The sequence below is a fragment of the Dorea sp. genome, assembly GCF_977044405.1.
Genome location: NZ_CDRRQK010000001.1, coordinates 114,748 through 172,418, shown reverse-complemented (window position 1 = coordinate 172,418; position 57,671 = coordinate 114,748). Strand labels below are relative to the sequence as shown.

The window sequence follows — 57,671 nt, the reverse complement described above, 5'->3', positions numbered from 1 at the left end:
ATTTATCGGAGAGGCCGCAGCGTGTGTGATCGCTTCTGTGATCACGATCGTAGCAATCCAGATCGTTGGATTCGACGATCCGGCAGGAGAATCAGGAGAAACAGAAGCTGCAGAGATAGACACAGAGTCAGCTTCTGATGACAGTCAGGAGACTGCAGCAGTAGAAGCAAAAGAGATTGAAAGCCCGCTGACAGGAACTATTATTCCATTAAGCGAAGTACACGATGAAGTATTTGCAAGTGAGATGATGGGAAAAGGATGTGCCATCATTCCGGAAGAAGGAAAGGTATATGCACCATTTGACGGCAAGGTAGTAGGACTTTTAGACAGCCATCATGCAGTCGGAATGGAGAGCACAGACGGTGTGGAAGTCCTGATCCATGTAGGTATGGATACCGTAAAACTGAACGGAAGATGCTTTACCATCCATGTTGAAGAAGGCGAACAGGTGAAAAAAGGACAGCTTCTTTTAGAGTTCGATATTCCGGGAATCAAAGAAGCCGGATATGAAGTGACAACACCGGTTATTATCACGAACAGTGATGAATTTCATGATGTGCAGATGAAGGCTGAGGGACAGGTAACTGCAGGAACCCAGATTCTTGAACTGAGTTAATGCATCCATCAGAATGAAACGTATGAAACATATAAATAGATAGAAAAAGAATGCGGGAATCTTCTGGCAAGGTTTCCGCATGAAGTGCAGGAGGAAAATTATGTCATTACCAGATACATTTTTATGGGGCGGCGCAGTGGCTGCCAACCAGTTAGAAGGCGGATGGAACGAAGGGGGCAAAGGTCCAAGTGTCATCGATGTCATGACTGGCGGAAGCGCAACAAAGATGCGTGAGATCACAGACGGAGTCGTAGAAGGAAAATATTATCCGAACCATGAGGCGGTTGATTTCTACCACGAATACAAAGGGGATATTGCCCTGATGGCAGAGATGGGATTCAAGTGTTTCAGAACAAGTATCGCATGGACACGTATTTTCCCAAATGGTGACGAGACAGAACCAAATGAAGAAGGCTTAAAGTTCTATGATGATATGTTTGATGAATTATTAAAATATGGCATCGAGCCGGTAATCACGTTAAGTCATTTCGAGATGCCGTATCACCTGGCGAAGGAATACGGCGGATGGATCAACCGTAAGGTGATAGACTTCTTTGTGCGTTATGCAGTAACCGTTATGGAACGCTATAAAGATAAGGTAAAATACTGGATGACATTTAACGAAATCAACAACCAGAGCAATACATCGGCAGACATCTTTGGATGGACAGATTCGGGAGTGAGATTCTCAGAATATGATAATAAGAAGAAAGCCATGTACCAGGTAGCGCATCATGAGCTGGTAGCAAGTGCGATCGTTGTAAAGAAGGGACATGAGATTAATCCGGACTTCCAGATCGGCTGTATGTGTTCATTCGTACCATTCTATCCGTATTCATGCAATCCGGATGACGTTATGATCGCGACAGAGTGTATGCACGAGAGATATTATTTCTCAGATGTGCATATCCGCGGACATTATTCAGCATTTGCGAAAAAGGAATGGGAAAGAGAAGGCACAAAGCCTGTGATGGAGCCGGGAGATGAAGAAATCCTTGCAGAAGGAAAATGTGACTACCTCGGATTCAGCTATTATATGACTAATGCAGTAAAAGCAGATGTTCAGAAAGATACATCAGAATCTATGGATGGAAGTTCGCCAAATTCGATCGCCAATCCATATGTCAAGGCCAGCGACTGGGGATGGCAGATTGATCCGGTAGGACTGCGCTATGCACTGGTTACATTATATGAGCGCTATGAAGTACCATTATTTATAGTAGAAAATGGTTTCGGAGCCATCGATATCCTGAAAGAAGATCATACCTGTGATGATGATTACAGAATTGCATATCTGAAGGAACATATCTCAGAGATGAAGAAGGCAGTAGAAATCGATGGAGTAGATCTGATGGGATATACTCCGTGGGGATGCATCGACCTGGTATCCTTTACAACAGGAGAACTTAAGAAACGTTATGGATTCATCTATGTAGATAAGAATGACGATGGAACCGGAAGTGGAAAGAGATATAAGAAGAAATCATTTGGCTGGTATCAGAACGTGATCCGGACCAATGGTGAAGAGTTATAAAGGAATATTATAAAGAAATGAGAGAGCGGTTTTTTGCGTGAAAGCGGGAAGCCGTTCTTTTTTTGGTATTGTCATGTGTCCGGAAGGAGCTGTCAGTTGCCAGAGTATCTGTAAGGAACTGGCGGCTTCTTCTGATGTCAAAGTATGAAAAAGATGTTTTGAGTCGTATTTTGTGGGTGATTTTAGCCATACAAGTTTGAAAATTAAAACAATACAAGTGCAAAACTAATAAAAGTTGTATTGTCTGAATGCGAAAATAGAATCGGAAAAGCAAAAAATGCACAAAAAAATGAATTTTGAACAAATTAGAGAAGCTTTAAAATGGCAAAATGCATAAAATGTCGAAAAAATACTAAAAAACAGCGTGCGAAATGCTACGTGACAATACAACTTTGTTGAAAAACTTTGTTGTATTTTATTGCTAACTGAATGCGGAAAAGTATATAATTAGCTCAACAAATAAAGAGAAGCGGAGGAAAAAAATATGAAAAGAGTTCTCAAAAAAGTAACAGCAGCTCTCCTGGCAGCAACAATGGTTGTTGGACTTGCTGCATGTGGAAGTGGAAGCGGAAGCTCAAGCAAGAGCGACAGTGGAAACAAATCCGGAAAAGTAAAAATTGGTGTTTCAATCTGGTCTTCAACAGACGTACTTGGATCACAGTGTAAGAAGATGCTGGATGCAGCAGCTAAGGCACTGGATGTAGATATCCAGTATGTTGACCAGGGACATGTATCTGAGAAGGTTACAGCATCTGTTGAGCAGTTAGCTGCAGCAGGATGCCAGGGAATCATCATCTGTAACTCATCAGACACAGAGATGACATCAGCAATCAAGACATGTAACGACAACAAAGTATATCTTGCACAGTTCTTCCGTGTAATCAGCAAAGAGAACAGCGCAGATATCTACAAAGCAGCAAAAGATTCTGAGTACTACATCGGAGCAGTTCACGAAGACGAACCTGCAAACGGTGAAGAACTTGTACAGATCCTTCTTGACAAAGGTGACCGTAACATTGGTCTGATCGGTTGGGAGCAGGGAGATGCTACCTGGCTTGGAAGATGGGAAGGATACAAAGCAGGCGTTAAAAAATGGAACAAAGAACATCCAGATGACAAAGCAACACTTTCTGAGCCACAGTACGCTGGAACAACTTCAGAAGGTGGATCAAAAGCCGCTGAAGCTTTAATGGCAGCAGATCCTAACCTTGATGCATTAATCCCAGCTGGTGGTGGTGGAGATCCACTTCAGGGAGCAATCGCAGCAGTTGAACGTGCAGGTAAGACACAGGATATCGATATCGTATCTACAGACTTCCTTCCAGACCTTGGAGAAAGACTTGAGAACGGATCAATGGCTGGTGAATCCGGCGGACACTTCTGTGACCCACTTATCGCATTCATGATGGTTTACAATGCAGTTGAAGGCAACTACAAAGACTTCGGCGGAAAATTCGAAGATGTTCCATTCCCATATCTGTATGTATCATCTCCAGAAGACTACGCTTCATATGAGAAATACTTTGTAGATCAGCTTCCATACACTAATGATGAATTAGTTGAAATGTCAAAAGAAAGCCTGAAAGATCTGAAAGCAACAGCCGCAAGCGTATCTATCGAAGATGCAGCAAGCCGTGCTGGTAACTAAGACGGACACACAGAACACGAAATAAGTTTGAAGCGGTGACGTCGCGAGAAGTCGATGTCACCGTTTCCTTTTAAGAATGATAATTAAGAAGAGGTAGATAATATGGGCACTACTAAAAAAATCTCAGGAAAGACAATGGGATATGTGATCCTGGTTGGTCTGATCATTGTTTCCTGGGCCATCTTTAAAATCTTGTCACCACATAACTTCGGCTCATTTTCCAATATGCTCAATTACTTTCAGGCCAGTCTGATCGCCACAGTAGGTGCGGTTGGTTTCTATTTCGTAATGGTAATGGGAATGTTCGATTTCTCAATTGGTGCAAACATCATGCTTTCCGCAATCGTTGGTTGCGTAATGGCTACAAAATTTAACTTAGGATATTTTGGACTGATCGTCGGGGGTATCCTCACAGGAACCATCGTTGGTTTATTAAACGGAATCTTTTATGTAAAATTAAGAATTCCATCTATGATCGTAACAACAGGTCTGGCACTCATCTATGAGTCCATCGCAAACTATATCGCAGGTGGTGTGGAGCAGACACTTCCATCTGGTTTAAGAGCATTCGGACGTATGCCATGGGATATCATCCTTGCATTGGTTGCATGCGTTGTTGCTTACATATTCTTGAACTACACTAAAATCGGAACTTATACTTATGCAATTGGTAGTGACGAGTTTGTTGCTAAGAACATGGGTATTAATGTTAATAAATACAAGGTACTTGCATTCATCTTAAGTGGTGCGTTCCTTGGAGTAATGGCAATTTTGACAATCAGTTATGGTTCTTCAATGGTAGCGGTTACCGGTATGGCATCAATGAGCCGAAACTTCGTACCGACTATGGGATGTTTCTTCGGTCTGGCATTTAAGAAATATGGTATGCCGCTGCAGGCTATTATCATCGGTGAATTCGTAATCAATATTATTTTCTTCGGTTTCATCGCACTTGGTGCTCCTACAGCGATCCAGGACGTTATTACAGGATTTGCACTGCTGATTATCGTTACTCTGACAACAAAAGTTACAAAGGGCGAGATTGTCAAGTAATAGAAGGAGGAAGACAGCAATGAGTGAAGTGAGATTACAGGTAAAACATGTTTCTAAGAACTTCGGTATCACGAAGGCGTTAAAGGACGTGTCATTTAATATCAATAAAGGTGAGGTTCACGCATTGATCGGTGAAAATGGATCCGGTAAATCAACACTGACCAATATGTTGACAGGAATCTATACACTGGAAAGTGGACAGTTTATCCTGGATGGAAAAGAAGTTCATCCAAAGAACCAGGTAGAAGCTAATGAAGAGGGAATTTCCATCATCGTTCAGGAGTTAGGAACTCTGTCAGGACTGACTGTAGCAGAGAATATCTTCCTTGGTCACGAAGATCAGTTCGTACATATGGGAATTAAAAATACTGCAGCAATGAACAAAAAAGCAAATGAGCTTTTAAAATCTTATGGATTCGACAAGATCAAAGCAGCTGATATGATCGATGATTATAACTTCGAAGACCGTAAACTGGTTGAGATCGTAAAAGCGACATATTTCAATCCTAAGATCGTCGTTGTCGATGAGACAACAACAGCTCTTTCGCAGGAAGGACGTGAAGAGCTGTACAAACAGATGAACCGTGTACGTGATAATGGAAATACAGTTATCTTTATTTCCCATGACCTTCCGGAGATTCTTGATAAATCAGATACAATCACAATTCTTCGTGATGGTGTATACATTGACACAGTCAAGAGTGCAGATGTCAACGAAGATGATCTGAAAAAACTGATGGTCGGACGTGAAGTAACAGGTGATTACTACCGTTCAGATTATGGCGAGAAAGTATCAGATGAAGTTGTATTATCAGTGAAAAATGTGACAGTTCCGGGACTTATTGAGAATGTAAGCTTCGATTTACACAAAGGAGAAATCCTTGGATTTGGTGGTCTGTCAGAATCTGGTATGCATGAAATCGGTAAAGCAATCTTCGGAGCATCTTATGACAGAGAAGGAGAGGTTGTTCTTGCAGACGGAACCAAGATCAATGATATCCCGACAGCGATCAAGCACAGTATTGCTTATACTTCAAAAGACCGTGATAATGAATCGGTTGTATTGAACCAGAGCATTGGTGATAATATTTGTCTCCCGTCACTGGATGAGCTTTCTAACAAAGCACATTTATTAAGTGATAAGAAACGTAGAGAATTTGCTGATAAATATGCAAAACAGATGTCTGTAAAGATGAACGATGTAAACCAGTTCGTATCCAACCTGTCAGGTGGTAACAAACAGAAGGTTGTTCTGGCAAGATGGATCGGAAAAGATTCTGATATCGTTGTTCTGGACAGCCCGACACGTGGTATCGACATTAAGGTTAAACAGGACATTTATCAGTTGATGAATCAGATGAGAAAGAATGGTAAATCCATCATCATGATTTCAGAAGAGCTGATGGAGCTGATCGGTATGAGTGACCGTATCATAATCATGAAAGATGGAAAAATCAGTGGTGAACTGGAACGTAATCAGAACCTTGACGAAAACGGTCTGATTTCGATGATGGTATAAGGAGGCAACTATGGGAAGTCAAGTAAGTGCAAAAACAAACGATAAGGAGCAACAGCTGAAAAAAGCGTCTAAGATGGCGATGATCCGTGCGCTCCTGCCAATCGTAGGATTGGTTGTTATTTTCCTGCTGTTCAATGTACTGACAGATTTTCGTATGATGGGAAATATGTCATTGGTACTTTCGCAGGTATATGTTACAATGATTGCAGCTATGGGCGTTTTCTTCATTATGACAATGGGCGGCCTGGACTTTTCTCAGGGATCTATCCTTGGAATTGCCTCAATCGTTGTATGTATTCTTTCTAAATATGGAATTGCAGTAGCAATTCTTGGTGGTATCGTAGCCGGAGCTGCTATCGGAGCGATCAACGGATACTTCTATGTATACCGTAAGATCAAATCATTCATTGTAACGATTTGTACCATGTTCTTATTCCGTGGATTTATCAAATATATGACAACGAATGCTCCAGTATCTGGTTCTGCTACACTGATCAATTATGACAGTACAGGATTAAAGGTAGCGTTAACAGCAATTATCCTGGTAATCGGATTTATCGCATTCCGTTATACAAAGTTCGGAACATATCTGAAAGCAATCGGAGCCGGTGAAAAAGCAGCGATGTTCTCAGGAATCCGTACAGACAGAATGAAATTCCTTATGTACCTGCTTGCCGGTGCATTGACAGGATTTGCAGCATTTATCAACGTTATCAAAGTCGGATCTGTTACTTCTTCAGGTGGTAACCAGTTAGAGACACAGATCCTGATCGCACTGGTATTAGGTGGTATGCCGATTTCCGGTGGTTCTAAAGTAAGATTTGAAAATATTATCGTAGGATCTTTACTTTACATCGTACTGAACAGTGGACTTACAATGATGGGATTCTCTACACAGATGATGCAGCTGATTCAGGGTGTTGTATTCCTGATCTTCGTAGCTGTATTCGCTGACCGTGAATCACTTCAGGTTATCAAATAATCATACAGAACGAATTATCAGCGGACAAAAGCAAAAATCCAGGCTTTTGTCCGCATTTTCTTTTTAGAAAAATCTCAGAAAAAATGAAGTGAAGGCCATGAAAGACAGACTGTGTGAACCGTCGACGCACTCTGGAAAGACAGCCAGAGGATGGTATCCGCAGGATAATGATTTTATGGGATGAATATTGGAGAGAATATGAAGCAGACAAATCAGGAAGGACTAAAATATCAGAAATTATACAACTGGGCACATACACTGATCACCAGTGGTGTAATCAAAAATATGGATAAATTTCCATCAGAGACGAGTCTTCAGAAGATGTTCGGCTATTCAAGGCAGACGGTTCGTACAGCGCTTCAGCATCTGGAGGATGAAGGTCTGATCATGCGTGTAAGAGGTAGTGGCACTTATGTATCGTATGAAAGCAGTGAACTGGATGGAAACAGACCACAGGTAGGCCTGTTGCTGAGCTATTATTCGGACTACCTGTTCCCAACCGTATATGATGGAATCGAATCGGCGTTAAAAGAAAAAGGATACAGGATAGAGGTAGCGGTAACAAAAAACCGTCTGAATGAAGAAGCACTTTATCTGGAAGGACTGTTAAAAGCTGATGTATCGGGTCTGATCATTGAAGGATCACGTTCGGCATTTCCAAATCCGAATATCCGTCTGTATGAAGAGATTAAGAAGCGGAACATACCGACGATCTTCATTCACAATCATTATGAAAATATGCCATTTGCAAGTGTGGAGATGGCCGATGCAAGCTCCGCATATGAGCTTACAAAGATCCTGATCGAACAGGGGCACCGTAAGATCGGCGGAATCTTAAAATATGATGACATGCAGGGAATAGAGCGCTACAAAGGCTTTATCCGGTGCCTGTCAGACTATGGTATCTCATATGATGATGACTGGATCCGCTGGTATTCGACAAAAGAGATGGAGACAAAATTCAGTAAAAAAGGGCTCCTTAATATCTACCGGCGTACCAAAGACTGTACAGCAATGATCATCTATAACGATGAGATTGCACGAATCTATGTGGAATTCTTAGAAGAGCGGGGAATCCATATTCCGGAGGATATGTCGATCGTGTCTTTTGATGATGCAGAATTACAGTCTAATTCAAGCGTACAGCTTTTATCAGCGATTCATCCAAAGGAAAAGCTCGGCCGTATTGCAGGACATCATCTGATGCGTATGATGGAAGATAAGGACTGGCAGACGAAGAATTATTCATATCGTTTCCCGGTGAAGTTAAATGATGGGAATTCGGTGAAAAAATTGTAAAATAGTCTTACCGGGTTGACAAGTCATAAAAAAAATGGTATCGTCTAAATATAGTATGTTACTTGTTAGCGAACGATAAACGAGGCATTAACTATGTATAAATTAGAAGTATTTATGCAGGGTTAGTGTCTCTTTCTTTATCTATAATAAAAAATAATTAAAAAGCCTACACTATGCATAGATACCCGTACAAAGAAAAGGAGAAAAACTATGAAAGACAAAATCTTTGGCGTATTGCAAAGAGTAGGACGAAGCTTTATGCTTCCAATCGCAATCCTTCCGGTAGCAGGATTGCTCCTTGGCCTTGGTAGTTCATTCACCAATGCCACAACGATCGCAACTTATGGGTTGCAGGGAATCCTAGGAGAAGGAACAATTCTTCATTCACTGCTGATTATCATGAACAAAGTCGGAAGTGCAATATTCGATAACCTGCCACTGATATTTGCAGTTGGTGTAGCCATCGGTATGGCTAAGAAGGAAAAAGAAGTTGCAGCGTTATCTGCACTGATCGCGTACTTTGTTATGCATATTTCCATTAATGGTATGCTGGAAATCAGCGGTAAGATTATGGAAGACGGAAGCATTTCCAAAGATGTACTCGAAGGAACAATTGCTTCTGTATGTGGTATCAATACACTGCAGATGGGTGTATTCGGAGGTATCATTGTAGGTCTTGGTGTTGCGGCACTTCATAACCGCTTTCATAAGATCGTACTGCCAAATGCGTTATCATTCTTTGGTGGTTCAAGATTCGTGCCGATTATTTCGACGATTACTTATATGTTCGTAGGAATTGCCATGTACTTTGTATGGCCAATCGTGCAGAACGGAATTTATGCACTGGGTGGCCTGGTAACAGGAACTGGTTACTTTGGAACTTTGATCTTTGGTATCGTAAAGCGTGCGCTGATCCCATTTGGACTGCATCATGTATTTTACCTTCCGTTCTGGCAGACAGCCGTTGGTGGAACAATGGAAGTTGGTGGAAAGCTGATCCAGGGCGGACAGAACATTTTCTTTGCACAGCTTGCTGATTCTGCTAATGTTACACACTTTAGTGCGGATGCAACCAGATATTTCTCTGGAGAATTCATTTTCATGATCTTCGGACTTCCAGGGGCAGCACTTGCAATGTACCGTACAGCAAAACCGGAAAAGAAAAAAGCTGCCGGCGGACTTCTTCTGTCTGCGGCACTGACATGTATGTTAACAGGTATTACAGAGCCTCTGGAGTTCTCATTCCTGTTCGTGGCACCGGTTCTTTTTGCGGTACAGGTAGTACTGGCAGGTAGTGCATATATGATCGCGCATATACTGAATATTGCAGTAGGACTGACATTCTCAGGAGGATTTCTGGATCTTCTGTTGTTCGGTATCCTTCAGGGAAATGCAAAGACAAGCTGGATCAGAATTATTCCGGTTGGTATCATTTATTTCTTCCTGTATTATTTTATCTTCTCATTCCTGATCAAAAAGTTAGATCTTAAGACACCGGGACGTGAAGATGATGATGAAGAGACAAAGCTTTATACAAAAGCTGATGTAAATGCCAAAAAAGCAGGAAATGCCGAAGCAGGAGCGGCATCAGGATCTGAAGACTCTCTGAGTGCGGAGATTACAAGAGGACTTGGCGGAGCTGCCAACATTGAAGATGTGGATTGTTGTGCGACAAGACTTCGTTGTACCGTAACTAATCCGGATCTCGTTAATGACGGAATCTTAAAGGCGACAGGTGCATCTGGTGTGGTTCACCGTGGACAGGGCGTACAGGTCATTTACGGGCCTAGTGTAACGGTTGTTAAGGCTAACCTGGAAGATTATCTGGAACATGCCCCAAAAGAGCTGTATGAGCCACAGAAAGACGCAGAAAGTACTAGTCAGAATGCATCGGAAGATGATAGAATAGAGAACAAGACAGAAGAGAAGAAAGTCGTAGATACAATTGTGATCTCAAGCCCGATCACAGGTCTTGCAGCAGACCTTTCTACTACACCGGATGAAGCATTTGCGGGACGTATGATGGGAGACGGAGCTGTTGTAACACCGGAGGATACGATCGTAAGAGCACCGGAAGATGGCGAGGTATGTTTCGTATTTGATACAAAGCATGCAATCGGCTTCATGACAGAATCCGGAGTAAGCCTGTTGATCCACGTAGGTATTGATACAGTGAAACTGGACGGAAAAGGATTTGAGTGTTTTGTTGAGAATGGCCAGACTGTGAAGAAAGGTGATCCAATGCTCAAATTAGATCTGGATTACCTGAAAGCAAACGCACCATCCGTAGCTTCACCGGTTCTTTGCACAGAGCTGGAAGATAATCAGAAGATCCGTCTTCTGAAAGATGGTGAGATCAAAGCCGGAGAAGAACTTTTCGCAATTGATGTCTACGAAGCATAAGATGTCATATCAGGCGAAATGCATTTGAAAAATCGATAACGGGAGAGCTGTCTGTCAGGGCAGCTTTTTCGCTATATGATATGATAGAAGTGCAGGAATGCAGTGGATGGCAGTGGACATAGAAGTACAGGAAAGCAGCTGCATGGAACAGGAACTGATATACAGCTTAAGCTGAGGAATACTTTGTAAGATACAATGTAAAGAAATATGAATAATTGTGAGTGGGGATATAGAGCATGTACAGAATAGAAAAAGTTTTAAATCATAATACTGTGATAGCCCTGCATCAGGACAGCCATAAAGAGGTTCTGATCATGGGGAAGGGAGTCGGATTCGGCAGAAAAGTTGCTGAAAGAATAGAAGTAAGACCAGAAGACCGTTTATATTCTCTCCAAAAATATAAAGAACGCGGCGGGGCGAAGGAAATTGTAAAGTCCATAGCGCCGGAATTTCTGGAAGTAACGAATGCTGTCCTTGATGAAGCAGAAAAGATATTCGGCAAGATTGACCGGATGGTATTATTCCCACTTGCAGATCATATTGCATTTGCAGTAAAACGGATTCAGAATCATGAGCAGATCAGTAATCCGCTGACGGAAGATATCCGTGTGTTATTTCATATGGAATTTAAAGCAGCTGAAAGTATCCGGCCGCTTTTGAAAAAACAATTTAGCATAGAAATCGAGGATGATGAGATCGGTTATGTTGCGCTTCACATCCATTCGGCTATAGAAGACGAGAAGGTATCCCAGGCTATGCAGATGGCAAGATCTGTAAGAGAATGCATCAGTATGGTAGAAGAAGCCATAGGAAAGCCAATAGATATAGCATCGCTGTCATATAACCGTCTGATGAATCATATCCGGTATATGGTGGCAAGAGCCTTAAGCGGGGAAAAACTGAAAGTCAATATGAATGATTATATGGAGGTGAAATTCCCGGAGGCGTTCCAGATGGCACAGGCTGTGTGCGACCAGGTTGGAAAAAGTCTGGGAGTGAAGCTTGAAGAAGTTGAGACCGGATACCTTGCCATGCACATTGAAAGAGTTGCCAATGATGAATTGGAGATAGAAGAATAATGTCTCTGAATAACCAGGGATTCATGGGGCAGAAGTAAAGAAAACGGTGCTTTGAAAGACTGGAAAAGATGTATGGAAAAAGCGCGAAAAAAAGTTTTTTAAAAAAATTAAAAAAATTTCAAAAAAACCCTTGCAAAAGGTATTGTGTTGTGATAATATAAATCTCGGTCACGCAAGAGAAATAAAAAACACAAAACAGTGACTGAGAAATGGCTCCATGGTCAAGCGGTTAAGACATCGCCCTTTCACGGCGGTAACACGGGTTCGATTCCCGTTGGAGTCACTACCCAAGAAATTGGGAAATGCCGATGTGGCTCAATTGGCAGAGCAGCTGATTTGTAATCAGCAGGTTATCGGTTCGAGTCCGATCATCGGCTTAGTCCTTACGGGACTTAAAGATTTTGGACCTTTAGCTCAGTTGGTTAGAGCAATCGGCTCATAACCGATCGGTCCTGGGTTCGAGTCCCCGAAGGTCCATTATATGGCCCAGTGGCTCAGTTGGTTAGAGCGCCGCCCTGTCACGGCGGAGGTCGAGAGTTCGAGTCTCTTCTGGGTCGCTTGCTTATCACAAAAGTGAGTAAGCGATAAAAATTAAATATGGGATCATAGCTCAGCTGGGAGAGCATCTGCCTTACAAGCAGAGGGTCATAGGTTCGAGCCCTATTGGTCCCATTTTGCGACGAGAGATCGTTGCAAATTTCAAATGGTTCAGTCGCAAAATGTGACACGCGCTCCGCGCGATGCACACAGCTCTAACGAGCTGGCGCAGAAGCTAGAATGCCGCAGTGGCGGAACTGGCAGACGCACAGGACTTAAAATCCTGCGGGACTAACCTCCCGTACCGGTTCGATTCCGGTCTGCGGCATTAGGTTGAGGTGCTTCAAACCCTTATCATTAAAGGGTTTGAGGCACTTTTTGTTTTGCATAAAAAGTTGTACAAAGTTGTACAGGCAGTATTTACAGGGTTTAGGCCAGTATTCGGGCCATTTCTGTTGAGTCTCGTTCGGTAGTACGTTGTCCGATGTAGTGTTGGGTCATCGCAAGATTTGAATGTCCCAACAGTGGCTGGATGTCAATTGCTTTTACGCCGGCATCAAAAAGCATCGAGGCGTTGGTAAAGCGGATTTTGTGGCTGGAGAGATATGTAATTCCCAGTTCACCGCAATATTTCCTTAAACGCCGGTTAAACGTATCTGTAGTAAGCGGCCGTCCCTCGTGCATGAATACAAGCTTTCCATTTGGATTAAGCTCTTTCATTTTTCTCAGAATAGCAAGACCTGCTTCAGGAAGTTCTTCGGTACGTATACTGTAAAAAGGATTGCCTTTGGGATCCTTTAAGATACGATGAGGATGACTGAAAGTCATATCCTCTTGTAATGTACGTTCTTCTACCAATTGCTGCTTGATTGTGATAATATTTTCGTTCTCTGTATCCCAAGATAATCCTTTGATTTCTCCGACTCGAAAAATTCCATAAAATGCGAACTGAATTGCAAGTGTGTAGGCATCTTGCTCTAAAGTCTTTAGATAAGACAGTAGCATAGCACGTTCTTCTACTGTGTAAGCTTTTTTCGAAGCATTTGGCAATTTGAACTTTAATGTGTTGCAAGGAAGATCGGTAATAGGACTAAATGTAATAATTTCATTTAGCACAGCATGACGAAAGATGCCATTTAGTACAGACTTACGGTTGTTAAAGTCCTTTCTGGTAATCTTTCCGTTTCCGGTCCAAATTTGGAATAATTTCATTACATGTACTGGTTTGATCTCTGCAATTTGCATTCTTGCTAATTCGGTATCTGCAATGAATCGGTTCCAAATTCCGATGTCTTCTTCAATCGTTTTCTGAGATACGATCTGAGTTTCTGCACGATGCTGCACCCACTGCTTGTAGATATCTTCTAATGTGTTATTGAAGTAGTAATCATAGAGTTTCTGCACCAGCTCTTTTTCTGATGGTGCAATAAATTGCGGATTATAAGATTTATATCGTCCGTCTTTGCAAGCATAGAATTCTTTGCGTTTTTTGTCTTTGAAATAAATTTCACTGACTAGTTTTTTCTTTTTTGCGTATGTCATGTCTGCGTATTGCGACATCTCTGCTGTGTTTAATGTAGCACTTTCGATTAATGATTGCAAGGCGAGGATAGTGTTGTACAAATTCTGTTGTTCTGCCGTTAGTTCTGGGTTTTTGAATTTGTTTTGCACTCTCTAAAAAATTAAACTCCTTTCAAGTATAGTTTCCCACTCATATATAGTATGTCAGAAAGGCGAACGAGGTTTGATATATGATTATTGGGAAATGCACATTACGATAATGGAAAAGAAGCAGTTATTGAATGCAGTACGAAAAAATATGAGGAAAAAGAAGAGATTGAAAATTTTGTCCAGAAACAGGAGCAGTAGAAAGAATCTGACACTACTATAAAAGAGGAGATGATAATAGTGCGAAAGAGATAGAATTTGTAAAATGCAAAAGTTGCAAAACGTTTCTGACATACTACTATATGTAAAAGTGTTTTAAAAAGAGTTACCAAAAGAGAAAAATGATTACCCCTTAGAACTTAATATTGACATCCGGTGTTGCGAGCCACATTCCGGCATTGATTACCGCGGGAAAAATCGCACTAATATCCTAGTTTGATGGAGCACACAAATTCAGGGGACCCTCCTGCTAGGTAATGCTGACGGTGAACGCAACCGTTCTGTGACGAGCAGATAAATTGCCAGGCCTGGAATAGACATGAGGGTATTTTACCCTGGGTGAAGGAAGACCAGCTGTAAACAAAATGGAAAGCTGATTACGAGGGCATGTAGAGTGAAGGAAGGTTACTGTGTGGACCTCCGTATTTTCCTTACTGTTGAACCCCTATTAGCTGTATACAAGATAACTATGTTTTTTTGTATGCAGTTAGTAGGCGTTCCCTAGCTGGCCGAACGCCTTGGCTAAAGCGGAAGGACGCTGGAACGCTTTAGGCTGTGAGCCCATCTAAGGGATGCGGTTCTACAGAACGGCGATTCGGACAGCGGACGCAGCCGGGAACTTACGGAGAAGGCCACTACTTCCGTGGCCAACCCGTTACGGGTAACGAAAACTTATAGGTATATAGAAAGAAAAGAAAAAGAAAAGAAAGAAATAAGATATAGAAATACCTCTTATCTTCCCTTTAGATACAGAGGGATACACAAGGGAATACAGAGGATAGACATAAAGAAAATAGAGAATGAAATTAAGAGAAGATGATATATTCCAAATTGTTGTACTGTTGGAGTAGTAGTATTCATTTGACTATAGTAGTGAAAATGGAGGTAATAATATAATTGAGATTGAAAGTGCCGATAAAGTGCCGATAAAATGCCGATAAATAATTTGTCTGAACAGTAAAGAGATACAATTCAATTTACGAAAAAAAGAGGGAGTGAGTATATCACGACAGGAGAAAGAATTGTTGGGGGAAAACCAATAATGTATAATTTATATAGAGCGAAGAGAAAAGTAGTGTTTACAAGCAGGAGTGAAGATAAATGAAAGATACGTTCACTCCTGCTTATATAATTTTCTGTATAATAGCGTTGGAAAATTCATAATAGTGACAGAGAATAGTCATTATATTGGATTTGGCTAGTCAAAATAATAAAAGATATTTACAATAATATTGGAGTTTGTTAGTTAAAATAATAAAAAAATTACGCTATTATAGTGTTAAGCGGTATGAAGAACAGAACTTATACGGAAATAGAAAAATCAGGGGTTTTTTGGAAAGTGCGGGGTGTTTTGAAAAGCCTTGCTTTCTTGGAATAGTTTCTTATTTGGGAATGAAAAAGGTAGAAAAAAGATAAAAAAAGATATAAAAAAGAGCCGAAAACCCCATTGAGCCTATATTGAACTTATAATGAACCCTCGGGAACATACAATTTAGTCTCAAATCGTTCAAAATGAAAAATAATGGTATAATGTTCATTGTATGAAGAAATGTCGCCTGATATGCGACTTTGATGGAGGAGAAAACGGTTATTCTTGTATTAAACAAGAAGTTAGTGGTTAGGAGGATGACGTTATGAGGGAAAAGGAATATAGCGGACCAGGAGTATTCGAATCAATCAACCATTATGATGATTAAAAAATGTAAAAGGTGGTACAGATATGACAGATCAGAAGCTGATTGATGAAGTAGGGAAATACATAGACAAATATTATGAACCGATAAAAGATGACATCAAAATGGATAAAGAAATGCTGTCCATTTTTGATGAAATTACCAGGCTTCGCAAGAAGAGAGCAGAAGAAAAAGCTTTGCAGGAACAGCAAATTCAAGAAAGCAGCCAGATAGAAGAATCAGAACCTGAAGAATTTGACGTATCAACCATGCAGAAGACAAAAATACAGAAAGGTATGTCTTCTACGCTGTCTGTAAATAGAAAAATTGACAATCTCATGGATCAGCTGGAAGAAACTTTTTCACAGAGATTGCTCCGCATGATTGATGAACGTGGTATGACAGATTCAGAAGCATATACAAAGGCATATGTGGATCGTAGGCATTTTTCTAAAATCAGAAAAGATGTCAATTATGTTCCGAACAAGAAAACTGTACTGGCTTTTACAATAGCTTTGGAATTGTCACTGGATGAAGCGAAAGATTTACTGGCAAGTGCTGGATTTGCACTATCCAGAAGCTCAAAAACAGACATTATTGTGGCATATTTCCTGCAAAACAAGATATATGATATGTTTGAAATCAATGATGTGCTGGATGCTTACGGACAACCTGTATTTTAATGAAAGAGAATTGAAAATGAGTAAAAAGAAAAAAGGACGATTGTATAGTGGCGGAAAAAGTATTCTGCATGTGAAAAATAGTAGTGGAGGGTTCTGCAAAACCAAACAAACCAGAAGATTAGGCAGTGGCTGTGAATATTACGATATAGAAAAGAAAACCTGCAGCTTAAAGAAAAAACTGTGCATGGATTCATTACACTGTGTATTGTATAAGAAGAAAAAATGAATATTGTCACCTGACAGGCGACCAACTCAGTTGGTTCTGTATATAAAATGTGATTAGCAACAAATACCAGAGGAGGTAATCCCACAAGGGGATACCACAATGGCTTGAAGAACAAGCCAGTAAGGAGGAAATCACATGAATACAGAATTAACTGAGTTGGTTTTTATTTTGGACAGAAGTGGATCAATGGGCGGTCTGGAAAGTGATACAATTGGTGGATTCAACGGCATGATTGCAAAGCAAAAGGCACAGGGAAAGAATGTGAATGTGACCACTATTTTATTTGATGATGAAGTAGATATCATTCATGACAGATTCCCGGTGGAGATCGTCGAACCACTTACAGAAAAGGAATACTTTGTGCGTGGATGTAGCGCTTTATTGGATGCCGTTGGAATGGCAATCGAGAAAATGGAAAATGTACAGAAGCATCTTCCAGAAGATCACCGTGCAGGAAAAATTATATTTGTTATTACAACAGATGGATTGGAAAATTCTAGTGAGCATTTTACTCAAGAGCAGATCCGGCGAAAGATAGAAGCGAAAAAAGAGTGCGGATGGGAGTTCTTGTTCCTGGGGGCGAATATTGATGCGGGAAAAGAAGCGGAGAAGATAGGGATAGCCAGAAACAGATCTGTGACATATGAGAATGATTCAGAAGGCATTTCAGTAAATTTCAGGGCAGTAGGTAATGCATTAAGCAAAGCAGTAACCTGTGACACGGCCGTGGATTTTCTGAAAGATGACTGGAAAGACGAAATCGAGGAATATCATGAAAAAAGCCACAGACAGAAAAGAGGGTAGTTGCCATGTATTTTTTAGTGGATTTTGAAAATGTCAGGAGTAATGGATTAAGAGGTGCTGATTATTTGGATAAAAATGATTATCTGACTCTCTTTTTTAGCTCTGCAGCACATAGCTGTGAAAATCGCTATCTGGAAGAGATAGAACAGTCTGGCTGTGTGTTTGATACCTGTAAATTGGTTAAAACAGGAAAGAATGGGTTGGATTTCTATATCGCTACCAGGGTTGGTGAGTTTTATGGAACCGGACATGATGACAGAGTGGCTATTATCAGTAAAGATCAGGGATTTCATGCAGTTCGTGATTACTGGGATATGAGATTGCCATCGAATAAGAAAATGATTTTGTCACCATCCATAGAAAGAAGCCTAATCGCCAGTAATGATAATAGTGAAAGAGTAAAACGTCTGAAAAGGAAACTAAATGGGGTAGACATCAATGTATTCCAGGCGAAATATGAAGAACGCAGAAGATTACAGGAAGTTTTAACCCAGATATTTGGAAGCACTATATTCGCAGACAGATTGAGTGAAATACAGGATTTGCTTGAGAGTGGAGAAAACAAGAAAATAATTTATCTGAGTTCCTTGCATAGGTTTGGAAGAAAACAGGGATTGGAAATTTACGATTGCTTGAAACCAATTCTATATCAAGAAGCATAAGAAAAGGTCATGCGGCTCCTTTAGATTTTTCAAATGAATCATTCGCAAAGTCGAAGTTCTCATTTGCACTTATCATTGAAGAAAAACATACAGTATGGTACAATAATATGGATTGAAAGCATAAGAACGAAAATGAAAAATATACTTTCAAAATACAGGAAAAACATAAGTTTTGTATAACGAAGAGGTAATACATATGGCAGTATCATACAATGGATTATGGAAGCTATTGATTGATAAAAATATGAAGAAAGTGGATATGATGAACCAGGTGGGAATCAGCAGCAGCACCGTGGCGAAGATGACCAATGGAGAGTTTGTTTCCATGAAGGTTCTGGAGAAAATCTGTGAAAAGCTGGATTGTGATTTCGGAGATATTGTCCATTATGAACGCAAGCCGCAAGGTGGCTGCGTTCATGAGCAAGTAGCGAAAGCGGATTGCGAATGTCCGCTGTTCCAAGAGACGAAGGATGGTGGACAGTAATGGAATACAGTGCAGGACTTACATCAAAATTATTCTGGATGCAGGAATCCAGAAAGACAGCAAGTTATATTCTGGATGGATATAGTAAAGCAGATATCCGGAAGGCTGCCTGGGAAGAGAATATCTATCAGGTAAAAGCAGAATACCGTGCCTATGAGGTGCTGAACGGGACTTACCGCAGAGTATCCGCTTTACCGGAGGCAGTGCTTAAAGCATTTACTACCTGTGACGTGGAGACAGCCAAGATTCTGAATTTAATTGCAATTCTGATGGACAGCCGATTGTTCTTTGAATTTCTTCATGAAGTATATGATGAGAAGATTCGATTAGGTGAGAAAGAAATTACAGACCGTGATCTGAATGTGTTCTTCTCAGATAAGGCAATGCAGAGCGATGTTGTAGCAGGATGGACAGACACCGCAGTACGGAAACTGAAACAGTGCTTCACCAGAATGATGTTTGAAGCAGGATTACTGGAAAGCAGTGCAAAGCCAAGAACCATCAAACCAATCCATATCGACTATCGCACGGAAGAATTGCTGACTGCAAATGGCTTGGGAGAATACTTGAAGGCAGTGAAGGGAGTCTAGGGATGGCAAGATTAAGTTTGGAGGAAAGACTGAACCGGATCGAAGATAAAATCTCAGAAAAGTCTTTCCGTGAAAATAAAGGACTTGGAAATGAAGTCGGATACTATGTGTTTGATTACGATCCGAGAGCAGAGCTGGAAGTACGGAATCATATCGCATACTTAAAAGACAGAATCAACAATGGAAATAAGGATTTTAAAATTATAGAGTTCGACCTGTTTCATACGATGATTCAGGTTTTAGAGGAAGAGGGATATCTGGAAGCCTTTTTTGATCTGGAAAAAGAAAATGGATTTTTTGATATGGCAGACAGCCTGGTGGAGACGCTGGGACTGGATGAAACCAATGAACTGAACCAGATTATTTCAAAGATTTTGCAGGAAGATTTGACAGACAGTGTCGTGTTCTTGACAGGTGTGGGAAAGTGCCATCCGATCATTGCCAGCCATAATATCTTAAACAACTTACATCAGGTACTGGATAGTGTGCCGGTTGTGATGTTTTATCCGGGAGAATACAGCGGACAGGATTTGAAATTATTTGGAACGATGGATTCCAGAAACTATTACCGGGCTTTCAGGCTTGTGTAAACACGGAGGAAGAAAAATGCAGATTAAAGACATGTTTGAGAAACAGATTGATCGTGATATTAAGGGCGTAATTAAGGTCGGTCAGTCTGATGAAGAAAATGTATATCAGGAATTAGATGAATATGTTGTAACCAAAGAATTATTAAAGCATTTTCGGGATTTCTTTGATAACTACGAAAAAGGCATCAATGGATATACTGATAAAATGGGTGTCTGGATTTCCGGTTTCTTTGGAAGTGGTAAATCTCACTTCTTAAAGATTCTTTCTTATTTGCTGAAAAACAGTGTGGTAGAGGGGAAGAGAGCCATTGAGTATTTTACGGATGGAAAGAAAATTGAAGATCCAATGTTGATTGCCAAGATGACTAATTCCGGAACTATTTCTTCCGATGTCATGCTTTTTAATATTGATTCTAAAGGGTCTGCAAAAGTTGGTTCTGGTAAGGAAGCCATTGTGGAAGTTTTCATGAAGGTGTTCAATGAAATGCAGGGATACTGCGGTTCCATTCCATATCTTGCAGAATTTGAACGCCAGATGGATAACGAAGGCAGATTTGAAGAGTTTAAAGAAAAATTCCAGGAGATTGTAGGAGCATCATGGGAGAAAAAGAGACAGGCCTTTGCAGTAATTCAGGATAAAATCGTAAAAACTATCGTAGCGATGGACTTCATGAGTGAAGAAGCTGCCCGTAACTGGTGTAAAAATGCCAAAGGAAGCTACGACCTCAGTATTGAGAAATTCGTGTCTCTGGTGAAAGAGTATTGTGAGAAAAAAGGTCCGAACCATCATGTCATTTTCCTTGTAGACGAGATCGGACAGTACATTGCCGATGATACTCAGTTAATGCTGAACTTACAGACTATTGTGGAAGATCTGGGAACTGCCTGCAGAGGAAAAGCATGGGTGATCGTTACCAGCCAGGAAGACATTGATTCTATCACAAAGACAAAAGGAAATGACTTCTCTAAGATTCAGGGACGTTTTGATACCAGATTATCCCTGTCGGCATCCAATGTAGATGAAGTTATCCGGAAACGTATTCTGGAGAAAAACGAGATTGCAGAAGAATCCCTGAAGTTATTGTATGAGCAGAAAGAATCCATTATTAAGAATCTGATCACGTTCACAGCGGATACCGCAGATAAAAAATTATACACAGACAAGACGGATTTTGCAGACTGCTATCCATTTATCCCATATCAGTTTAACCTGCTTGGACAGGTACTGACAGCTGTGCGTACCCATGGAGCCAGTGGAAAGCATTTATCCGATCAGTCCCGTTCTATGCTGGCACTGTTTCAGGAGTCTGCTGTTCGTCTGAAAGATAGCCAGGAAGGCGTACTGGTTCCATTCAGCTATTTCTACGATCCGCTGCATAAATTCATTGACCATCAGCACAGTCAGGTTATTACAGATGCAGAGGATAACAGCAGACTGGATGAGTTTGATGTGGAACTGCTGAAAGTACTGTTTATGATTAAATATGTCAAAGAGATCAAGGCAAATGTAGATAACCTTACCACACTGATGATATCCAATATAGATGATGATCGGATTGAAATCCGTGGCAAGATTGAAGAATCCTTAAAGAAATTGATCCGTGAGACATTGGTGCAGAAGAATGGAGAAATCTATATTTTCCTGACCAATGAAGAACAGGAGATCAATAATGCCATCAATAATGAATCCGTAGAAATGGGGGAGATTATCGGAGAGGCATCTACTGTTATTTTCGAGGAAATCTTTACGGACAAGAAATATCGTTATAGCAGCCGGTACTTATTCCCGTTCAATCAGAAAGTAGATGACCGGTACTTCAAGGGCAACCAGTCAAATGATATCGGAGTATCTATCATCACGCCATATGGCGGAGATTATCCGGATTCTGCCCTGCGTATGCTTTCTGCACAGGAACATACGGTTATTGTGAAATTGCCAAATGATAGTACCTTCCTGGATGAAATCACAGAATCCATCAAAATTTATAAGTTCCTGAATAAAAATGCAGCAGGGGCAAGAGGCAGTTTTGACAGCATTCGTCGTGCAAAAGAAGATGAGCGTATTGAAAAGAAAGACCGTATCCGTATCTTCATTGAGGATGCTCTGAAACATGCAGATATCTATGTGAATGGCGATAAAGCAAATATCTCAGCAAAAGAGCCGGCAAGCCGTATCAATGAAGCACTTGGCAAACTAGTAGCCATGCAGTATAACAAGCTGACCTACATGGAGACAGCACCGGAACTTTCAGATATTGCAGCGGTATTCAATGGCAATGATGGACAACTTTCCTTCCTTGGAACCAGTGATACAACACCGAACAAATTGGCACTGGAAGAAGTGATTCAGGTGATCAGCCTGAACAATGCAAGACATATGAAGACTTCTCTGAAATCCCTGCAGGATAAATTCGGGGCAGCTCCTTATGGCTTTGATCCGAAAGACGTGCAGTGGCTGGTTGCCATGCTCTTTAAGATGGGACGAGTATCTCTGACGTATAACAGTCAGAGTCTGTCTGTGCTGTCCAATACAAAAGAGGAGCTGGTACGTTATCTGACGAAACGTGAATTTGTAGAGAAGCTGCTCATTGACATCCGGGAACGGGCGACAGACGGACAGATTCGTTCCGTTAAAAAAGTATTGAAGGATTATTTTGGTTATTCCTTATCCAGTGATGATGATGATACCATCATGAGAAACTTTAAGAATAAGGCACAGGATAAGTTGGATACTTTCGGTGAAATCATGATCGAATACCGTGTAAATCCGAAACTGCCTTGCAAATCCCTGATGGAACAGGCAAAGAAAAGTCTGGAAGAACTTCTGGTTATTAAAGAACCAGTGGAGTTCTTTAAAATAGTGGATAAAAAACGTGATGACCTGTTGGATGATGCAGATTACACTACACCGGTATTTGACTTCTTCAAAGGTGGTCAGAAAAAGATCTTTGAAAAAGCATTGGAGCAGATCCAGATGTTTGAAAACAGTAAGACCTATGTCCGGGAACAGGAGATCATTGATAATGTTGCTCTGATGGAAGCCATCGTGACAGCAAAAAATCCATTTGGACAGATTCAAAAACTGCCGGATATGTCCATGAAATTCGTACAGCAGTATGGAACTTTACTGGAAAAAGAATCAGAAGAGATGCGACCAATCGTGGATGATGATCTTGAAAAAGTGTTACATACACTGGATGAGAAAGAGTTTGCATTTGTATTCAGGGATAAGTTCGTAAATGCCTTTGCAGAATTAAAACAGAAACTGGATACATCCCATGAGATTGCGGCAGTGAAGAATATCAGACTGGAAAGTGATACATTAAAGCTTCGCTGCATGGATGAAATTACAGAATATGAGGAGGCGCATCGCCCGAAACCAGTACCGCCTGTAACTCCGGTAACACCACCGGCAGGTGGCGGACATACAGAACCACCGAAGCCAGTAACACCGCCAGTTCAGACAAAGCCAAAGAAACGGAAGAATGTATCCATCAGTAACGTGGCAGGTGCAAGAACTTATTCTATTGAAAATGAACAGGATATTGACAAATTCCTGGCAGAGATGAAGCGAAAATTATTACAAGAGCTGGAAGAGAATACCATCATTACATTGAGCTAATCATTCCAGTGGGAGGAAAGAGTACATGAACAAGAATGCGATAAAGAAATTTGCCATAGAAGCAAGAAAGAAACTGATTGATTCTGTTACAGATAAATCTGGTATGCTTGGTATTACAGAAAAAACATGCAGTGAACCGATTACTAGGGGAGCAGATTTTGAAGTATACCAGACGGTTGCAGGAACAGAAGTAACGTTGAATAAAAGACAGTGTGAGCAGAGAAGACGGCTGGTATCCCAGATTGAATCCCGTGGATTTGAGGCTGTCGTAGAAGAAGTGGCTTATACTTGGTTCAACAGAATCTGTGCAATTCGTTTTATGGAAGTGAATGATTATCTCCCAAACAGAGTTCGTGTACTTTCTTCCGAAAAAGAAGGAAAAATGGAGCCGGATCTTGTGACACAGGCACCGGATGTGGATTTAGACCTGACAGCACAGGAAAAAGAAGAAATCATTAACTGGAAAATGAGTGGTACGTTAGAAGATACGGATAAACTGTATTGCAAATTATTCCTGAAGCAGTGCCATCAGTTGCATGATATCCTGCCAGGACTCTTTGCGGCAGATTCTGATTATATGGAATTACTGTTTGGTATTTCTTATGCGAATAAAGATGATGTCATCTATATGCTGGTGAATCCGGAGACAGGTATTCCAGAAGCTGATTTTAATGTATCTACACTGGATGAAGAAGGAAATCCAACCGGACAGGTGGAAATTATTGGATGGCTGTATCAGTATTACAATACAGAATTAAAAGATGATACCTTTGCAAAACTGAAAAAGAATGTAAAGATCACAAAAGAACGAATTCCGGCGGCAACACAGCTTTTTACACCAGACTGGATTGTTCGTTATATGGTTGAAAACTCTGTGGGAAGAATCTGGATTGAGCATTTACGGGCGATGAATCCAAACACAGATGAAAAAGCAACTGCAGAGAGGTTTGGATGGAAATATTACCTTCCAGAAGCAGAGCAGGAAGAGTCAGTTAATGTGAAACTGGCAGAAATCCGTACCACATACAAAGACCTGAAACCAACGGACATTACTTGTATTGATCCATGTATGGGAAGCGGACACATCTTGATTGCAATGTTTGATGTGCTGATGGACATCTATGAAAGTGCCGGATATGACAAGAGGGAAGCTGCATTTGAAATCGTAGAACATAATATCCATGGACTGGATATTGATCAGCGAGCATATCAGCTGACATATTTTGCAGTTATGATGAAAGGTCGTGGCTATAACAGAGGATTCCTGCGTGGAAGAGATGGGAAACCGGAGCCGAAAGTCTATGCGATTGTAGAGAGTAATGGAATCAATAGGAATCATTTGCAGTTCTTTGGAACACGTTTAAGAGAGATGGAACGGAATTTGGCTGTGATGCAGATGGAAGGATTGCTGGATACATTTAAAGATGCCAGAGAGTACGGTTCTATTTTGAATGTAGATGCTTGTGATTGGGATGTGCTTGAAAGATTTGTAGATGATTTAGGTACAACTGGCCAGATTTCATTTGAAAGTGTTGGAAGTGAAGAAACCCAGGAAAGCTTACGAAAATTGGGTAGAGTAGCAAAAAATCTGGGGCAAAAATATGATGCGGTAGTGACAAATCCACCGTATATGGGAGCTTCTGGTATGGGAGCAAAATTATCAAAATATGTGAAGGATAACTATCCGGATAGTAAAAGTGATTTATTTGCCGTATGTATTGAAAAATGGAATATGATGATAAAGACTCATGGGTATAATAGCATGGTTACGATGCAGAGTTGGATGTTTTTATCAAGTTTTGAAAAAATGCGTACTAATATATTAAAAACAAAAGATATCACGAATCTAATGCATATGGAAAATATGGTTATGGGGATTGCATTTGGAACAGCAGTTACTATTTTTAGGAATAGACATATTTCTGAATACAAGGGAACTTATAATCAAATTAAATTATGTGATATTGAGAATGGTAGACCTATATGTTTCCCTGTATTGAAAAATCACTTTGCTCAAGTGTCTACTGAATATTTTGCAAAAATTCCAGGTAGCCCCGTGGCATATTGGGTAAGCAAAAACGTTATTGATGTATATGATAAAGCTCAATTGCTTGGTCAAATTGCATCTCCGAGGACAGGAATGACGACGGGAGATAATAATCGATTCCTACGTTTATGGACAGAAGTTGAAATCAATAAAGTTAATTTTAATGCGATGAGTTCGGATGAGGCAATTGTATCTCAAAAAAAGTGGTTCCCATATTGCAAAGGTGGGGGATATAAACGTTGGTATGGTTATAATGAATATCTTGTAAATTGGGAAAATGATGGATATGAGATAAAAACAAATGTGAAGGAAAATGGTTTAAAAGTAGCAAGTGTTCGAAGTGAAGCTTTGTATTTTAAAAAACTAATTACCTGGTCAGCAGTTACATCAGGCTTATTTTCTTGTAGAATATGTGAAGGAGGCGCTTTATTTGATTCTGGTGGCTCAAGTATAAATGTAAGTGATAAAACGGAGTATATTCTTGCATTACTTAACAGCAAAATTGGCCAATATTATCTTAATATTAGTAATGCAACGATTAATTATCAACCAGGGGATATTGCTGGTATTCCAGTGATTTTTGAATCTGAAAAAGATATTGATAGGCTTTCAAAAGAAAATATTATCTTGGCAAAAAAAGATTGGGATTCAAGCGAAACGTCATGGGATTTTAAAATACAACCATTGGTTGATAAAAAAATGGTGGACACAAATAAAGAAGAAAACAATTTATTTAGTGTAAAAATGCGTCAAGTATATTTAGAGTGGGAAAAAAACTGTAATGAGCGTTTTAGTAAATTAAAAGAAAATGAAGAAGAATTGAATCGTATTTTTATTAGAAATTATAATTTGCAGAATGAACTTACACCAGAAGTTGAAGAAAGATATATTACAGTTCGCACAGCTGATTTGGCAAGAGACATTCGTAATTTTGTTTCTTATGCGGTAGGCTGTATGTTTGGTCGTTATTCTCTTAATAGAGAAGGTTTAGTATATGCAGGTGGAAATTTTAATGACTATTATAAAAAAGAGGATGAGATTTTAGCAGATGTTGAGGGCAATATTATACTCATGTCGGATGGTCAAGCTTTAATAACTGGTGAATATTATGGAAAAATAAAAACAGATAATGGTTGGATGGAACTAACATATCGACCTGATTTAGACAACTGTATTCCAATTACTGATGAAGAATATTTCTCAGATGATATTGTAGGTCTTTTCGTAGAATTTGTTAAAACAGTTTATGGTACGGGTACATTAGAAGAAAATCTTGACTTTATTGCAAATGCGTTAGGAAACAAAGGCGATACTTCCAGAGAAGTTATCCGTAATTATTTTCTGAAAGATTTTTATGCAGATCATTTGAAAGTATATCAGAAGAGACCGATATACTGGCTTTTTGACAGCGGAAAACAAAATGGATTTAAAGCATTGATTTATATGCACCGTTATGATTCCGATACCGTGGGACGTGTAAGAACAGATTATTTACATCGGGCACAGAAATATGTAGAGACAGCAATGCAGAGTGCTCAGTACACGATTGACAATGCATCCTCAGCTTCTGAAAAGTCAAAAGCAACCAAAGCAGTGACGAAATATACAAAACAGCTTGCAGAAATGAAGATTTATGATGAAGCCATTGCTCATATTGCGAATAAGAGAATTGAAATTGATCTGGATGATGGCGTAAAAGTAAATTATGCGAAATTCCAGGGCGTGGAAGTAGCTCAGGAAGGAAAGAAAGCATTAAAAGTAAATTTGTTGGCAAAAATTAAATAAAGGAAACGAGGTGACAAGCCGATATGAAAATCAAAAAGTTGACATTAAACAATTTTATGGCATTTGAAAATGCTGAAATAAATTGGTCAGATAATATCAATATCATTTGTGGTGAAAACAGTACAGGAAAAACAACACTTTTAAAAGCGATGTATTCTTTGATAAAACCATTTAGTAATGGTGGAAAAGATATTTTGACCAAGGAAATGGAAGAACAGCTTATTGTGAAAAAAATTCAAGGTGTGTTCCGCCCGGATGAAATGAAAATAGGAAGACTGGTAAGCCGTAAGCAGGGAAGCAATCGAACTGATTTCTCAGTTGAATTGGAGAAGAAGCAAAAAATTGCAGTTGGATTTGGAAACAGACAGGAAAACCATGCGGATGTTTCTATAGAACAAGGTGAGAAAGCAAAGAAATATGATGTTATTTATATTCCTACGAAAGAAATGATTTCTACAGTAGAGCATTTTGTGTCGTTATATGATGAGTATCATATTGACTTTGAAGAGATGTACTATGATCTTGCAAAACTTTTAGATCGACCGCTTTCGAAAGGACCTAATACTACAGAACAGAATCAGGTATTAAGTACTCTGGAAGATATCATGAAAGGACAAATTGTCCAGAAAAATAAGAAGTTTTATTTTAAAATAAAAGGTGAAGGCGAATTTGAGATGGGATTGCTTTCTGACGGATATAGAAAGTTGTCTATGATTATCTATATGATTCTTTCCGGAAGCTTGAATAAGAATACGATTTTATTCTGGGATGAGCCGGAAACCAATATGAATCCTAAAATGATTCGTCCGATTGTTCAGGCAATGGCTGCATTAGCTCAGATGGGCGTACAGATTTTTGTTTCAACACATGATTATTTTATTCAGCAGGAATTTAACATGATTGCTGCTTATCCAGAGTTGAACCCTAAAAAAATGGATATTAGATTTATTTCGTTATTCAGGGATGAGGTTACACATGATGTTCATTATGAAATGAAGAGTTCAGCATCTGATTTGGAACATAATGCGATTATGCAGGAATTTGATGCAATGTATGACAGAGAACAGAGGATTATTTATGGAGAATAATATCATAGAAGAAAGCGGATTAAAGTTTCAGTTTCCGGAAAATGATACAGTGATAAAATTTGATGATACAAAATTTTATCGAGATTATTTTAATAAATTACCAGAAGCAAAAGGTGTAGATTTTATTTCTGTTGATAAAAATAAGATCGCTTTTATAGAAGTAAAAAACAGTACCGGGGATGAAGGTAATTGTCGATGGAGAATTGCACCAAATAATCAGAAACGCAATACGACACATACCTCCGTCAATGTGGAAGGGCGAGACAGCTTGGACATTGAAGTGGCACAGAAAATAGCAATGACGATAGCTGCTTTGGTTGGAGCAAAATCCTTTGGAAATACAAAAGAGTGCTTGGACGAATTAAGGGAATACATTCAATTTTTGGCGAATGATACATTTTCAGATGATTCGAAAAAGAAATATGTGATTTTGTTCTTGGAAGGTAATTTTGGCGGGAAAACGCGAACAAAAAAGATGATTATGCAAGCATTACAGAATAGCATGAATAAAAAACTTCAATGGATTAATTGCAGGGTATCTGTGGTTGATTCTGATACATATGATCCGAGATTGTTTCAGATTGTGAGTTAAAAGCGTTGTATTATTATCGCAAAATATTTTGGAGCATTTACAAAGAATATTAATATACTTCAGTGCGAAAAACGTTTATTAAAGGAAAAAGGTGGCTAGAGATGGGACGAATAGCAGATTCGACAATAAAAGGCTTTATGTATCAATTTAATCGAACATTAAATGAAATCTTAAGTTCTTCCAATGAAGTGATAACGGTGGAGGGAATTGTAGAAGATATTGACAAAGTTTCTGAGGAACATATCACGGCAATTCAATGTAAATATCATGGGGAAGTTGAAAAATTTCAGTGGTCAAAAGTGTATAAACCCATTTTACAAATGATAAAAACATACACAGAGCAAAAAGGTTCACATATCAAGTTTATTTTATATGCTTTTTTTCCATCGGAGCAAGCTGGTGAAAAGAAAGTCCCAAAAGATGAAATTTACAAAGCATTAAATACAAAAAATATTGAATATATATGTGATTATATTGCTTATATCAAGAAAATAGAAGACAAAGAAATAGAAGAACTGATAAGTAAAACCAGAAAAAGTAAGGATGATAAAGATAAAATCAAAAATTACATTGACACAAATGAGTTAGAAGTATTGTGTGATTTGGACGAATTTATTGACAATAGATTTCGGCTTATTATAGGTCAAGAATATTATAGATTAGAAGAAGAAAATAAAGAAATGTTGATAGAAGAGGGATTTTCTTCAGAAGATATTGAAGAAATCATATTTCCGAATGCAATTAATTGTATTGCATCATTAAGCATTTTGAAAAATGATAAAGATAGAAATATAACCAAACAAGAATTGTTAAACGAATTAAAAACAATTAAGAGTACAGCTATTTCTAGATGGACAAAAGAATTATCAAACTATAAACAGCTTTTATTTATCAGAAGAAAACAAATGGCGAAAACTCTTAATATTAATTGCAGGAAAAGATGTTTTGTTTTTAATCCATGTCAGATAGAAGATTTTGAACAAGGAATTGTGCTATTTATAAAAAAATTCGTAGATAGTTATTGTTACAAGATAAAACTACATTGTCCAGCGATTTTTTGCATCTTAGGGTATGATAAGGAAAAAATTGCTGAACTGGTGAGTCGATTATATGAAAAAGGAATTGAAGCAGAAACTGGTTATCGTGGCTCCATATTCTATTTAGAGGCTTTTCTTAAAGAGCCTGAGAAAAAAATAGGTGAAAATTGGATGCAATTTAAAATTAAAATTTGTTTTGACAGTACGGAGTATGTTGATGCCATTAATAGAAATAAACAGGATGATATATTTCAAATTGCCGAGCAGTTACCAACTTCTTTTTCTACAAGAGATGTTGAAATAGAAGTTTTAGATATAAATAATTTTAGTCAACTAGAATATTTACTTAAAATGAGAGATGAGGTAGAAGTATGATTGGACATGTTTTAGAAAGTTCTGCATTAACAATTACTGTCCGAATGGAATTTGAACAATTTGAAAAGAACAAAGATAATTTAAGAATAGGAAAATACTTGCAAATATCTGTGGGAAATCATGATTCTATAATTGCTACAATAAAAGAAATTAAGGCGGTTGTGGATAATACTGGTGAAAAAGATAAATATTTAGTTGTAGCTGAACCAATAGGAACGGTTGATGATGAGGGATTTTATCCGGGAAGTACATTGCTGCCTTCTCCTACAGAACCGGTAAATATTGCTGAACAAGATGTTTTAAATAAAATCTTTTATGATGATAAAAGATATACTTTTCCGATGGGAAAACTAGTGCAGAATAAAGAAGTAGACTTAAAAATTAATGGAAATATTTTTTTTGGAAAACATATAGGTATTGTTGGATCAACTGGATCAGGAAAATCTTGTACAGTTGCAAAAATTCTTCAAGAAGCTGTAGGAATTAGTAAAGGAGAAAATATATATGCTTCAGAACAAAAAAATGCACATATTATAATATTTGATATACATTCAGAATATAAAGCAGCATTTAATTTGGAGGATAATCAAAAATTTTCATTAAATTATTTAGATGTGGAAAAATTGAAATTGCCGTATTGGCTAATGAATAGTGAAGAACTAGAATCAATTTTTATTGAGAGCAATGAAGCAAATTCGCATAATCAAATTTCACAATTTAGAAGAGCTGTAATTTTAAATAAGGAGAAGTATAATCCGACTTTAACAAGGGTTACATATGATACCCCGGTTTATTTTAGTATTGAAGAAGTGTACAATTATATTAGCAATATGAATGATGAAGTCATTAGTAAAGTTGCGGATCAGGAACAGCTTCCAAAGATACTTGATGAAAATAAACATCAAGTAGAAATTCATGATAGGATTCAATATTTTGAAAAGAAATATAAATTTATTCCAACATCAACTGCAGCGGCATCTAAAGCATCGAATGGTCCATTTAATGGGGAGTTTAATCGTTTCCTTTCAAGACTTGAAAATAAGATTAATGACCGAAGATTAGGATTTTTGATGAAACCCCAAAAGGAAGATGGAACGAAGTATACATCCAATGATTTTGATGAAATACTAAAGCAATTTTTAGGATATTTGAATAAAGCTAATATAAGTATAATTGATTTAAGTGGAGTGCCATTTGAGGTGCTGTCAATTACTGTAAGTTTGATATCTCGAATTATTTTTGATTTCTGTTTTCATTTTTCAAAGTTAAAACATGAGAAAAATGAAGTAAATGATGTACCATTTATGATAGTTTGTGAAGAAGCCCATAATTACGTTCCTAAAAATGGAAATGTTGGTTATGCATCATCAAAAAAATCTATTGAACGTATAGCAAAGGAAGGAAGAAAATATGGTATTAGCTTGATGGTTGTAAGTCAGAGACCAAGTGAAGTGTCTGATACAATTTTTGCCCAATGTAATAATTTTATAGCATTGAGATTAACTAATACGGCGGATCAATTATATATAAAAAATTTATTACCTAATAATACGAATGCGATAGCGGATGTATTACCAACATTACAGCCAGGTCAATGCTTAATAGTAGGAGATGCTAGTCCTATACCGGCAATAGTTCAATTGGATAAGCCAAATCCTGAACCACAATCGAAAAATGTTAATGTCTATGATACATGGTGTGAAAAGTGGAAAGCAATTGACGAAGATGGAACTATTACAATAAAAAATGTTTTGGAAAGATGGAGACGTTAACTTTTTAAATATCTTATTTATCAAATTAAATGTTGTAAAAGGTATGATTTGCCATATAAGTGAGGTGAAAAGAGTATGAAATTAAAAAAGCTTATGATTACAAACTACAGATGCTTCAAAGATGCAGAGATTGATTTTGATGATCATATCACATTGGTAGTTGGTAAGAATGGAGCTGGTAAGACTGCAATACTGGATGCAGTAGCTGTTTCAGTCAGTACCTTTCTATTAGCTATTGACGGTGGCGTCAGCAGAAGTATTTTAAAGCATGATGCCAGATATGAGTTTCATGATTTAAATGGAACGATTGATCCACAGCATCAGTTCCCAGTAAGTATTGTAAGTATTGGCGATTGCCTGGATCAGCAAAATGTGAAATGGATTCGTTCTCTGAATTCTGAAAGTGGCAAGACAACCATCAAAGGTGCAGGCGAATTGATAGGACTTGCAAAGAAAGCACAGAATCAGATCATGACAGGAGATAAGTCTCTGGTACTTCCTCTAATCTCTTATTATGGAACCGGACGTTTATATGCACAGAAGAAAGAAAAGAGAAAACTGAAATCTTTAACAGAGTTTAAACGTCAGGTGGGCTACGTGGATTGTATGGCGGCAGAGTCAAATGAAAAGCTGATGTTGAACTGGTTTCAGATGCAGACACTGAAAAGCCTTCAGGAGCAGCAGAAGACAGGGATACTGGACAGACCATTACTTCTGAAAACAGTCGAAAAGGCAATCAGTAGAAGTTTTGAGAGAATCAGCGGTGCACGAAATGCCAGCCTTATCTTTGATCTTGATACCCATAAACTGGTATTGGAATTTGAATCCGCAGATGGCAATGCACAGAAGTTTGCAATGGATGAGATGAGTGATGGATACAAGAACACCCTTAGCATGATCGGTGATATTGCCTATCGTATGGCAGTGCTAAATCCTACATTGGGGGATCAGGTGCTGGAAAAAACACCGGGTGTTGTACTGATTGACGAAATTGATTTACATTTGCATCCGCAGTGGCAGCAGACAATCTTAAGTGATCTCCATGCAATTTTCCCGGAAGTTCAGTTTATTGTCAGCTCTCATGCACCGGCAGTTATCGATTCTGTTCCAAGAGAGCAGATCCGGATTCTGGATCATGGAGGAATCTATATGCCTGCGGCACAGAACGATGGAAGAGATATGAATATTATAGACACAAAGTCGTCTCTGAATTTAGAGAAAATATTGAGAGGAGATATCATATGCGCTTAGAGAATATAGTATTAGATAATTTCAGAGCGATTGAACATACAAAAATGGACTTACATGGGAAGAGCACCATTATTTTTGGTGTTAATGGTACTGGTAAGTCTTCTGTTCTTCGTTCCATTGATTTATTATTTGCCAATATTATCAACGGAATCGTAAATCGCAAGGAGTTAAAACAGAATTACACAATACAGTTAGAAGATATTCAGTATGGAAAAAAAGAAACGAAAATATCAACATTAATCAATTTGGAGAATGAAAATATAGAATACTATAGAAAAATGGTTCGTAATACTGGAAAAAGAAGCCATAATATAGATTCTTTAAAATGTATTGCAGATATTTTTCATAAACAGTATATCACAGATGAAGAACAAGGGAATATAGCTATTTTTGCAAATTACGGAACCAATAGGTTGGTGCTGGATATTCCATTGAGAATAAGAACGCATCATACGTTTGATATTTATTCATCTTTCGAAAAGGCTATTGAAAATAAAATAGATTTTCGGACTTTTTTTGAGTGGTATCGAAGCCAGGAAGATTACGAGAATGAACATAAGATAGAAAGTGGGGATTTGAATTATCAGGATCGTGCATTGAAAGCAGTAAGAATCGCAATTATGTCTATGCTGGATGATTGTAGCAATTTGAGAGTGGCTCGTAGACCTCGGTTGGAAATGAAGATTGATAAAGGAAATATTAGTTTAAATGTATCTCAAATGTCAGATGGTGAAAAATGTACGATGGCACTGTTTGGGGATTTGGCAAGAAGACTAGCTTTAGCTAATCCTACATTAACAAATCCATTATTGGGGGAAGGGATTGTTCTGATTGATGAGATAGAGCTACACATGCATCCATCTTGGCAAAGAAAAATACTTGGAGTGTTAAGGCAGACGTTCCCGAATATTCAATTTATCGTAACTACACATTCACCAATTGTATTAAGCGAGGCAAATGAAGACTATAATCTTTTCTTTATGCGGCGAGAAGAGAATGATATAAAAGTTCAGCAGATGCATCAATTAAATGGATATGATGCAAATGCAGTTTTGGAGCAGTTTATGGGAACACATGCTATTAATGTAGAAACCGAAAAATTTATCGAGTCTATTTATGAGGCGATTAAACGAGGTGATTATAGGATAGCAGAAGAAAAAATTGCAAAATTAGCTGAGATGACGAGTGATAATCAGCAAGATGTGATTATGGCAAGGATGGAGCTTAAAAGGAGAAGAAGATAATGCTGCATATTCTAAAAAACGAAGAACCACAATTTTTAACGGATTTCAAAAAGAAACATCCAAAAAAGGATTATGATAGTGAGGAATTTGCGCAATACCGTCCAGTATTGAAAGCAGAATTGATAAAAGAACAAAAGGGGTTGTGTGCATATTGTTGTGGGCGTATTACACATGAAAAATCTCATAATGAACATATCGAACCACGGCATCCAGGAAAATATGTAAGTAATCGTTCACTTGATTATACGAATATTGTTGCCTCTTGTAATACTTCAGAGACATGCGGAAATAAAAAGGAAAACCATTATGATCCGGAAAAATTTGTATCTCCATTAGATGAAAATTGTGAGGAAAAATTTACATATTATGCGAATGGCGAAATTGTAGGAGATAAATATACAATTGATCTGCTGAATTTAAATGCATATGAATTGAAAAATGCGAGAAAATCTGTGATGAGACAATTACAATATCTTGATAAGGAAACTATAGAGACATATTATATGAATGAGGAAAATGGAGAGTACCAAGCATATTACAATGTGATTAAATGGTTTTGGAAAACGATGTAGTTTAAAAATAAAAAAATATCATAAACAGTATGAAGCTCGGCATAAATAAACTTGAAGGTGAAACGATGGATTTACAAAATATACAAGATCAGTTAAATACTGAATTTTCAAAAGAAGATACCCGTATTATATTCTGGTTTGATGATAAAGGGGAATATGAAGACGAGGTATCGGAATTACAGCTGGACAATGCAAAACTACATATTCTTGATGGTACGAACTGGTTCTATTCAAAATGGTTATTGAACGAATCGGATACAGAGAGCAAGTATCTTGTATACGCACCATTCCCAAAACCAAGTGATGCAGAGAATCCGTTAGCTGATATGTATTATTACTCGGTTCCGTACTACACGGACCGAGTGTCTCAGATGTCACAGGAGATTGGAATTGACAACCGATTTAAAGAACATCTAGCACAGTACAGTAACTTCTGGAAAAATAAGAATCGTATTGAGAAGTTCAAAGAGCTTGGCATAGACCATTTCAATGTGGAAACCATTGATATTGGTCTTATTGCCGTGCTTACGGATGTGAAGACTCCAAATTTTGAAGAGATTACAAGACAGTTATTATTAAACGACAGCGAAGCATACATGAAAGCGCTTGAGGATAACGGACTTTTAGAAAAGTTCTGGGAATTATGTGAGAAGTATTTTGGATATCAGTCTGAAAATCCGAACGTAGATGATCTGGCAGCATGTATGCTTTTGACTTATGCATCAGTAGCGTTGAAAGATACATTGCCGGCTGTTTTGAAATCTTATGTATTGAAAAAGAAGAATGATGTGGTTGTATTTGTCCGAAATCTGATGGACAATGTACTTTATCAGGATGCTTATGATGTATTATCAGAAAAAGTGGACAAGACGTTACGAGTGGTAAGTAGAATCCGGTATGAACTGAAAAAGGATTCGGATAAATCGAAAGATCAGTCTGCACAGCTTCTGGACATTGTAAATTGTGATGCGTTCCGGGAATTAGACAATATTTTAATTGACTGGGCACTGGATCAGCTGAATGATGAGATTCTGGATGCTCAGATTGATGGTATGCACCTTGCACAGATTGCAGAGCAGCGAACAGCAAAGTCCTGCCATTTTGGAAGTGTATATAAAAATGAATATCAGGCAATCAAATATGCTTACCAGATGATGAAGGCGATATCTGTTCTGGAAGTGACCAGTGATATCAAGGATATGGTAGCTGATTATCAGAAACAAACATATTTGGTTGATTCTTATTATAGATGGTTTTACAGTGCCTATGATTGCATAGAAGAAACAGAGAGATTTTCACAGGTAAGAGAACGGATTGAGAATATGTATTCCTTTACTTATCTGCAGAAAGTAACACCGAAGTGGAATCAGGAATTGTCAGATAATCTGATGGCAGATACCGGATTAAAACGTCAGGAAGATTTTTATCGCAATTACCTGAAGGCTTATGAAGGAAAGAATCGTGTCATCATTATTATTTCTGATGCTTTTCGGTATGAGTGTGCAAAGGAATTGATGGAACGACTGGAATTAGATGAAAAGTGTACACCGAAACTGGACTGTATGATCAGTGGACTGCCTTCTGTAACATCAGTGGGAATGGCAAGTCTTTTGCCACATAAGGAATTACTGGTAGATGATAAGTTGAATGTTACAGTAGACGGACAGAGTTGTAGTGATCTTGCATCCAGAGATAAGATCTTAAAAGCACAGAATGAAAATAATGTGGCATTAGCTTTTGATGAAGTAGTAAGTGCCAATAAAGAGAAGATCCGTGAATTGCTGCAGAAGAAGAAGATCGTATATATTTATCACAATCAGGTGGATGCCCGTGGTGATAAGCCTGCCAGTGAAAATGAGGTATTTACGGCGTGTTCAGAAGCAATCGAAGAGATTCATAAGCTGATCAAGAAACTGACCGGTTATATATCAGCACCGAAATTCTTTATCACAGCTGATCACGGTTTTCTGTATAAGAGGGACAAGCTGCATGAATTTGATAAAGTATCGTATGACCGGGAAATCTGTGCATATTCCAACAAACGGTTCTTGCTTACAACACAAAAAGTAAGTCAACCGGGAATGAAATCTAGATGGATGACGTATATGGATAACATATATGTGACGACGCCGATTGGAGCGGATATCTTTAAAGTAGCTGGGGGAGGACAAAATTATGTACATGGAGGTTCTTCGCTTCAGGAGATGCTACTTCCGGTAATTGAACTGACAACGAACACTAGATCTGTTGTTTATGATTATGTGGATGTAATTTTGACTTCTGTGAACCGAAAAGTAACGAACCTGATTACTCACTTTGATTTTATCCAGACAGAGAAAGTAACTGATACCATGAAAGCAAGAAGTCTAGTGGCATACTTTACGACAGAAGATGGAGAAAAGATATCTTTTGATGTACCAATTGTGGCAAACAGTAGGGAAGAGGCACCGGAGAAGAGAACATTCCATGAAAAATTTACATTGAAGTCCAGAGAATATAAGTATGGTGATAAGTATTATTTGGTATTGGCAGATGCGAATGATGAGAAGAATATTCTGCAGCGGTATGAATTTATGATTGATATTGCTTTTGTGGATGATTTTGGGTTTTAATAAATGGTGTTTGGAAGGATAAAAATGGGTACAGCTGATAAAATTAGAGAACTTATAGAACAAACTGTAACAATTAAAGCAAATTTTCACTTGGAAAATAGTCTTAGCGTTTCTTCTTACGATTGGAGAAAAAGAGAAAAAAAGATAAATTATATGCAGGTTGAAAAAATAAATGATGATCCTGAGTTTATGAGATGGCGTGATGAATTAGTATTATCTTTGGCACAATTAAAAAAAGATGATTATATTGATGAAGTGATAAAGCTACTTAAAAAATTTGATGGTCTTACAGATAAGACAAAATTTGAACAAGTGGAATCTAAACTTAGCGTATTAAAGGAGCATATAGACGAATACATAATAAATTCAAATAATTTAACAATCGTTGATGAACGTGTTCAGGAAAAAGAGCTATTAAACAAAATATTGAGAGCTGTTTCAAAATTACAAAAAAATCATTCATATAATTTACAGAGCAGTGAAAATGAAATGAATGATTATATTCGTGATATTTTGGACGAAAGTTATGAAACAAAAGATCAAACAAGGCAAGGAAAATCAGAAGAGGAAACTGATGCGGGTGAAGTAGATATTCAACTCTATATAGATGGAATTCCGGGAGTAATGATAGAGGGATTAATTTTGGACTCAGTGTCAAAAGAATATTTAGATAATCATATTAGGAAAGTGCTTGTAAACTATGATCCCAATGGTTGTCCATATGCATTTGTGATAATTTATTATAAGGGTAAAAATTTAAAAGGATTTTATGATAGGCTTGTTGTACATTTAAATGAATTGAAATTTCCATATGAACGTTTAACGGAAATTGTAGATGTCGATGTTGAATATGCAGAATTAAAACATGCTCAAACTGTATTACTAAGGAATGATAAAAAAATCCGTGTGCATTTTTATGCTGTGCATATTGTCTGATTAAGGGATATTGGAGTACATTCCTAAGAGGTGAATTTATGGAAATTAAGTATGCTGAGAAACCAGAAAAATGGCCAGACAATGCTAGAGAATATGTATTGGATAGAGTATTGAAGGCAACAGAAGAATTTCGTGATAATCCGAGTTACATTACGAAAGAACGGTTGCTTTCGTGGATTAGTGATTATGATTTGAATCAGCGCTCCTATTTAGGACGATATAGAGTAACTGAATATGAAGTGTCCATAATCAATACACTTTATTTTTACGGAGCAATGTCAAATATAAATGCGTTGAAAGCATATTTATATGAATTGGTTGGTGAAACTGCTAGATTGCAAAAAAATATGGCTTATATGTCTGAAGTTATTAATGAAAAAGAAGGAATCGGTATTGCGGTATATGAACAAGGATTAATGCTGCAACTTAAATTGTATTATTTTTCGTATTTAAAATTTACGGTAGAAAAAAACAAGAGTTTCTCAGAACAATTGATTTCTATAGTAGAGGATAGTATGAATCTTTCAAAAACAGCAGAAGAGATTGATACAATAACTAATGCATATGTCAATTTGTTAAACGATATAAGTTATATGCACGGAAATTTAAGAGATGGAATATGGAAATTTGAACGAGATGAGCTGAAGAAACTTTTCGCATTAGAAGCAAGACTTATTGAATTAAATAAGCAGTCTCCAGTTGTAAGACCTTTAAAAGGTGTTCTTATGACACAATTAAGTAACTTTATATTGAAATCGAGAAATAACTATAATGAGGACTATATTTGTAAGTATATATCAGAGGACGTTGCGCGAGAATCCATAAAAAACCATGAGATTTGGATGCGAAAGACACAAGATCTTAATGATGAGAGAGAACAAAAGGTTATTCCGGAGTTATTTGAAGATTCATCATGGATTAAGGTGAATTGGGCCAAAGATATTGATTTTACAGCGACAAGAACATATTATGTTTCTTCATTTAGTAAATCATATGATAATCCAGATATGCAGGAGGATTATGGTAAGTGTGTATATGGATACAAAGGAGATCGATTGGTGGAGCTTTTAGCTCCAATAGGTATACACCATTTGAAAAGGAAAGATAATGCTGATGCAAGTCTGCCGTTAAGAACAACAAGACCATTTCTGTCACAGGTAATTGCATTTGATGTTTTATATGATCGGGATGCAGCAAAACAGGAATTGAACTTTTTGATGGATGTTATCGACAAATTTAAAATGTCAAATCAAGACAAAAAGAAATTTTTAGAGGAAATATTACAATATTGGATATTATCAGTCAAAGATTCAAAATGGGAAAAAGAACGAGAACGTAGGTATGTTTTGTTTATATATTTAGAATACGATTATAAAGAAATGGAAATAGATGATGGGTGGTTAAAATTGAAAACATCAATTTTTCTATTACCTGATTTTATTTTAGGTAATAATCCATCCAAAATAGAAATTCAGCGACAAATAGATGGAAAGAGAAAAGGAATTTCTATGAAAGATTATATCTTTTGCAAAAATTGTTTATCAAGAGATTATGATGCGATTATTGCAAATGTAAATAAATGTCCAATATGTGGTTCAACCAATATTGAGAATGTTTATCTAAGAGACGAAGAAGAGGTATAAAGAATAGGGGATAGAAATGGAAAATATTAAATCAGATGGATTAAATGAAACAGAAGACAAGCGAGAAGAAATAAAACAAAAACTCCGTCAATACTATGATGGTCGCATTGTCCGGAAGGATTTAACAAAATCCATCCGTGAAGGCGCTAATGTTCCAGTTTATGTACTGGAATATCTCCTCGGACAGTACTGTAATTCCGATGATGAAGAGATCATTGAAGAAGGTGTAGAGAACGTAAAGCGTATTTTGAGAGATAACTATGTGCGTCCAGATGAGGCACAGAAGATTCTCTCTCTTTTGCGTGAAAGAGGCAGCTATACAGTAATTGACCGTATCACGGTTGTACTGAATACAAAAGAAGACCGCTACGAAGCTACATTCTCGAATCTGGGCGTGAAAGGAATTCCGATTCATCCGGATTATGTGAAAGACTATGATCGTCTGCTCTGTGGTGGTATCTGGTGTATTCTGCAGATGGAGTATGAATTTATAGAAGAAGATAAGAAAAATACCCAGCCAATTCGTATCCGTAAGTTGACACCAATTCAGATGCCGCATGTGGATATGGATGAAGTAAGAAATGGAAGAAAAGCATTTACAAAGGATGAATGGATGGATGTTCTTCTCCGTTCGACTGGATTGGAGCCGGAAAGTTTCAGTGAGAGAGCAAAGTGGTTATTGATTGCTCGTATGATTCCGCTGGTAGAGAATAACTTCAACCTTTGCGAGTTAGGGCCACGTTCTACAGGTAAATCTTACATATATGAGCAGATTTCTCCGAACAGTATTCTGGTTGCCGGAGGACAGACAACGGTTGCTAACCTTTTTTATAATATGTCCAATCATACAGTAGGTCTTGTTGGTATGTGGGACTGTGTGGCTTTTGATGAGGTTGCCGGGATTAAGTTCAAAGATAAAGATGGTATTCAGATCATGAAGGGATACATGGCATCTGGAGCATTTTCGCGAGGAAAGGCGGAGATTCAGGCAAAGGCTTCTATGGTATTCGTGGGAAATATCAACCAGAGTGTAGATACCCTTCTGAAGACTTCCAGTTTATTTGATCCATTCCCACCGGAAATGGGAACAGATACAGCATTCCTGGATCGTATGCATTGTTATATTCCGGGCTGGGAGATTCCAAAATACAGACCAGATTCATTCACCAACGATTATGGATTTATCACGGATTATCTGTCAGAGTTTATGCGTGAACTTCGTAAGGACAGCTATAGTGATCTGATGGACAAGTATTTCAGTCTTGGAAACAACCTGAATCAGCGTGATACTATTGCAGTCCGCAAGATGATTTCCGGATTTACAAAACTGTTGTATCCGGATGGAGAAGTAACAAAAGAAGAATTACGTGAGATTGTGGAGATTTCACTGGAACTTCGCCGCAGAGTAAAAGAGCAGCTGAAGAAGATCGGAGGCATGGAGTTCTATGATGTGAACTTCTCTTATACAGATAATGACAGCTTTGAAGAGCATTACGTTTCTGTTCCAGAGCAGGGCGGCGGTAAGCTGATCCCGGAAGGTATGGGAAAACCAGGATCTGTTTATACCGTTTCAAAATCAAAGACAGGTATGATTGGTTGCTATATGTTGGAAACACAGATGATGCCTGGAAATGGAAAGCTGACCTGTACCGGTATTGGATCAGGAAAAGAGCCGAAAGAGGCAACAAATACAGCATTTAATTATCTGAAAGCCAACGGAAACCGCATTTCTGGTCAGATCAGTACCACTACAAAGGATTATATTATCAATTACCAGGATATGCAGGGCATTGGAATGACAGGAAACCTGGCATTGCCGACGCTGATTGCAATCTGTTCTGCAGCACTTGGCAAGACACCGTTGAACAGTCTTGCAATTCTTGGTGAGATCAGTATCGGAGGTACTCTGATCAAGGTAGATGAGCTGGCAAGTACTCTGCAGGTATGTCTGGACAGTGGAGCAAAGAAGGTATTACTTCCAATTACGTCAGCGGGAGATCTGGGGACTGTACCATCTGATCTGGTGGGAGCATTTAGCCTGATTTTCTATTCCTCCGCAGAAGAAGCAGTATTTAAAGCACTTGGTGTGGAATAAGGATTGAACACAGCACAATAACAGACAAGAAGGTGATGAGTTATTTTTGAACAGGATTTTGAAGAGATGCTTACGAGACACCAGGCATCTTTGGACGATAGAAAGAAATTTACTGCATTGGTAAAAGACTTATTTCCAGATCAGGCGAAGAATGTCAATCTATTGCTGATGGCATATAATATGGGAATTGCACAGGACATTCAGAGTGCATCCCATATCAATAATACTTTTGCTTTCCGATATGTGAAGCAACTTATGGATGATTTTGGCATGAGTCGTGTCAATGCAGACTGGATTGTATCGGTATGGTGCTCCTGCTATGGAAGAAAAGTTCTTGGAAAAGCTTGTGACATTTCCATTCAGAAGCAGGGAAACGGACCGGCGATTCAGGGAGAACAGTTATCTTCTGGCAGATCTTATGGGGATCTTTTTACATATGAGAAAAGCCACAGGGGAAAGGGGCTTGCAGTGACTGGATTCCGCGGGGATAAAAATAAGACGATTATTTTCCAGAACAGATCCGGGAATACACCGGTAGTGGAGATTGCAGATGACAGTTTCAGTAATTCTCCGACAGAGGAAGCCATTCTGACAGAAGGAATAGCATATATTGGACGAAATGCTTTTTCATGCTGTAACAAATTGCATCAGGTGGTGTTACCGATCAGTATCGAAGAAATTGAAGATTCAGCCTTTGAAAACTGTAGTAATCTCAAATCAATATCATTGCCAATGGCATTGAAGACAATCGGTGATGGCGCGTTGAAAGGAACTGGCTTGCGGACCATCGAGATCCCGAAGAGTGTGTTCTGGTTGGGCGATGGACTGGTGGCAGATTGTCAGTCAATGGAGCATGTGAAGATTCCGGAGAATATAGGAAGAATTTCGGATCGTATGTTTGAAGGCTGTACGAATCTGAAAAAAGTGGAATTACATGAGAAACTGGAAGCCATCGGTGAACGTGCATTTTTCGGCTGCAGTTCTTTGGATTTTATTGTGATTCCGGACAGTGTAAAGCAGATTGGGCAGGACGCATTTACCAATACAGACAAGCAGTTTATTATTCAATGTTCTTTTGGCTCTTATGCAGAAGAATATGCAAGAAAGAACAAATTCAAATATCAGCTGGTATAGTATAAGTTTCAGATTGTCGTCTGCTATGCGACAACGAAATAGAAGATTTACGGTATATTGACTGGGTAAAGAGGTGAGAGGATGGGACTTTTTGATGCACTATTTGGAAATCGGAACCAGATCCCTACAGTGACAACGATATTGCCGGATGCAGCAAGGCAGGAGATTATTGCTGGCAGACTTCCAATTTTAAATACAGACAAACTGTTCCTGAAACGTGGAGAGAAGATTCATTTTATTGATAAGGCAATCAATATGGAACAGAAGACAGTGAAAGAGTTCCGTCATGTGGGTGGAAGTGCCCCAGGATTATTTGAGGGAACCAGATGGAGTTCCGGAAGAGGAAGAACGATCGAGCATACAGAACTTGTGCAGCACCGGGGGATTTTATACATAACGAATCAGAGAATTGTGTTTCAGGCAATGGAATGGGGATTTGACAAGACCTATCGTTATCTAACCGCAATTACTCCATACAGCAATGCCTGCGAGATGCAGTTTGGAAATAAATCCTATTGTATGGTCGTGGCAGATGGAAGTGTAGTGAATCAGGTATTGCAGTTGATCAAACAAAGGAGGCAGGTACCGTAATGGAAGGACAGTTAAAAAATGGAATGATTCTCACTTCGGAGAGTGGAAATAAGTATGAGGTAGTCAGTCTCTTGGGAGCCGGTGGACAGGGAGAAGTCTATGATGTGAAATGTAGCGGTAATCATTATGCATTGAAATGGTACTTTAAGGGCAGTGCAACAGAGCGTCAGAAAAAGATTCTGGAAACGATTATCGCAAAAGGTTCACCGGATGAAAGTTTTCTCTGGCCTATGGAATTGATTGTGCCGGCGAAAAGTGATCTGTATGGTTATATCATGCCCCTTCGACCAAAGAATTATAAGAGTATCGTAGATCTGATGAAGAAACGTGTGAATCCATCTTTTTATACACTCTGCAGAACTGCTTTTAATCTGACCAGAGGATATCAGAAGCTACACGCTATGGGAGCAAAGTATCAGGATATTTCTTTCGGGAATCTGTTCTTTAATCCAGATAATGGAGATGTGCTGATTTGCGATAATGATAATGTATCTTTTGATAACAGCAAACCGGGTGGAGTTCTTGGTACACCGGGATTTATGGCGCCAGAGATTGTAAGAGGAGAAAAACGACCATCCAAAGATACAGACCGATATTCACTTTCCGTGCTGTTGTTCTATCTTTTTATGGTGAATCATCCACTGGAAGGAAAGCTGGAAGCAAGTATTCGTTGTATGGATATGGCAGCCAGAGTGAAACTGTATGGCACAGATCCAGTGTTTATCTTTGATCCGAATAATAAGACGAACAGACCGGTAAAAGGAATCCATGATAATGCAATGATTTACTGGCCGTTGTATCCAGAAAAGCTGCGTCAGATGTTTACCAGAGCATTTACAGTTGGACTGAACGAGCCAAGTAAACGTATTACGGAGCCGGAATGGATGACGTTATTCTCTAACATGATGAGCGGAATGTTACAGTGTTCTTGCGGTGCACAGCTCTTTTATGATGAAGATCTGGAAGCAAAGGGTGTGGTACATACCTGTTGGAATTGCGGAAAAGCAGTGCAGGTACCAAATAAAATTATTATTGGAAAGAACCGGGTGCTGTTAAATCAGAATACGAAGCTGTTACATCATCATGTTTACGATGATTTTGATATGGATATCGTAGTCGGTTCGGTGGTTCAGAATCCGAAGAACCCGGCACTCTGGGGAATCCGGAATGAAGATAAGGTGAACTGGACTTACCAGAAAGCAGATGGCACGCAGATTCCGGTTGCCCCAGGAAAGACAGCTGGAATTGCAAAAGGTGTAAAGATTTTATTCCCTGAATCAACAGGGGAGTTCAAATAAGGATTGAGAAAATAATAAAAGCACATGTGGGAGGGATTTACCATGGAAGTATTACAAAGACCAGGTGGAGAGTTAGCAACAAGACCGATTCATTTCTTTTGGGTAGTGGATTGTTCCGGATCTATGTATGGAGAGAAAATCGGAATCGTAAACAACACGATTCAGGAGTGCATACCGGAAATGCGCTCAGCAGCAGACAATAATCCAAATGCACAGCTTTTGATCCGTGCATTACAGTTCTCATCAGGAGCAAGTTGGATCACATCCAGTCCAGTGCCGGTAGAAGATTATGGATGGGAAGATATGGATGCCAATGGCCTGACAGAACTGGGAAAGGCGTTTGATCTTCTGGCCGCACAGTTAAGTATCCCACCAATGCCGGAGAGAGCACTGCCGCCGGTTATTGTACTTCTTTCAGACGGACAGCCGACAGATGATTATAAAAAGAGCATGGAAAAATTGAAAAAGTTGCCGTGGTTCCGAAAAGCAGTGAAGATTGCAATCTCCATCGGACAGGACGCAGACGACGAAGTATTGATTGAATTTACTGGAAATAAAGAACTTGTTCTGCAGGCAAATAACGCAACAGAACTGGCAAAAATGATTAAATGGGCATCTACAACAGCTTCTATGGTATCAGCACCATCAAGTAAGCCAATGAATTCGGATGCGGCATCTGCACCTGCAGCATCCGCATCCACGCCTGCAGTTGCATCAGGAGCTTCCGTAGCAGCTTCAACACCGGCAGATGATCCGTTTGCACCGGCAAATAATGGGGCACCACTGGTACTTGATATGAGTAATATTCCAAATCCAGATGAGTTCGATGAAGGAGCTGTCTGGTAAGAAGAGGAGGAGTCGGATGAAACGCTATATATGTGACGGAATCGTCAAGGGTGCGACTCACGTAAGAAACCAAATGCCATGCCAGGACAATAAGCGAATTGCAGAAATATCAGATAAAATTGCGATCATCGCAGTTGCAGACGGCCATGGAAGTTCAAAATGTCCCAGAAGTGACAGAGGTTCCATGATTGCTGTTAATTCTTTCTATGAAGTCATGAAGAACTATCTGAAAATCTATGGGGAAGACGAAGCAGGACTTTCTAATCTGATCACTTTCCTTAACCGGGAAGGGGATATGCGGTTTGCTCAGGATGTATGTGAAGAGTGGCAGGCAAGAGTGAAACAGTCTTTTTATAAAAATAAAGTAGATGGAATGACCGATGAAAAAGGAAATATTAAGTGGTCGTCCGTATTTTCTCTGTACGGAACGACACTGCTTGGAATGCTGGTGACTGACAGCTTTGTATTTTCCTTCCAGATCGGAGATGGAGATATCAGTGTTGTGACAAAAGAAGAAGTCGAACTACTGGTAGAACCGGAGAAATTCCTTGGAACAGAAACACATTCCCTGTCAAAACCAGATGCCTGGAGAAAAGCAGTGGCATCGGTACGGAGACGGGAGATGGAGAGCGAAGAGCCATATATGTATATTCTTTCTACAGATGGATTTGCCAACAGTTATACTTCTGATGACGAGTATCAGAAGACATGTAAAGACTATCTGCAGATGCTTCAGGAGCATGGAGCAGACACAGTGCAGGCAAATTTGAAGAACTGGCTGATGGAGACCAGTGAGCTTGGGTGTGGAGATGATATTACGGTAGTGATGGTGTATTTTGTCAAAGAGTAAGGGAGTCGCAGGAGAATGATTGTAGATCGCTATTATTATCATCAACTGAATAAACAAGAGCAGGCGATCTATAAGGCATTTTATAATGGTGCAATGTTACATCAGGAGATTATTCTAATTCCAGTACAAGGAAAATTTGACCAAGAGAGTTTTGGACGCATATTCATGGCAATGACGAGGGATAATCCATTGATTTATTTTCTAAATCAGTCAGCTTGTAGCATTGCTAATGATATGTTTGGACATGTTGCAATTTGTCCACAGTATTTTTTTGCGAAAGAGAAGGTAAAAGAATATAATCGGAAAATAGAAAAAGTGGTGAATGGACTTGCAGGACAACTGCGTCTGCTTGAATGTAATGATTATGAAAAAGAACTTCGGGTGCACGACTGGATTTGTCAGAATGTTGTGTATGATTATGAAGGAATGGATAAGAATAAAGTGTCCAGAGTGATTGCTTCTCATAATATCCTTGGTGTTTTTGCATATCATAAAGCTCAGTGCGAAGGAATTGCAAAGGCAGTGAAAGTTCTTTTAAATGCGGTTGATGTGAAATGTATTGTTGTGACCGGCGATTCAGTAAAAAGCGGACAGAGTGTGCCGCATGCATGGAATATTGTGGATATTGAGGGAGAGCCGTATCAGTTGGATGTTACCTGGGATATGGGTGCAATGGAGCAGAGTAAGGATCAAATAGCACATGATTATTTTAATTTGACAGATGAGTTAATGAATTCTGATCACAAGGCAGATGGTGATTTACCGGAATGCAAAAGTAAAAGGGCGAATTATTATGTGCAGAGAGGATGCTCTTTTCAGATGAGACACCGGCTTATGGCATATATAGACTGGTTGATTGAGCAGAATGAACGGATATATGAATTTCGGGTGGAAGGAAAACTGAATAAAGATGGCATAGAGCGGGAAGCAGCTGAGCATATTGTGAGGAGATTACACGAGCAAGGAAGAAGTAATGCTAGAATAAAAACGTGTTCTAACAAAGAACTTGGAATATACCGGATAGAAATATCTTGAAGAGGTTGAAGATATGCTAGAGTTAGAGAGTTACGAAATTGAATTCTTCTTATGTACGTTGTTGACTCAATATATACTTTTCAAATTTAGGAAAAATCATAATCACGGATCAAATATAGAGCAATTAAAAAGTATTAAGAATATCGAGGAAAAGAATGAGTAAATATGATGAAGCAAATATAGATAAAATAATAAAACCAATAAATATTCCAGGGATAAATGCGGCATTATCACAATTTGCAGGAATATATGATTCAAAGATGATGAAAGAAGTTTCAGATATTGCGAGAAATTCGATATTGACAGAAACACAGAGAATGTTTAAACCATTACATATGGAATCGCTCAGCATGATGGAAAATTTAATGACAAATCAAACTGCGTGGATGAAAAAATATGATTTTACAGAAATCAAAAGTTTTACAGAGAATATGAGTAATGCATTAGGAGTGAATAATTATAATATCGGTGGAGCTGTTAGAGCGTTAAATGAAATGGTGGAACCACTAAAGATATCAGCAAGTATTTCGGGCTTATCGACAATAATGCAAGAAGCTGGCAGTGTATCTTTTATTTCTCAGAGTTTGAAAAATAACTCTGCTTTTTCTGCCTTATCAGAAAAAGCATTGGAAGATATAAATATAAATTTACTAGGAAGAGTTACAGATCAAGTTTTTTCTGAATCCGAAGAATGGAATATTGATACAGTGTCAGAAACTATTGCAATGGAATATGAAAAAGCAACGGATATTTCTTCGAATAAAGAGAATCAGAATTTACCAATAACTGAAAAGCGAAAGATAGATGCAAAAGAAATACGAGAATGGTTGAGTTTTATTATGACAATCATATCATTTGTTATGGGAATTACGAATTCTTCAGCAACAACGATAAATAATTACAATTATACACAACAGGTTAATAATTATTATGTTGTCGGTATGGGATATGATGTAAAGAAGCTAAATACGACTAAATATAGAATCATTAATAGAGAATCCATTGTACGTTTGAAACATGACTGTCATTCGATTGTAATTGAAAAACTTGAGGAAGGGCAAGTTGTTAGAATTATAGATAAATATAAAAAGTGGAGACAGATTATTTGGGAAAATGAAGACGGCGAAGAATGCATGGGCTGGATTCAAAATTATAAATTAACTGAGTTTAAAATACCTAGAAATAAATGATGATTTTTTTATGAAATAGAATCTATATATGAAAAGGAAGTATTATGTGTGGCAGATATTATATTGAATCCGATATGGCAGATGAAATTGAAAAAGTAGTGAATGACATAGATCAGCGAATCCGACATAAGCATTTCATAGGCGATATCCGTCCGACAAATGTTGCACCAGTCATTGAAAAATCAGAGTATGGAATGAAACTGGATATTTGCAGATGGGGATATCCGTTGTCACAAGGAAAGAATACGGTCATCAATGCAAGGGCGGAATCAGTTATGGACAAACCGGCTTTTCGGAATGGAATTCAATATCATCGTATTCTAATTCCGGCAAGTGGATTTTATGAATGGAATCGTTTAAGAGAGAAAAATACATTTTCTAGATATGATGCATTGATATTGTACATGGCTGGATTCTGTGATTGGTTTGAAAATGAACTACGATTTGTGATTTTAACTACAGCAGCAAATGAATCTATGAGAAAAGTACATGACCGTATGCCGTTGATACTGGAAAAAGAACAACTGTCAGATTGGTTTGATGACAGAAAAATGGAACAGATTTTGCATCAGGTACCGGTTCAATTAAAACGAGAGACAGAATACGAGCAACAGAGTTTATTTTTATAATGATTCAGAAAAGAGAGTGAAAAATGTAAATATTTGTTGATGCAGATGCCTGTCCAGCAGTGAGAAAAAAAGAAAATTTATTAAATAAATAATTAAATAAAAAAAAGCGAGAAAAGGCGGTGTAATTTCACTGCTTTTTTGTTTTGAAACTGAAAATATTAAAATATATAGAGCTATATCAGTTTTTGATTTGCCACCGGAAAATTAAACTGAAAGTTTAATGACACATGACGAAGAAAGGAATATTCTTATCTTATCATTTGCGTGAGGTGTTAAGATGAAGTTTGAAAAGATCAGTCAAGAAGATAGAGAAAAATTAGAAAGAAGGCTCTACAAAACAATTGTAGAAGAATTTAGAACAGAAAAGATAAAAGATGGATATTATAAATATATTGTTAGTTTACAGGGATTTAAGTTTGTAACTGATATAACGGACAATGAATTAAAAGAATCCATAAGTATAGCGGTTGATACTATGGAGGAATTGAAGAAAATAAATAATAACGATGGAATGAATAAAAAGAAATTGAAAGAAATACAAGATAAGGAGCATAGAGGGGAACCTTTTGAAACATTAAATATATGGAATGCAATAGCAACGGAACAATTAAAGGAATTGCTTAATAGAGCTTGTGAAGTACAGAGAGTTGCCGGCGCATGGGCAGCTCTGATTGCGGGGCCGACAGTGATGAGTGCGATTGATATTGTTTATGAAACGGAAGTAGATGAGTTTGATAATGAGGAATTATATACACAAGGGGCATATTTTATCCTCAGAGCAATTATGAAAATGCATGGGACTGAAATATAAAGAAAAGAGAATAGTAAAATGAGATCAGTGTTTAATAAAAGCGAATATAGAAGATTGAGGCATAGACCTGTCAGGATTATTCAATTACTCATGGATGATATAAAATGCTGCATAGAAAGAATAACAAAAGGATACTGTTCAAAAGATGTGAATAATATAGACATCTGGTTTTTAAACATTATTCCGGATATGTTGCAAAGTTTAATGGACAAAAAAATGGGTGTTCCAAAGGAGATTTATGATAATTATGAAAATGTGGAGAATGGAATAGAAGTAGCAGCTGATGAATGGAAAAAGATTTTGGAAAAGATGATTTTGGAGTTTAGATGCATTTTGCGCCATCCAGCGGTCGCAAATGCGTTTTAGAACGGCCGCTCTGCGGAGCATAACGGCCGCCTGCTTTTAGTTAATTGACCACCACTTATCGAGTGTTGATCTTGATAGTGTAGTGTTTTGTGACTCGTTTCATAATAGAATTAGCTGACACTTCATCATTGAGAATCATTGCCTTCCAACTAGCTGGATCTCGCTGTGAGCATACAATGGTGCTTTTTCTTTGTTCATTGCGTTTTTCAAGCAGTTCGAATAGGATCTTGATCTCACGTTCATCTGTAATGGTATGAAGAAGAAAATCGTCCAGAATAATTAACTTCCATTTGAGATACTTCTTCATTTTACGAGTGTATTTATCGTAATCCTGTTCTTTTAAGGCGACCATACTCTCCAACAGTTCTTCGCTGTGGAAGTAACCAACGTTATACCGATTACAGGCTTTAATGCCGATAGCCTTTGCAAGATAGGACTTTCCAGCATCAGATTCACCGAGAATGCAGAGATTATAGCCTCTTTCAATGAAGTCCAAGGAAGAAAGCATCTCTGTTATGCCTGATGGCAGATACTCTCGTTTATCAGAATCAACGCAGTCTGCCAGTTCTTCAGGAGATCCTTTTAGGTGTGCAGCTGTTAACCGATTCTTTAGTGTTGTACTGACTTTTTCTTGAAACTGTGGACCAATCAATTCTGCGATCATTGTAAGACGATCCATTTCAAGAAATCCAGGTCTGTGATACAGATCATCCAATGTAGCCGCCATTGTTGAAAGCTTCAGTTCATTTAATTCATCAACAAGCTCATTCATGAGTTTAGTTCCGGTAAGCATCAGTCATCCGCCTCCTCTCGCATTTGATCTGCAAGAGCTTTGCTGCGGGATAAAAGAGTGTCAATACTGGATGCCTCAGGCGGCATTACATATCCACCACGTACAGGTTCCTTCTTGGATGGAGATGGATACCGGTATCCAGCCTCGCCGAGATCATCTGCAACTACAGATATCGTATTTTTGATGAATGTATATTTCTGCTTGTTTAATGCAATAGCCTGCTTACAGCATTCCTCCAGGGCTTTGTTACTGTATTTCTTAGTGAAATTCAGAATGCCAAGACACATGCGGTAGGTCTGGACTTCATACAGCCTGGATTTAAGAACAGTGCGGATAACGGTTTCCGTATTCTTTCCAATAAGCTGTGCTTTTTGGATAAAGAAGGGACCATTCCACTGGGTAAATCCTTTATAATTATCTGGCAAATGCTCCGGATTTGTAGACCACTGGCCTTTTCTGGTGGCTCTGGGCCATTCACAAAGGAATTCACCGGAAAGAGAATAAATACGAACAACAGTTGAAGATGCCTTAATAGATACTTTCTTATGCAAAAACGCTTTATCTACGCTATAATAAGCATTGTCAAAGCGTACGTGGAAGTCACTTGACACCTTTGCCGTTTTTCTCTCCATGTACTCGTAATGCATGGAGGGAAGCGGCATCAATTCAAGTTTCTCTTCTTCCCAATAATAGTATCTGTTATGTTCTTTCTTTTTGAATGGCTCCTTATTCAGAGCCTCCAGTTCATTCCAAAGATCCTTATTAAACTGTTCCAATGAGAAATACTGACGTTCTTCCAGCTTATGGAAAAATCCTTTTTCAAGAATGCCTACTGCGTTTTCTACAGAACTTTTGAACTTCGGTTTTCGAACTTTTGCCGGAAGGATGGCGGTGCCATAATGATCCGCCCAGTCGGCATAGTCCTTGTTTAATTCCGGTTCAATCCAGTCCTGATTTACGATGACTGCCTGCTTGCAGTTATCACATACAACCAATGCAGGTACACCGCCGAAATAATCAAGGGCATGGTTATTGACTTCAATCCACTGTGGTTCCTTTGTTGAGAGCATCCCTTCAGCGTAAATGTACTGGGAATACGGCAGAATCGCTACAAAAACAACGATTGGCAGTATTTCTCCTGTGAGAGGATCCCTCATGGTAAACGTCTGTCCTGCGAAATCCACTTCCATCTTTTGAGCGATCACGGCATCAAAGTGGGAAGTCTCATAATTCTCTTCGCACCATTTGTTGTAGAGTTCGCAGTACTGCCGATACTGATAAAACCGCTTTCCTTCTTCAGCACATTTTTTAGAGTATCTGTTCCATAGGAAAACTAAAGTCATGTTTTTTCGTGTTGCCATGAGCTTTGCATCTGCTTCATAGTCAGGATACTCTATATTTTCATTACGACCTCCAGATCCCGGTACGGAACCATACACAAGTTCAGCGATTCCATAATTCGTAATACCTGGTGGGAGGGGATAAGAAAGTGACTCGCATTTATCAAATGCTCTTAAGAAGTCGTTCACCCCTGATTTGCTTGCACCCAGCTGTCTGGCAATTTCGCTTCCCGAAAGAGAAAGCGCATAATGTTTGATAATGATGTTCTTGTAATCCAGCATACATTATCCTCCTGTAATAAATGTATTTTCATCCATTGGATGAATACACTTATTATCACTGAGGCTGTGTTAATAATCAAAGGGGAGACGACCGTTCAGCTTCGCATTTCGGCCGTTTTGCTCCGCAAAGCCGGCCGTTGGGATGTGCCATATGCATTTAGAGAAGCAGACGAGGAAAAGTGTAGCAAACGTAATGTTTCAGAAGATCAGGGCGAGGAGCAATATTTACTGAAAGAGAAAGAAATTGCTAAGTATATAGATGCGTGTAAGAATGATGCATTTGTATTGTTTTCTAAATACTTTTTTGATTTGTGGATATAAAATAAAGGAATAGTTTAAAGAGAGTTTTAGTATAATTGTGTAAGACGCCCCCTGTTGTGGAAAGACAATAGGGGGCGTCTTACATGTTATCGCCATGCGTTCATAAGGAGCTGCCAGTGGCAGGTCCTTAGGTCTTGTAGATTATTCATTTTTGACTATTAACGGAGCCGAAATACGGGAAGGAATATAACTGTTTGTGTGTTTTACATAAATAAACAGTCGATCGTACATATGAAATGTCGCAAATAATAAGTGATATTTAGATGAAAGATAGCGTTGCCCGCCAGTAAGATAGAATAGCGGGATAGCAATAGAATTTGGTCTGGAGTCAGGATAAACAGCCAAAGATTTTGCGGAAGCCAAAGGTTTCACATAAATAATGTCTGTAATATCTGGAAAACCATGGATCTGAATTAAATGTTTTGTGGTTGGTGTAAAAAAATTTGTTTGCTGCATTGTTTTGAGTCTCCTTTTTTAGAAAATTAAATTTAAATTGTTACATTAATAGTGTGTATTATTTAGTAAAAATGTTAGATTTGTGGACAAAATTAGAGGATTCAGACGTGTGGAGATAAAAAATTTTGTCCACAAATTTGCAAGAAATGTAAAAGTAAGGGACAATATATGTAAATACAAAAGAAGAGGCTGTAACTTATTGGTTTACAAGGGTATAAATAGAACGACAATATAGTATACTAAAAGTTTAATGACTATAGAGGTAGAAGGTGTTAAATTATATTTGCAGTTTAAAATCCTTGTACAAGAAAAGGAGGTTAAATTATGGATGCACCATTAGTAAACGCGATAGAAACAGGAAAGAACATTAAGCGATTGAGAGAAGAAAAAGGGATTACAGTAAAGGAACTTCAGAAAGTCTTCGGATTTGATACCCCACAGGCAGTTTATCGCTGGCAGAGAGGAGAAACCCTTCCTTGTCTGGATAATTTGTTAGTATTGGCAAAAATTTTAGATGTGCAGGTAGAGGACCTTATTATTCAGAATCGAAATGAAAACGAATAGGTGTACATATGAAGAAAGAATATAAGTTAGTGGGAAAAGTTACAATCCCAGAGAAGAAACGTAAGGAAGTAAAAAGTATAATACAAAAAATTTTATATATGGGTGGAATAAGAGAAAAAGAAATCATAGAAATTGATGGCTGGCAATGCATAACGGCTGGAATACCAAAGTGGAATTTGCGAGAGGTTATTAATTTTAACTATAATAAGTTTACTAATACGAGTTATGAAGCAGGTCGGTTATATTTAAAATCTGGATCGATAAAAAATCCATGTAATCATAATAAGGAATATGATTTTGTTATGAATTTAATCCGAGTTGTATTAGAGAGTTATTCGACAACACCGTGTTATTTGTGCTGTGATAATATACCGTGCTTCATTGAGGATTATACACGGGTAATAAAAGGAATGTTTGGGAAACAACTTTCTTTTCCAAATAGAAATAAAATGTGGAAGATGTATTACGTTTTACACAAAAATGGTTGTGACAATATAACAGCAAGAGAAATTTTAGAGACAGCAAGAACTACAGAGGTAGAGGAGTCTGCAGTAGGACATTTTCTTACAGTATTTTGCGTGGGAAGTAATGAACCTATCGTTCCAAGAAATTTTTGCAGAATAGATAAGAAAGAATTTGGAAACAGCTTTACACTTAATATTTTAGAAAATATTCGACAGTCTATGGAAGAATTGATAAATACAGAAGGAAAAGAAAAAGCTCTTGAATTCTTGAAAAATCTTCTGGGGAAAAAATATGCACAACGGAAACAATTTGCAGAAGAAGGCAATTTATATGGAACAATTGCAGCGGGATCTTTATATTTACTTCCATCGATGCTTGGAAAGGCCTATTCTTTAATTACGGGAGAAGAATTCTGGAAAACGTGGGAAAAATTGGATTTGGGAGCAGGCTATGAAGATATAATCAGGCCGAAAAATGATGTACCACCAATAAGTGGTGCAGAGGAGGATATAGAATTTTACAGAGCATTGGGAAAGCAGAATGAAGATGAATTGATGCGATACAAAGGAGATAAAGAATTAATGCTTTCTGATAATATGCAAAATGCTATTGAGAGATGGAAGAGAGCGTATGGACAAGTTACGGAAAAGGAAATTAAGAAGTTGGAAATGGAAAAAGCATTGAAAAAGTTATTGGAAGATTTTTTTTATGTATGGAACTTTCGGGTATTGGATACGGCATTTGTTAGAGAATTCCTAAAACATAAAAATGATGACAGATATAAACGTGCAATGATAGTGTTAATCGAATTAATAGATAAAGAAACAAAATACTTCCCAGAATTAACAAAAAGAGAAGCGAATATATGGTTGATAAGAGAAATTAGAGATGCAGATGAAATGATAGAGATAAACGCATATCTTGGAATGGTTAGAAATCATTTGCGTCGGAAAGAAATCCTTGGCTTTTAAGGAGGTTATTTAATGGGTACATACGTGTGGTATTCAGGTGTGGCAGACTATCCACTGGAAAAAAGAAAAAGAATAAAAGAAAATATTCTTAAGATATTAGATGCAGGCGGTATGATGCAAGTTGAATCAGTAAAAAATAACAATCATGAATTATATGTTTTATGCAAGCCGGAAAAAGATCAGAATAATAGAATATTGTGGAATTTTAACTACTTTGAAGATGATATGTGGGAAACAGCAAGTCTGGATTGTAACAATTTACAGATTTATTCTAATAAAGTTGGAAATGCGGAGTACAAAGATGTAATGTTAGCATTGTACATGTTAGAAGAATTGGAAGATAGTGGAATTGGATTCACAGAGTGTAATGGAGATGTTGTATCGGAAGAAAAATATGTCGGATGGATTAATCAGATCCTTGGGACTAACTATAGTTTTAGAAAAAGATTTAATTTATGGGAAAATGTGGAATGGTATGTTGAAAATGAAAACTATGAAGAAATGTACATAAGCATGGAAGAATTTCTAAATCTTATACCTGTGAATTTACGGTATGCTGCTGGAGGAACAGAATTGGCAGATCTCTTGTGGATCATTAATGGTACATCGAGCTTGCTGCCAAGAGATTTGGATCCGGATAGTTATGCATATGATGTTTGGAAATGTCAGAGAGCTATACAAGAAATTTTTATTAAAGATCTGGAAGATGAAGAAGAAAAAATATTAAGTTTGTTACAGATGCCGCGAAATCGGCGGAGATCAGTTATGGATCCAGTTATGAAACAACTG

47 protein-coding genes and 6 tRNA genes (2 of these 53 only partly in view) are annotated in these 57,671 nt (G+C 38.2%); 49 read left to right on the top strand and 4 right to left on the bottom strand.

Annotation, left to right across the window (positions count from 1 at the left end; all coding sequences use genetic code 11):
* The 15 genes from ACWJAF_RS00855 to ACWJAF_RS00785 all read left to right on the top strand — a co-directional run.
* Positions 1-616, top strand: the 3' portion of a protein-coding gene (locus ACWJAF_RS00855) for a glucose PTS transporter subunit IIA (protein WP_448861572.1). 572 nt of this gene lie to the left of the window's left edge; the window shows 616 of its 1,188 coding nt (coding positions 573-1,188); its start codon lies beyond the left edge, outside the window; it ends in the stop codon at positions 614-616.
* 100 nt (positions 617-716) lie between these two features.
* Entirely contained in the window at positions 717-2,150 is a 1,434-nt protein-coding gene (locus tag ACWJAF_RS00850) for a 6-phospho-beta-glucosidase (protein WP_448861570.1), read from the top strand.
* Positions 2,151-2,634: 484 nt separating this feature from the next.
* Positions 2,635-3,798: a sugar ABC transporter substrate-binding protein gene (locus tag ACWJAF_RS00845; RefSeq protein ID WP_296033903.1), complete on the top strand. Its 1,164-nt coding sequence runs from the start codon at positions 2,635-2,637 to the stop codon at positions 3,796-3,798.
* Between the two features lie 102 nt (positions 3,799-3,900).
* Positions 3,901-4,851, top strand: a complete 951-nt coding sequence (locus ACWJAF_RS00840; protein WP_296033905.1) for an ABC transporter permease — start codon at positions 3,901-3,903, stop codon at positions 4,849-4,851.
* A gap of 19 nt (positions 4,852-4,870) precedes the next feature.
* Positions 4,871-6,370 carry a sugar ABC transporter ATP-binding protein gene (locus ACWJAF_RS00835; protein ID WP_296033906.1) on the top strand — a complete coding sequence of 500 codons (1,500 nt, stop codon included), beginning with the start codon at positions 4,871-4,873 and terminating at the stop codon, positions 6,368-6,370.
* Between the two features lie 10 nt (positions 6,371-6,380).
* On the top strand, positions 6,381-7,352 hold the full coding sequence (locus ACWJAF_RS00830; protein ID WP_448861567.1) for an ABC transporter permease: 972 nt from the start codon (positions 6,381-6,383) through the stop codon (positions 7,350-7,352).
* A 180-nt stretch (positions 7,353-7,532) separates the two neighbouring features.
* Positions 7,533-8,651, top strand: a complete 1,119-nt coding sequence (locus ACWJAF_RS00825; RefSeq protein WP_448861565.1) for a GntR family transcriptional regulator — start codon at positions 7,533-7,535, stop codon at positions 8,649-8,651.
* A gap of 210 nt (positions 8,652-8,861) precedes the next feature.
* Positions 8,862-11,054, top strand: coding sequence for a glucose PTS transporter subunit IIA (locus ACWJAF_RS00820; RefSeq protein ID WP_448861563.1), 2,193 nt, complete (start codon positions 8,862-8,864; stop codon positions 11,052-11,054).
* Between the two features lie 236 nt (positions 11,055-11,290).
* A complete protein-coding gene (locus tag ACWJAF_RS00815) occupies positions 11,291-12,133 on the top strand; it encodes a PRD domain-containing protein (protein WP_296033910.1) in 843 nt (280 codons plus the stop codon).
* Positions 12,134-12,344: 211 nt separating this feature from the next.
* Positions 12,345-12,416 (top strand) — tRNA-Glu (locus ACWJAF_RS00810).
* Between the two features lie 21 nt (positions 12,417-12,437).
* Positions 12,438-12,510, top strand: a tRNA-Thr gene (locus tag ACWJAF_RS00805).
* 26 nt (positions 12,511-12,536) lie between these two features.
* Positions 12,537-12,610, top strand: a tRNA-Ile gene (locus ACWJAF_RS00800).
* Between the two features lie 6 nt (positions 12,611-12,616).
* A tRNA-Asp gene (locus ACWJAF_RS00795) sits at positions 12,617-12,690 on the top strand.
* A gap of 42 nt (positions 12,691-12,732) precedes the next feature.
* A tRNA-Val gene (locus tag ACWJAF_RS00790) sits at positions 12,733-12,805 on the top strand.
* Between the two features lie 107 nt (positions 12,806-12,912).
* Positions 12,913-12,998, top strand: a tRNA-Leu gene (locus tag ACWJAF_RS00785).
* Positions 12,999-13,099: 101 nt separating this feature from the next.
* On the opposite strand, the gene ACWJAF_RS00780 is transcribed toward ACWJAF_RS00785, so the two are convergent.
* Positions 13,100-14,212 (bottom strand): tyrosine-type recombinase/integrase, encoded by a 1,113-nt coding sequence (locus ACWJAF_RS00780; protein ID WP_448861560.1) that lies wholly within the window; start codon positions 14,210-14,212, stop codon positions 13,100-13,102.
* Between the two features lie 2,065 nt (positions 14,213-16,277).
* Between ACWJAF_RS00780 and ACWJAF_RS00775 the strand changes: the two genes are divergently transcribed.
* From ACWJAF_RS00775 to ACWJAF_RS00630, 30 genes are all read left to right on the top strand, one after another.
* Positions 16,278-16,913, top strand: coding sequence for a hypothetical protein (locus tag ACWJAF_RS00775; protein WP_448861558.1), 636 nt, complete (start codon positions 16,278-16,280; stop codon positions 16,911-16,913).
* A 16-nt stretch (positions 16,914-16,929) separates the two neighbouring features.
* A complete protein-coding gene (locus ACWJAF_RS00770; RefSeq protein ID WP_448861556.1) occupies positions 16,930-17,139 on the top strand; it encodes a hypothetical protein in 210 nt (69 codons plus the stop codon).
* Between the two features lie 135 nt (positions 17,140-17,274).
* The gene (locus ACWJAF_RS00765) at positions 17,275-17,943 is read left to right on the top strand and encodes a vWA domain-containing protein (RefSeq protein ID WP_448861554.1); all 669 of its coding nucleotides are present in this window, start codon (positions 17,275-17,277) and stop codon (positions 17,941-17,943) included.
* A gap of 5 nt (positions 17,944-17,948) precedes the next feature.
* On the top strand, positions 17,949-18,605 hold the full coding sequence (locus ACWJAF_RS00760) for a PIN domain-containing protein (protein WP_448861553.1): 657 nt from the start codon (positions 17,949-17,951) through the stop codon (positions 18,603-18,605).
* A gap of 196 nt (positions 18,606-18,801) precedes the next feature.
* Entirely contained in the window at positions 18,802-19,089 is a 288-nt protein-coding gene (locus ACWJAF_RS00755; RefSeq protein ID WP_117604112.1) for a helix-turn-helix domain-containing protein, read from the top strand.
* Positions 19,089-19,679: a DUF1819 family protein gene (locus ACWJAF_RS00750; protein WP_448861551.1), complete on the top strand. Its 591-nt coding sequence runs from the start codon at positions 19,089-19,091 to the stop codon at positions 19,677-19,679. The genes ACWJAF_RS00755 and ACWJAF_RS00750 overlap by 1 nt, the downstream gene beginning before the upstream one ends.
* 2 nt (positions 19,680-19,681) lie before the next feature.
* Positions 19,682-20,269, top strand: a complete 588-nt coding sequence (locus tag ACWJAF_RS00745) for a DUF1788 domain-containing protein (RefSeq protein WP_448861549.1) — start codon at positions 19,682-19,684, stop codon at positions 20,267-20,269.
* Positions 20,270-20,285: 16 nt separating this feature from the next.
* Complete coding sequence (gene brxC, locus ACWJAF_RS00740; protein ID WP_448861547.1) at positions 20,286-23,891, top strand: BREX system P-loop protein BrxC; 3,606 nt, start codon at positions 20,286-20,288, stop codon at positions 23,889-23,891.
* Between the two features lie 25 nt (positions 23,892-23,916).
* Positions 23,917-27,723 (top strand): BREX-1 system adenine-specific DNA-methyltransferase PglX, encoded by a 3,807-nt coding sequence (gene pglX, locus ACWJAF_RS00735; RefSeq protein WP_448861545.1) that lies wholly within the window; start codon positions 23,917-23,919, stop codon positions 27,721-27,723.
* Between the two features lie 23 nt (positions 27,724-27,746).
* Positions 27,747-28,811: an AAA family ATPase gene (locus tag ACWJAF_RS00730; RefSeq protein WP_448861543.1), complete on the top strand. Its 1,065-nt coding sequence runs from the start codon at positions 27,747-27,749 to the stop codon at positions 28,809-28,811.
* Positions 28,801-29,403, top strand: coding sequence for a DUF6661 family protein (locus tag ACWJAF_RS00725; RefSeq protein ID WP_448861541.1), 603 nt, complete (start codon positions 28,801-28,803; stop codon positions 29,401-29,403). The genes ACWJAF_RS00730 and ACWJAF_RS00725 overlap by 11 nt, the downstream gene beginning before the upstream one ends.
* A gap of 101 nt (positions 29,404-29,504) precedes the next feature.
* Positions 29,505-30,815, top strand: coding sequence for a hypothetical protein (locus ACWJAF_RS00720; protein ID WP_448861539.1), 1,311 nt, complete (start codon positions 29,505-29,507; stop codon positions 30,813-30,815).
* Positions 30,812-32,587: an ATP-binding protein gene (locus tag ACWJAF_RS00715; RefSeq protein WP_448861537.1), complete on the top strand. Its 1,776-nt coding sequence runs from the start codon at positions 30,812-30,814 to the stop codon at positions 32,585-32,587. The genes ACWJAF_RS00720 and ACWJAF_RS00715 overlap by 4 nt, the downstream gene beginning before the upstream one ends.
* A gap of 75 nt (positions 32,588-32,662) precedes the next feature.
* A complete protein-coding gene (locus tag ACWJAF_RS00710; protein WP_448861535.1) occupies positions 32,663-33,838 on the top strand; it encodes an AAA family ATPase in 1,176 nt (391 codons plus the stop codon).
* Positions 33,829-35,082 (top strand): AAA family ATPase, encoded by a 1,254-nt coding sequence (locus ACWJAF_RS00705; RefSeq protein WP_448861533.1) that lies wholly within the window; start codon positions 33,829-33,831, stop codon positions 35,080-35,082. Before ACWJAF_RS00710 ends, ACWJAF_RS00705 begins: the two co-directional genes overlap by 10 nt.
* The gene (locus ACWJAF_RS00700) at positions 35,082-35,654 is read left to right on the top strand and encodes a retron system putative HNH endonuclease (RefSeq protein ID WP_448861531.1); all 573 of its coding nucleotides are present in this window, start codon (positions 35,082-35,084) and stop codon (positions 35,652-35,654) included. Before ACWJAF_RS00705 ends, ACWJAF_RS00700 begins: the two co-directional genes overlap by 1 nt.
* Positions 35,655-35,719: 65 nt before the next feature.
* The gene (gene pglZ, locus ACWJAF_RS00695) at positions 35,720-38,266 is read left to right on the top strand and encodes a BREX-1 system phosphatase PglZ type A (protein WP_448861529.1); all 2,547 of its coding nucleotides are present in this window, start codon (positions 35,720-35,722) and stop codon (positions 38,264-38,266) included.
* Between the two features lie 24 nt (positions 38,267-38,290).
* Positions 38,291-39,202 (top strand): hypothetical protein, encoded by a 912-nt coding sequence (locus ACWJAF_RS00690; RefSeq protein ID WP_448861527.1) that lies wholly within the window; start codon positions 38,291-38,293, stop codon positions 39,200-39,202.
* Positions 39,203-39,240: 38 nt separating this feature from the next.
* Positions 39,241-40,845 (top strand): hypothetical protein, encoded by a 1,605-nt coding sequence (locus ACWJAF_RS00685; protein ID WP_448861525.1) that lies wholly within the window; start codon positions 39,241-39,243, stop codon positions 40,843-40,845.
* Between the two features lie 16 nt (positions 40,846-40,861).
* On the top strand, positions 40,862-42,940 hold the full coding sequence (brxL, locus tag ACWJAF_RS00680) for a protease Lon-related BREX system protein BrxL (RefSeq protein ID WP_448861523.1): 2,079 nt from the start codon (positions 40,862-40,864) through the stop codon (positions 42,938-42,940).
* A 90-nt stretch (positions 42,941-43,030) separates the two neighbouring features.
* Positions 43,031-44,074: a leucine-rich repeat domain-containing protein gene (locus tag ACWJAF_RS00675; protein WP_448861521.1), complete on the top strand. Its 1,044-nt coding sequence runs from the start codon at positions 43,031-43,033 to the stop codon at positions 44,072-44,074.
* Positions 44,075-44,155: 81 nt separating this feature from the next.
* Positions 44,156-44,665 (top strand): hypothetical protein, encoded by a 510-nt coding sequence (locus ACWJAF_RS00670; protein WP_448861519.1) that lies wholly within the window; start codon positions 44,156-44,158, stop codon positions 44,663-44,665.
* Positions 44,665-45,963 (top strand): protein kinase domain-containing protein, encoded by a 1,299-nt coding sequence (locus ACWJAF_RS00665; protein ID WP_448861518.1) that lies wholly within the window; start codon positions 44,665-44,667, stop codon positions 45,961-45,963. The genes ACWJAF_RS00670 and ACWJAF_RS00665 overlap by 1 nt, the downstream gene beginning before the upstream one ends.
* A gap of 42 nt (positions 45,964-46,005) precedes the next feature.
* Positions 46,006-46,809, top strand: a complete 804-nt coding sequence (locus tag ACWJAF_RS00660) for a vWA domain-containing protein (RefSeq protein ID WP_448861516.1) — start codon at positions 46,006-46,008, stop codon at positions 46,807-46,809.
* Between the two features lie 16 nt (positions 46,810-46,825).
* Complete coding sequence (locus ACWJAF_RS00655) at positions 46,826-47,659, top strand: PP2C family serine/threonine-protein phosphatase (protein WP_448861515.1); 834 nt, start codon at positions 46,826-46,828, stop codon at positions 47,657-47,659.
* Positions 47,660-47,674: 15 nt separating this feature from the next.
* Positions 47,675-48,694 carry a transglutaminase domain-containing protein gene (locus tag ACWJAF_RS00650; protein WP_448861513.1) on the top strand — a complete coding sequence of 340 codons (1,020 nt, stop codon included), beginning with the start codon at positions 47,675-47,677 and terminating at the stop codon, positions 48,692-48,694.
* A gap of 155 nt (positions 48,695-48,849) precedes the next feature.
* Positions 48,850-49,884 carry a hypothetical protein gene (locus ACWJAF_RS00645; protein WP_448861511.1) on the top strand — a complete coding sequence of 345 codons (1,035 nt, stop codon included), beginning with the start codon at positions 48,850-48,852 and terminating at the stop codon, positions 49,882-49,884.
* 44 nt (positions 49,885-49,928) lie between these two features.
* The gene (locus tag ACWJAF_RS00640; RefSeq protein ID WP_448861510.1) at positions 49,929-50,513 is read left to right on the top strand and encodes an SOS response-associated peptidase; all 585 of its coding nucleotides are present in this window, start codon (positions 49,929-49,931) and stop codon (positions 50,511-50,513) included.
* A 277-nt stretch (positions 50,514-50,790) separates the two neighbouring features.
* On the top strand, positions 50,791-51,324 hold the full coding sequence (locus ACWJAF_RS00635) for a hypothetical protein (RefSeq protein WP_448861508.1): 534 nt from the start codon (positions 50,791-50,793) through the stop codon (positions 51,322-51,324).
* A gap of 18 nt (positions 51,325-51,342) precedes the next feature.
* The gene (locus ACWJAF_RS00630) at positions 51,343-51,690 is read left to right on the top strand and encodes a hypothetical protein (RefSeq protein WP_448861506.1); all 348 of its coding nucleotides are present in this window, start codon (positions 51,343-51,345) and stop codon (positions 51,688-51,690) included.
* A gap of 55 nt (positions 51,691-51,745) precedes the next feature.
* Here ACWJAF_RS00630 and ACWJAF_RS00625 read toward each other — a convergent pair whose 3' ends face one another.
* A complete protein-coding gene (locus ACWJAF_RS00625) occupies positions 51,746-52,483 on the bottom strand; it encodes an ATP-binding protein (RefSeq protein ID WP_448861504.1) in 738 nt (245 codons plus the stop codon).
* Positions 52,483-54,105, bottom strand: a complete 1,623-nt coding sequence (gene istA, locus ACWJAF_RS00620) for an IS21 family transposase (protein WP_448861502.1) — start codon at positions 54,103-54,105, stop codon at positions 52,483-52,485. The genes ACWJAF_RS00625 and istA overlap by 1 nt, the downstream gene beginning before the upstream one ends.
* A gap of 39 nt (positions 54,106-54,144) precedes the next feature.
* Between istA and ACWJAF_RS00615 the strand changes: the two genes are divergently transcribed.
* Entirely contained in the window at positions 54,145-54,426 is a 282-nt protein-coding gene (locus ACWJAF_RS00615; RefSeq protein ID WP_448861500.1) for a hypothetical protein, read from the top strand.
* 141 nt (positions 54,427-54,567) lie between these two features.
* Here the strand turns inward: ACWJAF_RS00615 and ACWJAF_RS00610 are convergent, their stop codons facing one another.
* On the bottom strand, positions 54,568-54,882 hold the full coding sequence (locus tag ACWJAF_RS00610) for a hypothetical protein (RefSeq protein ID WP_448861498.1): 315 nt from the start codon (positions 54,880-54,882) through the stop codon (positions 54,568-54,570).
* 324 nt (positions 54,883-55,206) lie between these two features.
* Here ACWJAF_RS00610 and ACWJAF_RS00605 point away from each other — a divergent pair, with 324 nt between their 5' ends.
* The 3 genes in view from ACWJAF_RS00605 to ACWJAF_RS00595 are tightly spaced (at most 12 nt apart) and all read left to right on the top strand, a layout consistent with a single transcriptional unit that may run on beyond the window.
* Positions 55,207-55,446: a helix-turn-helix domain-containing protein gene (locus tag ACWJAF_RS00605; RefSeq protein ID WP_448861496.1), complete on the top strand. Its 240-nt coding sequence runs from the start codon at positions 55,207-55,209 to the stop codon at positions 55,444-55,446.
* A gap of 8 nt (positions 55,447-55,454) precedes the next feature.
* The gene (locus ACWJAF_RS00600; protein ID WP_448861494.1) at positions 55,455-56,882 is read left to right on the top strand and encodes a hypothetical protein; all 1,428 of its coding nucleotides are present in this window, start codon (positions 55,455-55,457) and stop codon (positions 56,880-56,882) included.
* Between the two features lie 12 nt (positions 56,883-56,894).
* Positions 56,895-57,671, top strand: the 5' portion of a protein-coding gene (locus ACWJAF_RS00595) for a hypothetical protein (protein ID WP_448861492.1). Its footprint extends 726 nt past the window's final position; the window shows 777 of its 1,503 coding nt (coding positions 1-777); it begins with the start codon at positions 56,895-56,897; the stop codon falls past the right edge of the window.

Coding starts and splice junctions, on each gene's coding strand:
- ACWJAF_RS00720 (WP_448861539.1), top strand. CDS start 29,505: ATGGGACGAATAGCAGATTCGACAATAAAAGGCTTTATGTATCAATTT.
- ACWJAF_RS00670 (WP_448861519.1), top strand. CDS start 44,156: ATGGGACTTTTTGATGCACTATTTGGAAATCGGAACCAGATCCCTACA.
- ACWJAF_RS00730 (WP_448861543.1), top strand. CDS start 27,747: ATGAAAATCAAAAAGTTGACATTAAACAATTTTATGGCATTTGAAAAT.
- ACWJAF_RS00845 (WP_296033903.1), top strand. CDS start 2,635: ATGAAAAGAGTTCTCAAAAAAGTAACAGCAGCTCTCCTGGCAGCAACA.
- ACWJAF_RS00605 (WP_448861496.1), top strand. CDS start 55,207: ATGGATGCACCATTAGTAAACGCGATAGAAACAGGAAAGAACATTAAG.
- ACWJAF_RS00835 (WP_296033906.1), top strand. CDS start 4,871: ATGAGTGAAGTGAGATTACAGGTAAAACATGTTTCTAAGAACTTCGGT.
- ACWJAF_RS00640 (WP_448861510.1), top strand. CDS start 49,929: ATGTGTGGCAGATATTATATTGAATCCGATATGGCAGATGAAATTGAA.
- ACWJAF_RS00600 (WP_448861494.1), top strand. CDS start 55,455: ATGAAGAAAGAATATAAGTTAGTGGGAAAAGTTACAATCCCAGAGAAG.
- ACWJAF_RS00775 (WP_448861558.1), top strand. CDS start 16,278: ATGACAGATCAGAAGCTGATTGATGAAGTAGGGAAATACATAGACAAA.
- ACWJAF_RS00690 (WP_448861527.1), top strand. CDS start 38,291: ATGGGTACAGCTGATAAAATTAGAGAACTTATAGAACAAACTGTAACA.
- ACWJAF_RS00750 (WP_448861551.1), top strand. CDS start 19,089: ATGGAATACAGTGCAGGACTTACATCAAAATTATTCTGGATGCAGGAA.
- ACWJAF_RS00660 (WP_448861516.1), top strand. CDS start 46,006: ATGGAAGTATTACAAAGACCAGGTGGAGAGTTAGCAACAAGACCGATT.
- ACWJAF_RS00710 (WP_448861535.1), top strand. CDS start 32,663: ATGAAATTAAAAAAGCTTATGATTACAAACTACAGATGCTTCAAAGAT.
- ACWJAF_RS00830 (WP_448861567.1), top strand. CDS start 6,381: ATGGGAAGTCAAGTAAGTGCAAAAACAAACGATAAGGAGCAACAGCTG.
- ACWJAF_RS00745 (WP_448861549.1), top strand. CDS start 19,682: ATGGCAAGATTAAGTTTGGAGGAAAGACTGAACCGGATCGAAGATAAA.
- ACWJAF_RS00760 (WP_448861553.1), top strand. CDS start 17,949: ATGTATTTTTTAGTGGATTTTGAAAATGTCAGGAGTAATGGATTAAGA.
- ACWJAF_RS00755 (WP_117604112.1), top strand. CDS start 18,802: ATGGCAGTATCATACAATGGATTATGGAAGCTATTGATTGATAAAAAT.
- ACWJAF_RS00815 (WP_296033910.1), top strand. CDS start 11,291: ATGTACAGAATAGAAAAAGTTTTAAATCATAATACTGTGATAGCCCTG.
- pglZ (WP_448861529.1), top strand. CDS start 35,720: ATGGATTTACAAAATATACAAGATCAGTTAAATACTGAATTTTCAAAA.
- ACWJAF_RS00630 (WP_448861506.1), top strand. CDS start 51,343: ATGAGATCAGTGTTTAATAAAAGCGAATATAGAAGATTGAGGCATAGA.
- ACWJAF_RS00665 (WP_448861518.1), top strand. CDS start 44,665: ATGGAAGGACAGTTAAAAAATGGAATGATTCTCACTTCGGAGAGTGGA.
- ACWJAF_RS00625 (WP_448861504.1), bottom strand. CDS start 52,483: ATGCTTACCGGAACTAAACTCATGAATGAGCTTGTTGATGAATTAAAT.
- ACWJAF_RS00685 (WP_448861525.1), top strand. CDS start 39,241: ATGGAAATTAAGTATGCTGAGAAACCAGAAAAATGGCCAGACAATGCT.
- ACWJAF_RS00850 (WP_448861570.1), top strand. CDS start 717: ATGTCATTACCAGATACATTTTTATGGGGCGGCGCAGTGGCTGCCAAC.
- ACWJAF_RS00840 (WP_296033905.1), top strand. CDS start 3,901: ATGGGCACTACTAAAAAAATCTCAGGAAAGACAATGGGATATGTGATC.
- brxL (WP_448861523.1), top strand. CDS start 40,862: ATGGAAAATATTAAATCAGATGGATTAAATGAAACAGAAGACAAGCGA.
- istA (WP_448861502.1), bottom strand. CDS start 54,105: ATGCTGGATTACAAGAACATCATTATCAAACATTATGCGCTTTCTCTT.
- pglX (WP_448861545.1), top strand. CDS start 23,917: ATGAACAAGAATGCGATAAAGAAATTTGCCATAGAAGCAAGAAAGAAA.
- ACWJAF_RS00655 (WP_448861515.1), top strand. CDS start 46,826: ATGAAACGCTATATATGTGACGGAATCGTCAAGGGTGCGACTCACGTA.
- ACWJAF_RS00645 (WP_448861511.1), top strand. CDS start 48,850: ATGAGTAAATATGATGAAGCAAATATAGATAAAATAATAAAACCAATA.
- ACWJAF_RS00715 (WP_448861537.1), top strand. CDS start 30,812: ATGATTGGACATGTTTTAGAAAGTTCTGCATTAACAATTACTGTCCGA.
- ACWJAF_RS00700 (WP_448861531.1), top strand. CDS start 35,082: ATGCTGCATATTCTAAAAAACGAAGAACCACAATTTTTAACGGATTTC.
- ACWJAF_RS00610 (WP_448861498.1), bottom strand. CDS start 54,882: ATGCAGCAAACAAATTTTTTTACACCAACCACAAAACATTTAATTCAG.
- ACWJAF_RS00615 (WP_448861500.1), top strand. CDS start 54,145: ATGAATACACTTATTATCACTGAGGCTGTGTTAATAATCAAAGGGGAG.
- ACWJAF_RS00650 (WP_448861513.1), top strand. CDS start 47,675: ATGATTGTAGATCGCTATTATTATCATCAACTGAATAAACAAGAGCAG.
- ACWJAF_RS00765 (WP_448861554.1), top strand. CDS start 17,275: ATGAATACAGAATTAACTGAGTTGGTTTTTATTTTGGACAGAAGTGGA.
- brxC (WP_448861547.1), top strand. CDS start 20,286: ATGCAGATTAAAGACATGTTTGAGAAACAGATTGATCGTGATATTAAG.
- ACWJAF_RS00825 (WP_448861565.1), top strand. CDS start 7,533: ATGAATATTGGAGAGAATATGAAGCAGACAAATCAGGAAGGACTAAAA.
- ACWJAF_RS00770 (WP_448861556.1), top strand. CDS start 16,930: ATGAGTAAAAAGAAAAAAGGACGATTGTATAGTGGCGGAAAAAGTATT.
- ACWJAF_RS00725 (WP_448861541.1), top strand. CDS start 28,801: ATGGAGAATAATATCATAGAAGAAAGCGGATTAAAGTTTCAGTTTCCG.
- ACWJAF_RS00820 (WP_448861563.1), top strand. CDS start 8,862: ATGAAAGACAAAATCTTTGGCGTATTGCAAAGAGTAGGACGAAGCTTT.
- ACWJAF_RS00780 (WP_448861560.1), bottom strand. CDS start 14,212: ATGACATACGCAAAAAAGAAAAAACTAGTCAGTGAAATTTATTTCAAA.
- ACWJAF_RS00705 (WP_448861533.1), top strand. CDS start 33,829: ATGCGCTTAGAGAATATAGTATTAGATAATTTCAGAGCGATTGAACAT.
- ACWJAF_RS00635 (WP_448861508.1), top strand. CDS start 50,791: ATGAAGTTTGAAAAGATCAGTCAAGAAGATAGAGAAAAATTAGAAAGA.